This is a genomic window from Pseudomonas sp. GW531-T4 (assembly GCF_017349615.1).
Classification (GTDB): Bacteria; Pseudomonadota; Gammaproteobacteria; order Pseudomonadales; family Pseudomonadaceae; genus Aquipseudomonas; species Aquipseudomonas chlororaphis_I.
The window spans coordinates 169,134-210,498 of the sequence record NZ_JACMZT010000008.1; the positions used below are offsets into that span (position 1 = coordinate 169,134).

Sequence of the window (41,365 nt, forward strand, 5' to 3'; positions counted from 1 at the left end):
AGGACGCATCGAGGTTGTAGCGATCTGCGAACTCTTTGGTCTTCAGATCACCAATTAGCTTTCTCAGGGCGTCGATTCGTAGCTGGCTGATATTCATCCATGCATCTTAATTTTGTTTAGCGTTTTGTAAATTGCGCGCAGCTATTGTTAATGCCGTTAGCGGCTGCTAGTCTTTTGCGAAACGGAGGTGCTTATGAGTTTGCATTCATACATAAAAGGTCTCGAAAAGTCGCAGTTAGACAGCTTGGCAAGTCGTTGCCAGACCACGGCGGGTCAGCTTAAGCAGGTCGCCTATGGGAATCGGCGGGCGAATGGCGGTCTGGCAGTGAGCATAGAGCGGGAAACACAGGGCGCGGTTACCTGTGAAGAGCTTCGCCCGGATATTGACTGGGCGTACTTGCGCGGCTCAAGGGCTGCGGCATAAAGGGTGCCGAGCTGGGGCCTCTCACCAAAGAATCCCCCAGCCCGGCTACGACGATACACAGCACATGCACATCGGTCGTGAGCTGGATGATAGGGCGTGCCTTATCGTCTGGCTACACCGTAAAAGAGGTATTTACGGTTATGAGTCGAAACCCCAAATCACCGGCCACTGAGCCGGTTCTTCCTCTTCGTAAGGCGCTCTACCGCGCTGGCCATTCCTACAAGGGAGGTGTAACCGCCCTGGCCCTGGACATGGTCATCGATTACGACACCCTACAGAAGAAACTCAAGCACGACTTCGAGCAGCGCTGGCTGGATCCGGATGAACTGGAAGAGGTGATCCGGTTGACGCGCAGCCCGGTGCTGCTGGACGCATTGCTGCGCCCGGCCGGCATGGTTTGGTACAAGCCTGAGCCCGCGGCGCCCACGAAACAGGCGTTGCTGGCGGTCAGCAAGCTGTTGCATGAAACCGGGTTGTTCGTTTCGAGCATGCATGAAGGTGCTGCGGATAACGTGTGGGAGCCGCATGAAGTAGCGGAGCTGGAAAAGCACGGCGCGGACGTGATCCGCGCTGTCCTGGGCATCATGGCCGGTGCTCGTGAAGCTATGGAGGCTCGCGACCATGGCTGATGATATCGATCGCGCAAATGAACAGGCCGATTACTTGTTGCAGGTGGCACTTGAGCGTCGCCAGCGCCCCGTGGCGGGCGTCGCCAGCGCTGAGTGGTGCGTCGACTGCGACGAGCCGATCCCGTTACTTCGTCAGCAGACGATTCAAGGTTGCCAGACCTGCGTCAGCTGCCAGGGGTTGCGGGAGCGGCGCAGATGAGTGATGCCAACGGAATGCCCATCGCAGAATGGGCGCGGCGATACGTTGATTCCTTCGGTCTGGCCCTGGTGCCTATCGAGCCGGGCGAGAAGGGGCCGAAGGGCAAGCGCTGGAACCAGCCGGGGGGCTACTTCACTGATGCGACGAAGGCGGCGGACTTCTGGCACAAGAAGCCCGGGCACAACCTGGGCGTGGTGCTGGGCCCCAGCCGGGTCTGTTCGCTCGATGTCGATGATGTGCAGTGGACGCGGCACGTTCTCTATGACCTGCTGGGAATCGATCTTGATGCGATGGCGCTGGTGTTCCCGACCGTGGTCGGTAACCCGGCGCGTTTTCGTATCATGTTCCGGGTGCCGGACGGCCTTGAGCTGAGCCGGCATTCGCTGGCGTGGCCGAACGAGAAGGATCCTGACGGGGCGATCTACAAGGCGCTGATGGCCCAGGTCAAAGCGGCCAAGGCCGCCGGCGATATCGCTGGTGAAGCCGCGGCCCAGGCCGAGGCGGAAGAGTACAAGCGCTTTACGGTGTTCGAGCTGCGCGGCGGGCTGGTGCAAGACCTGCTGCCGCCATCGATTCACCCGGGTACCGGCAAGCCGTATGTCTGGCGCACGCCGCCGAGCGCGGTCGATGGCCTGCCGGAGCTTACCCACGAGTTGCTGGCGATCTGGAACAACTGGGACATCTTCAAGCGTGGCGCCGAGGCGGCTTGCCCCTGGGCCCCGAAACCGAAGAAGGCCCCAGGCAAGCCGGTGAATCGACCGGCGCCCAAGGGTAACCAGCCTTCGGTGATCGATGAGTTCAACCGGTGCCACGACGTGCAAGAGCTGCTGCGCGCCCATGGCTACATCAAGCGCGGCAGTAAGTGGCTGTATCCGCAGAGCAGCACCGGTTTGCCGGGTATTACGGTGAGTGATGAAGGCAAGGTGTATTCGCACCACGGCGCGGATCCGCTGGCGAACGGTCACCAGAACGATGCGTTCGAGGTGTTCTGTTTGCTCGAGCACCACGGCGACCAGTTGAAGGCGGTGAAGGACGCGGCGCGCATGCTCGGCATGCAGCATTCATCGCGCCCGGACCCGAATGATCTTCCCCCGCCCCCATCTGGCGCTTCGAGCCGGCCGAGCCCGGGCGACGACCGCGAGCCCGGCGAGGCCGCTCCGGCTTCTGACGGGGGGGCGGGGGAGGCGCTGACGCTCGACCAGGTGCTGAGGCGCTATGCGCTGGTGGAAGGTACCACTCATGTTTGGGACGTCGATCAGTCGAAGGTGATGAAGAAATCCGCCTTCGAAGCTCGGGTTGGCAAGCCGTTGGCGAAGGAATGGTTGAACGACACGGGCAAGCGCCTGATATCGGACGACCACGTGCGCGATATCGAGCAGGCGCGACGGATGGCCGGCAAGAAGGGCGGCGCCTTCGGCATGGTGGCGACTGAGCGATATGTATACATCGACGGGACCAAGGACGTTTGGGACCGGGAGAAGAAGCGCAGGATCGCCGAGGGCGCCGTCAAGATGGCCCTCGGTGATGCTTATCCGATGTGGTTGAACAGCACGGATCGGCGGACGGTGGACGTCGAGCACATCGTTTTCGACCCGACCATGACGAAGGATCCCGCGGTGTACATCAACACCTTCGACGGCCTGCCGCTGGAACCCGTCAGGAATGATGCCGCCTGCGCGAACCTGCGCTGGCTGATCAAGTTTCTGTGCAACCACGACGACGCGGCCAATGACTGGTTGGTGCGCTGGCTGGCGTACCCGTTGCAGCATCTGGGCGCGAAGATGGATACCGCGGTGCTGATGCATTCGATTATGGAAGGCTCAGGCAAGAGCCTGTTGTTCGCCGATGTCCTGGGCATGCTCTACGGCCAGTACGCCGCCACGGTCGGGCAGGCGCAGCTGGAGAGCAATTTCAATGCTTGGCAAAGCCGTAAGTTGTGGTCGGTGTTCGAGGAAGTGGTAAGCCGCGATCAGCGGTATAACCAGGTGGGCAAGATCAAGCACCTGATTACCGGAAAGACGGTCCGCATGGAGTCGAAGTTCATCAATGGCTGGGAAGAAGCCAACCACATGAACGCCGTGTTCCTGAGCAACGAGATTTTGCCGTGGCCCATCAGCGAGAGCGACCGGCGAATGCTGGTGATGTGGCCGCAAGAGACGCTGCCGGTGGAACGGCAGAAGGCGATAGGCAAGGAACTGGAAGAGGGCGGCGTGGCCGCTCTGTACGGGTGGTTGCTGTCGATAGACCTTGGTGACTTCAACCAGCGCACGCGACCACCGTCCACGGCTGCCCGTGAACGGCTGGTGGCGCTGAGTCGGGCCGGCTGGCAGACGTTCCTGCACCTGTGGAAGTACAGCGAGCTTGGGAATGGGCTGTGGGGGCCGTGCCTGTCCACTGACCTGTATTCGCTGTTCCTTGAGTGGTGCCAGCGCAACAAAGAGCACGTCATGAGTCAGACGAAGTTCTCGCTGTTCATCAGTTCGGAGGTGGACAAGACGCGGGCGATCCCCTGGACCGATGGCAACAACCGACGGTTCGGTGCGTTCTTCTTTCCTGTCGATCCTGATGCTTCCCCGGCCCCATCACTGAATGCGGCCGCACTGGGGAAGCAGGTGGACGCCTGGCGGGCCAAGGCGCGCTTGGCGGGCTGGAACGTCGACAACTGGGACCACATCAAGGCGGCTGCCGCATGACTACGACTAAAAGTGTGTTGGGTGTGTTGGGTGTGTGTCGGGTTGGTTTTTACTACCCAACACAAATTTGGGCCTTCTGTTTCGCGGCTTTGCGGGCTTTGTGTTGGGTGTGTTGGGTTTGGCTACGCGCGTGCGCCTGCGTGACGTTATTTGCTCGACTTCAATGGCGTGATTTTTTTCTTCATGCGAGGACAGATAAACCCAACAAACCCAACACACCTTACACAGCTAGCTTGAAAGTATTGATTTGTAAGGCTTTTGGTTGTGTTGGGTTTGTGTTGGGTATGGGGTTTTGTGTGTTGGGTTTGGTTTTCGGAGGGGCGGGGCGATGATTCCTGAGATTGAAGAGCTGTTGCGGCACTGGGGCCAGCAATGCCGGGATAACGGATCTACCGGCAGCATGGGGAGCCCGATGGGAACGATCATGGAGTGGGGCGGCTGTGCGCCACGTGGTACGCCGGGTTCGCGGATCATCTTGGGGGCTGGTGCTGGGCCTGATGGCGTCTCTCAGGAAGTCGCGGCGGCCCTTGCTGATATCGGGCGGCAGGATCCCCGCGGCGAGCGCCTGGAACGGCTGGCGATGCTGCGCTATGGCAGTGCCCCGGCGCCGACGGTTGCAATGCAGGTGCATCTGCTGGACTTGCCGCGGCAGACCTACTTCGATCAGGTGCAGGCGCTTCACCTTCGGTTGTTGCAGGTTCTGACCAAGCGGGCGAATGACCGGAAACAGTTGACCGCTCGTCGTGGTGTTTTCCTGCGAACCTACCTCAAAGTAGCGTCGAAGTAGCGCCGAACTGTTGAACCGAAAATAGGCTCTTTTCGGTTCCGTACTCAGGGGGTAAAAAGTCGCCACGATATGAATTTTGCGCCTTGAGCGCCCATCGAGCACTTGCTGTGTGCTTGCTCCACCCGGGCTGCCCTGTCCGGTTACTTCACCCCGCTTCGGCGGGGTTTTTATTTTCTGGCCCGTTCGGGCGCCTGTGAGGGAGATATCAGCATGAGCGAACCGGCAACCTCGACAGTTGTTGTGGCCGGTGCCGCAGGATTTGCAGCGTCCGGTTTGGTGGCGGGTATCGATGTCCTGGCCGTAATCGGCGCTCTTGCTGGCGCCTTGATCTTCTTCACGACAACTGAAGAGCTTCCCGTCTGGAAGCGTGTTCTGTTCCTCGTTGTGTCTTTTGTCATGGGGTACCTGTTCGCGCCTGCAATGGCTGATGTCGAGTTGTTCGGCGTGCGTCCTTTCAAGTACGCCGGGCCCGCTGCGTTTGGGGCCTCGGTGGTTGTCGTTACTGTCGCGCTCGCCGTGATCAAGCGGCGGGGGGCCATGGCTGAGCCGCAAGGGAGGCAGGATGGATAGTCACCTGGTGCAAGAAGTCCTGACGCAGGCCACGTTCTGGCTGTGCGTGGTGTTGTTCATTCGGCTGTTCACCTTTCGCCGCCGCGGTGCTCGGTACCGGCGGGACATGAGCTGTCTTGCCTGGCTGGTGATGGTCGCGTCTGGAGCTGCTGCCGCGTACATCTTGAAGGGGCAGTTGGTTATGCCACTGCATTCCTGGCCGCTGGTGGTTCTGCTGGTGGTGTTCGTCGGGGCTGTCTGCCAGAGCGCGGGCAACCTGGCTCGTGTGTGGAAGATGGGGTGATGGCGGACGAACCACGCATCTATGACAGTCGTTGGGCGAAGGCCCGGGGCGACTTCCTGCGAAAGCATCCGCTGTGCGTGATGTGCAAGCAGCAAGGCCGGCTTGAGCCGGCGACCGTGGTCGACCATAAGGTTCAGCACGGGCTCAAGCAGGCGCTGAAGTCGGGCATCAAGTCCGCCATCAGCAAGGCGTCGAAGTTGTTTTGGGATAGGAAGAACTGGCAGGGCCTGTGTAAGCCACATCACGACTCGACCAAGCAGCGGTTTGAAAAGCGCGGGTACGAGATCGGATGCGCCGATGACGGCATTCCTCTGGATCCCGGCCATCACTGGCACCGGCCCTGACCTGCGCCACCCTGCACCACCCTGGTGCGTCCGCCTTCCCCCTCAAGGGGAGGGGGGGTGAAAAAGCTCTGAACAAATCTCTTTCTGACCTCTCGCCCCGTTTTTTGTGCAGGAGCGGGAAAAATGGGGGGGTACCCCTTGTTTCTGGTTGAGGGGTGTACGTGAAATCTGAGGTGTGAAATGGCGGGAAACGAAAACTCTGGACGCCCACCAAAGCCCGCCATCGTCCACCTGCTCAATGGCAACCCGAGCAAGTTGGATCGCCAGCGGCTGATGCGCGAGCACGCCGAACCGCTGCTGCCTGTCGAGGCGCCGCCGATGCCGGATTGGCTCGACGATGACGCCCGACAGGAGTGGGCGCGGGTGGTGCCCGATCTGGTCAAGCTGCGTCTCATTTCCAAGATGGATATGCAGGTTATGGCCCAGTACTGCGAGGCGGTATCCGACTACCGTCGCTGGACGCTCAAGATCCAGCAGCTCAACGAAGGGCTGGCGAACTCAACTCGCGGCGACGTTCAGACCTACAAAACCGGTGCTCAGGATCTGTCGATCTGGCGCAAGTTGCGCAATGACGCAGAGCGGCGGGCGAATGATGCCGGGGCCAAGTTCGGATTCTCGCCGATGGCGCGAAGGTCGCTGAAGCCGGCTGTACCTCAAGGCGAGCTATTCCCCAATGACGAACAGGAAATCGCACAGAAGTACTTCTGACCGTGTGACGGCATTCGCCGAGGATGTGCTAGCCGGTCAGATTATCGCCGGCCCTTCGGTACGCGATGCGTGCCAGCGACATATCAATGACCTGGCCCTGGGCCCGGCGCGTGGGTTGCGTTGGGATCTGGAGGCGGCGAATCACGCCATCGGCTACTTCGAGCAGGTGCTACACCTCAACGGCGGCGAGTACGAAGGCTTGCCGTTCCTGCTCGCCCCCTGGCAAGCATTCATCGTCGGCTCACTGTTTGGCTGGAAGGGGGCAGACGGGTACCGGCGTTTCCGTACCGCCTACACCGAAACGGCGAAAGGCTCCGGTAAATCACCACTCGCAGCCGGGATCGGCCTGTATGGCATGACCTCCGACGGTGAGGCCCGAGCTGAGATCTATGCGGCGGCCACGAAAAAAGATCAGGCGATGATCCTCTTTCGTGATGCTGTGTCGATGGTCGATCAGTCGGCGCTGTTGGCCGAGCGCATCGAAAAATCGGGGCGCGGGGAAAAGGTCTGGAACCTGGCGCACCACTCCTCGGGAAGTTTCTTCAGACCGATCAGCGCCGACGACGGCCAGTCAGGCCCGCGGCCGCATATCGCGCTTCTGGATGAAATCCACGAGCACAAGACCCGGATGGTCGTGGACATGATCCGCGCCGGTACCAAGAGCCGCCGACAAGCCCTGATCGTGATGATCACAAACAGCGGCCATGACCGGACTTCGATCTGCTACGAGTACCACGAATACGGCAAGGCGGTCTGCTCCGGCACCAAAGTCGATGACAGCGTTTTTGCGTTCATCTGCTCGCTGGACCAGGGCGACGACCCTTTCAAGGACGAGGGGTGCTGGTACAAATCGAACCCCAGCCTGGCCTTCGGAAAGCCTGGGGACTCCAACGGCGGGGTGCCGGGGTTGAAGTACCTGCGCGAGCAGGTCACCGAAGCTCGCGGTATGCCATCGAAGGAATCGACGGTTCGTCGTTTGAACTTCTGCGAATGGGTCGATGCTGCAAACCCCTGGCTTTCGGCTGATGTGTGGTTGGCCTGTGAGGATGATTTCGATATCGAGAGCATTCCGCAAGGTGAGCTGTGTTACGGCGGCCTCGACCTTTCGGGTACCCGAGATCTTACGGCGCTGGGGTTTTACTTCCCGCGGTTGAAAAAGGCCTTCGTCGAGTTCTGGACGCCAGGCGACACCTTGTATGAGCGGGCGCGTTTGGATCGTGTGCCATATGACGCCTGGCTTCGTGCCGGGTTTCTGCATGCCCCTGCGGGGCAGGCCGTTGACTACGGTGCTGTAGCCGCTCGCCTGGGTGAACTCGCATCGCGTTTCAACATTGAAGGGCTCGCCTTCGACGCGTACCGCATCAAGTACTTCAGGCCCGAGCTGGAGTCTCGGGGTATCGAAGTGCCGTTGCTTGCGCATGGCCAGGGTGTGGCTGTCTCGAAGGAAACAGGGCTGTGGATGCCTCGATCTATTGAGCTGACCGAAACAGCCATCACCGAGAAAAACATCAGGATCAAAACCAACCCCGTGTTGCGGTGGAACGCTGCAAGCGCGGTGCTGGACGCGGACCAGAAGGACAACCGCTGGTTCCACAAGCGCAAGAGCACCGGCCGTATCGACGGCGTTGTGGTCTTGGCGATGGCAATCGGCGCTGCTGATTCGCGAGTGGCCGTGAAGAAGAGCCTTTCTGACCACATCACAAAACACGGAATCAGAACCCTATGACCAATGAAAATAAGGTGCCAATTCTTGGCGTGTTGAAGGAGGCGCTGCCTGATCTTGTTGGTTTGCTCGGTCTGGCATTGCTGGTTCGTGGCCTCTGGGTCGGGTGGGGTGAAGCTGTGGCCCTGACAGCCTGTGGCTCGCTACTACTCGTTCTATCTGTTGTATCAGTAGCGCGGGGTGGCCGGTAATGCTTCGCGCACTGTTGGGGAGAAAGAGCGGCCCCCAGGTAATCGACTCGCCGGAAAAACTCGCGCAGGCGATCGGTGTTGGATACGAAAGCGCCTCTGGACAGCGGGTTACCACCACCAGCGCACTGCAACAGCTGGTGGTGTTCAGCTGTGTCAGGGTACTTGCTGAGTCTATCGGCATGCTGCCTTGCCGATTAGTGAAACAGGATGGGCGTGTCCGCCTGCCTGCCACAGGTCACCGGCTTTATCCACTGCTGACTATGGCGCCAAACGGCTTCATGACTGCGCAGGAGTTCTGGGAGCTGCTGGTTGCCTGCCTGTGTCTGCGTGGCAACTTCTTCGCCTACAAGGTCAATGCTCTTGGCAATGTCGGGGAGTTGCTGCCGATCAATCCGGACATAGTCACCCCCCGGCTGAAAGACGACTGGACCGTCGAGTACGCCGTCGACTTCAAGTCGGGGCGTCGCGTTCTGACGCAGGACGAGATCTGGCACGTTCGGTTGTTCACCCTGGATGGCCTGAACGGACTGAACCCCATCGCGTATGCCCGGCAGCAGCTCGGCCTGGGTCAGGCCATGGATACCCACGCGGCGAAACTCTTCACTAATGGAGCGGTAACCAGTGGTGTTCTGCGTACAGAACAGGAGCTGACAGACGAGGCATTCGATCGTCTGAAGACGGAGTTCCAGGGTGAACACATGGGGGTAGCCAATGCCTACAAGCCCATGATTCTGGAGATGGGCCTGGACTGGAAGCCGATCAGCTTGAGTGCCGTTGATACTCAGTTCATCGAGTCAAAAAAACTGACCGAGTCACAGCTCTGCGGTTTGTTCCGTGTACCGCCCCACATGGTGGCGAACATGGAAAAGATGACGCTGAACAATACCGAACAGATGGGCATGAACTTTGTGAACTACTCGCTGGTTCCGATCATGACCCGCATTGAGCACCGCATTCAGGTGGGGCTTCTCAACGAGAAAGACCGCCTGAACCACTACGCCAAGTTCAATGCAGGTGCCCTGATGCGTGGCGATCTAAAGGGACGCTACGCGTCCTATGGCCAGGGTATCCAGTGGGGAATCCTGAGCCCAAACGACTGCCGCGAACTGGAAGATGAGAACCCTCGCGAGGGCGGCGACATCTACCTCACTCCAATGAACATGACCACCAACCCAGAGGCTGCCGACGATGCAGACAAAACAGCGTCTTGACGTGCCGCTGACCATCAAGTCGGTCAGCGATAGCGGAGAGTTCGAGGGCTACGGCTCGGTATTCGGAGTCGAGGACAGCTACGGCGATGTTGTAGTCCGTGGCGCCTTCCAGGCCAGTCTGGCGAAGTGGAAGGAGAAAGTCCGGCATCCGGCCATGCTCTGGCAGCACAACATGCACGAGCCAATCGGTGTTTACACCGAGATGCGCGAAGACGATGTGGGGCTCTACGTAAAAGGCCGGCTGCTGATCGATGTTGATCCGCTGGCAAAACGGGCCCATGGGCACATGAAAGCAGGCAGTTTGTCCGGTATGTCCATCGGCTACCTGCTTGATGACTACGAGTACAACAAGGAAACGGGCGTTTGGTTGCTGAAGGCAATCGACCTATGGGAGGTCTCTCTGGTCACCTTTCCGGCCAACGACGAGGCCCGAATCACCGATGTGAAATCTCTGCTGGCGCGAGGCGAAACCCCGCCGCCTAGCAAAGTGGAGCGAGCCCTTCGAGAGGTTGGGTTTTCTGGCTCCCAGGCCAAGGCCTTCATGGCCAAGGGCTACGGCGCAGTATCACCGCGAGAGGCGGATGCCGACGACGCAATGCAATCCCTGAAATCCCTTTTGTCCCGAATGTAAGGAGCCTCTCATGGCTGTTGAAGAAAAAGATATCAAAGAAGTTGCCGAAGCCCTGGGCAAGAAGTTCGACGAGTTCAAGGCCACCAACGACAAGCGAATCGATGGTTTGGAAGCGGAGAAAGGTAAGCTGTCAGGCCAGGTGGACACCCTGAACGAAAAGCTGTCCGAACTGGACGAGCTGAAGAGCGCGCTGGAAAAAGAGCTGCTCGCGCTCAAGCGTCCGGACGGCACCGGCACCAAGGCCGCCAGCGAACACAAGGCCGCGTTCATGCAGTTCGTCCGCAAGGGTGTCGACACTGGTTTGAGTGATCTTCAGGCCAAGGCTCTGCAAATCGGCGTCGAGGCCGATGGTGGTTACGCCGTTCCAGAAGAGTTGGACCGCAACATTATCGAGCTGCTGCGCGACGAGTCGCCAATGCGCCAGGTCTGCAATCAGATCACCATTGGTACTTCGAACTACAGCCGTCTGGCGAACCTCGGTGGTTCCGGCTCTGGCTGGGTGGGCGAAACTGATGATCGCCCAGAAACGGGCACCCCGAAACTGGCGCCTATTTCTGCGTACATGGGTGAGCTGTACGCGAACCCGCAAGCTACGCAAACGAGCCTGGATGACATCTTCTTTGATGCAGAAGCCTGGCTGAATGGTGATGTTGCTGTCGAGTTTTCCGAGAAGGAAGGCAATGCCTTCACTCTGGGGAATGGGACCAATAAGCCCAAGGGCTATCTTGCCTATGCAATGGCAGCCGTCGGGGACAAGACACGGCCTTTCGGCACGCTTCAGAAACTCAACACCGGTACTGCCGGGGTTATCACTGGTGACAACCTGATCGACCTGGTACAGGCGCTGAAGGCTGGCTACCGCAAGGGCGCTATCTTCATGATGAACAATCTGACGGTAGCCTATGTTCGTAAGCTGAAGAACAGCGATGGCGATTATCTGTGGCGTCCGGGCCTGGAGCTGGGCCAGCCGTCGAGCCTGCTCAGCTATGGCATCACTGAGAACGAAGACATGCCGGATGTTGCGGCTGATGCTAACGCTATCTCGTTCGGTGACTTCAAACGCGGCTATACCATCGTCGACCGGCTTGGCACCCGTGTGCTGCGTGACCCCTACACCAACAAGCCCTACGTTGGTTTCTACACCACCAAGCGCGTAGGCGGCATGCTCGTCGACTCCCGGGCGATCAAGGTTTTGACCCTGAGCGCTGCCTGATCTGGCGGGCGCCTTTCGGCGCCCACCCTCTGGAGGATTTATGCCAATTATTCTCGTGAAAAAACCGTTTCCATTCGCCCCAGATGGTAACCATGTCGTCGAGGTTAAAGCTGGTGAGCAGGATGTCTCGGAGCGTTGCGCTCTGGTGGCGGTTGAGCACCTGGGCGTGGCCGAGTACCTTGACCGTCAGCGCTCGTCGGATCTGCGTCAAGACGGGCCGACCATTGCTGAGTGGATTGAAGCGGGTTACCTGGCTGAGAACTACCCGCCGACTGGTTATGTTTCGCGTAGTTCGCAGGAAGAGATCGCCGCAGCGATCCAACTGCAAAAGGATGCCGAGAGTGAAACCGACCCGCTCAAAATGACCGTTCCCCAGCTGAAGGGCTGGCTCGCTGCCAAAGGCATTACCTTCGACGGATCAGCGAAGAAGGAAGATCTGCAGGCTTTGGTGCCGGTCAATGATTGACCTGGCCACCGTCAAGGCTCAATTGCGGGTTGACCATGACGATGAGGATGAACTTATTCAGGGCTACACGGAGGCGGCCCTGAGCGCCTTTGAAACGTGGACCAATCGCAAGCTGGTTGATCCTTTAGGCGTATTGCCCGACCCGGTGGGGAATTCGTTGTTCATGACCAAGGGCATTCGGCAGGGAGCCCTTTTGCTCATCGGTCAGTGGTACGTCTACCGCGAAACCGTGGCCTCTGGTTCTGCGCAGCTGTCGGAGTTGCCAATGGCAACCCAGGCGCTGTGGAGGCCGCACCGCTGGAGCAATATTTGATTACGGGGGCTGAGCAATGGGCTATCGCGAACCGTCAATTGGCGACCTGAATCGCCGTGTTGCTGTGCGTCGGCGAACGGATTCGCCGGCGGATGACATGGGGATCGATTCGAGTTTTTCAGAGCTGAAGGGCCGCTGGGCCAGAATCGAGCCTGTAGGTACTGGCGCTTACGTCGATTCGATACAGGCCGATGTAAAGATGACTCACCGGATCTCGCTCAGGTTGGTGAATGGCATTACCGATGCACATGAAGTTGTGCATGTGCATGCTGTGCCTGGGGCGCCAGGCCAGGTCGAAGTGACGCCCGGGACACCGGTGTATCGAGTCAAACGCAGTGCCGACATGAACGACACCCGCCGTTTCACCCTGCTTGAGGTCGAGGAACTCGGCGCAATCCAGTCGGATGGGGGGGTATATGGCTAACTCGGCATCGCTTGAAGGCTATCTGCACGTCGAAGGCTTCGACAACTTCCAGCGTGACGCCTTCGACAAGCGCCAGATCCGCGCAGGGATGCGCAAGGTGGGGCGGCTGGTGACCCAGCGGGCGCAGATGAACCTGGCGCTGGGCAAGGGCCAGGATGGCTATCCGATCAACCGGACGGGTACGACGCTTGAGTCGATATCGTTCAAGGTGTCGCGGTCGGGCTTCCTTGTGCGGATCGCTCCGCGCAAGACGTCAGCGATGGCTGAGTTTTACCCGGCCTACCTGCATTACGGCGTGAAGAAAGGCCGACGCCTCGGCAAGCTGGCGCCGGGCAAGGGCCTTGGAAAATCCAACCGCCGGGCAAAAGGTGCCCGGGCAGTTGCAATTGCAGAACGCGCCGCGGGGGAGTGGCGTATCAAGCCCCGTGACAACTACATGGCCGATGCCCTGCAGGATTCCAACTCGGACGTGCAGAGCATCCTCAAGGCGGCTTTCGCTGCCGCTCTGGGCTGATTTTCCCTCTGACATCAAACCCGCTTCGGCGGGTTTTTTATGCGCGAGAAACAACCAATGAAGATAAACCCCATCGTCGCCCAGATGCGCGAGCGTTGCCCGATCTTTGCCGGTCGGGTGGCCGGCGGTATCGACTGGGATGCTGTAGCCGAAAGCGCCAAGCTTGATCTGCCGGCGGCTTACGTGATCGCCTCGGCCGACGCGGCGGAGCCCAGCAGAGCCCAGAACGCGGTGCTGCAGGACATCACGGACCAGTTCAGCGTTGTTGTTGTGCTTGAGCCCAAGGACGAGCGCGGTCAGGAGGCCAACGATCTGTTGCACGAGGTTCGCGCCGAACTCTGGCGCGCCCTGGCGGGTTGGAAGCCATCCCCCGAGTACACCCCCGCGGAGTACGTCAAGGGAGCGCTGCTGCACATCAGTCGCGCTCGCGTGGTGTACCAGTTCAACTTCGTCGCGCAGTTCCGGCTCGGCCGCAACCGGCCGGGTGACCCGGCCGAGACGTGGCATGAACTGGAGCTGGACGGCCTGCCGCCATTCACTGGCGCGAACATCAACATGGACTGCATCGACCCAGCAGATCCGAACCTGCAACGCCCCGGCCCAGACGGGCGCATTGAAGCGAGATTCACAGGAGACGTAACACCATGACCAATCGCATCACAGTGGTGCCGGCCTCTGGCCGTTCTGTGCCCGACCCGGAAGCCGGCGACCTGTTGCCGGTAGAAGGTCGTTCTGTTCCCGATAACGCCTGGTGGCGCCGCCGTCAGTCTGACGGTGACGTCACCCTCAAGCCTGCCAAGGCCCAATCCACCAAGGCCGCCACAGCGGCGAAACCCGAGGAAGCGCAATAATGGCTATCGGATTCAGCAATATCCCGGCCGATATCCGGGTACCGCTGTTCTACGCGGAAATGGACAACTCGGCTGCCAACAGCGCTTCGTCGGCCATGCGCCGCCTGATCGTCGCCCAGGTCAACGACGATGCCATCAGTCCGAGCGTGGGCCAACTGGTGCTGGTGTCGAGCCTGGGTCTGGCCAAGGATATTGGCGGCCAGGGCTCGATGCTGGCGGCGATGTACGAAACCTGGCGCAAGGCTGATCCGGTCGGCGAGGTCTGGTGCCTGCCGCTGAAGAACGACACAGGCGTCGCCGCGACGGCTTCGGTCACGATCACCGGTACCGCGACCGAAGCCGGCCTGCTGAATCTTTACGTGGGCGGCGTGCGTGTTCAGTCTGTGGTGGCATCTGCTGCGACAGCTGTTGCTGTCGCCGCGGCGCTGGCAGTGAAGATCAACGCCACGCCAGACCTGCCCGTGACGGCTGTTGCGGCGTTGGGTGTTGTCACGCTGACCTGCAAGTGGTCGGGTGATAGCGGGAACGACATCAGCATCGAGCTGAACCGGCTCGGCAAGGCCAACGGCGAAGCGACGCCGGCGGGCATCACCGTTGCGACGACCGCCATGGCTGCGGGCGTGGGCGTGCCAGACCAGGTTGATGCAGTTGCTGCGCTGGGTGATGAGCCGTTCGAGTTCATCTGTATGCCCTGGTCTGACACGACCAGCCTGAACACCTGGATGGGGGCGATGGATGACAACGTGGGGCGCTGGAGCTGGGCCAAGCAACTGTTCGGTCACGTCTACAGCGCCAAGCGTGGCACCCTCGGCACCTTGGTCGCGGCAGGGCAGGCGCGCAACGACCAGCACATGACCATCCAGGCGCTGGAGCCGGGGGTGCCCCAGCCCGTCTGGGTACAGGCCGCGGCACTGGCGGCGCGCACGGCGGTGTTTATCTCGGCGGACGCCAGTCGGCCGACCCAGAGCGGCAGTCTACCGGGTGTCGATCCGGCGCCGGCCAGCGAACGCTTTACCCTGACCGAGCGCCAGTCGCTGCTGACCTACGGTATCGCCACGGCCTACTACGAAGGCGGCTATGTGCGCATCCAGCGCTCGATCACCACCTACCAGAAGAACGCCTACGGCCAGGCCGACAACTCCTACCTGGACAGCGAAACCATGCATCAGTCGGCGTACATCATCCGTCGCCTGCAGGGCGTGATCACCAGCAAGTACGGTCGGCATAAATTGGCCAGCGACGGAACGCAGTTCGGTGCCGGTCAGCCCATCGTTACGCCGAACACCATCCGCGGCGAGCTGATCGCCCAGTACGCCAAGCTCGAACTGGAAGGCCATGTGGAAAACGCCGAGCTGTTCGCCGAGCACCTGGTGGTCGAGCGCGACAGCAACGACCCGAGCCGGGTCAACGTGTTGTTCCCGCCGGACTACATCAACGGCCTGCGCATCTTCGCGCTGCTCAATCAGTTCCGGCTGCAGTACGACGCCGCGGCGTAACACTGACCACGATCACCCAGCCCGCCCCGAGCGGGCTTTTTCATTCTGGAGATTCAGACCATGGGTCAAAAAGTTGCGGGTACGGCGTACATCAAGGTCGACGGTATGCAGTTGACCGTCACCGGCGGCGCCGAGGCACCGCTTTCAGATAAGAAGCGGGAGACGGTTTACCCGGGCTTCTTCAAGGAAGAGCCGCTGGCTCCTTACTTGAAGATGACGGTTCTTCACACGCCTGACCTCACGATCAAGACGCTGACTGAAGGCAAGGATATGACCATCACCTGCGAGTTCAACAACGGAAAAGTCTATGTGCTGTCGGGGGCCTACATGGTCGACGAGCCAGTCTCGAAAGGTGATGACGGCAGCATTGAACTGCAATTCGACGGTATCAAAGGGGTATGGCAATGACCGACATCGTGAAGCTGAACACAGCCATTGAAGCCCACGGCGAGGCCCTGACCGAACTCACTCTGCGCCGTCCGACCGTGCAGGAAGTACGGGCCATCAAGGCGCTGCCGTACAAGATCGACAAGAACGAGGAAGTCAGCCTGGACATGGATGTCGCCGCCAAATACATCGCAGTGTGCGCGGGTATTCCTCCTTCCTCGGTCAATCAGCTGGACCTTTCCGACTTGAACAGCCTGAGCTGGTCGGTGGCCAGTTTTTTCATGAGTGCGGCATCGGCTCCATCGCCGACCTGACTTCAGTCGCCTACGACCTGGCCTGGTTCTGGAAGGTTGACCCCGAACAGATGATGGCCAGGCCGCTGGATGTGCTCACGGAATCCCTCGAGCACGCGCAACGCATAAACGAACTTCAGCAGGTGCAGTGATGGCGGACAAGTTCCAGCTTAAGGCGTTGATCACCGGCGTCGACAAGCTGTCGCCGAAGCTCGCCGGGATCCGCAAGAACGTTGCAGGCTTCAAGAAAGGACTCGATAAGACCGGCCTCGGCAAGATCAACTTCGGCGAAGTCGTTGCCGGGGGCGCACTGGCCGCGCCTTTTGTCGCAGGGATCCGGGCGGCCATCGACTACGAGTCGCAGATGGCCGACGTGAAAAAGGTCGTCAACTTCGATACCCCCGAGCAGTTCCGGCAGATGGGGGACGATATCGGCCGGATGTCGGAGCGGCTGCCGATGGCCGCCGGCGACATCGCGAAGATTGTGGCGGCGGGTGGTCAGTCGGGTATCGCCCGCGAAGAGCTGCTGGGCTTCGCAGAGGCGGCGGTGAAGATGGGGATTGCCTTTGACCAGACTGCCGAGCAGTCCGGCGACATGATGGCCAAGTGGCGAACCTCTTTCAAAATGACCCAGGACGATGTGATCGAACTCGCGGACAAGATCAACTACCTCGGCAACACAGGGCCGGCGAACACGCGACAGATCTCCGATATCGTGACGCGTATCGGCCCGCTGGGTGAGATTGCTGGCCTTGCGTCCGGCCAGATTGCAGCCTTGGGCGCCACGATGGCGGGGGTGGGGATCGAGCAAGAGGTGGCCGCGACGGGTATCAAGAACTTCATGCTCGCGATGACAAAGGGCTCTTCGGCAACGAAAGCCCAGGCCCAGGCGTTCAAGTCGTTGAGGCTGGATTCCAAAGCTGTCGCGAAGTCGATGCAGAAAGATGCCCAGGGCACCGTGCTAGACATACTGGATCGCATCAGTACGGTCGACAAAGACAAGCAGGCCGGCCTGATGGGCCAATTGTTCGGTACTGAGTCGATTACGGCTATCGCGCCGCTGCTGACGAACCTTGCCCTGTTGAAAAGCAACCTGAAGAAGGTGACCAATCAGAAGAAATACGGCGGCTCAATGGATGCCGAGTATGCGTCTCGGGCAGCCACGACGGCAAACAACCTGCAGCTTATGCGCAACGCGGCGGCGAGTGTGGCGCGGGCTATCGGTGACGCGTTGTTGCCTGCCGTCAATCTTGTGGCTACTGCGTTTCGCCCAATGATTTCCCGGGTGGCTTCGCTCGTCGAGGCTAACCCGGCGTTGGTGCGTGGCCTGGCTGCGGCCGGTATTGCCTTCACCGCAATTCGTGTTGCGGCGTTGGCTGCTACCGTCGCCGTTCGCCTTGCCGGGATAGCCTTTGCGGCGACTCCCATCGGCATCATTGCTGTGGCGATCGCTGCGGCCGCGGGCTTGATCATTGCCAACTGGGAACGGATGGAGCCGTTCTTTTCGGCGCTGTGGCGAAGTGTTCAGGCGCCTCTAATGGTGGCCTGGGGCTGGTTCAAGTCGTTTGTGATGTGGACTCCCATCGGCAGCATTGTTGAGAACTGGGGGCCTATCACAGAGTTTTTCTCTGCCCTGTGGGATCTGCTCCGGGCGCTGTCGGTTCCGGTCGTGGACTTCCTCCGGACGATGTTCGATTGGTCGCCGATGGGCCTGATTGTGCAGCACTGGGGGCCGATCACTGCGTGGTTCCAGGATCTGTGGGGCAAGCTGAAACCAATAATTGAACCCATCATGGAATGGTTCGGCGGCGGTGAAGGCGGGCAGGGCCTGATCAAAACTGCGACGCAGCAGGTGGGGGCGTTCACCGAGGCCCAGCGCAAGCGCAACGCGGGCGAGGGCGGCGGGGATGGATCGTGGTTGTCCGCCGGCTACGTTGAGGATGACCAGCGCTCCCGGCGGGCCATGCGCAACGCCATGAACATTCCCAAGACTGAGCAACTGTTAAGTCGCCCGAATCTTGCGGGCGAATCCAGCACGCTGTTGCAGCAGTCGGCATCGGCCGGGGCGCAGAAACTCAACGGTGAGTTGAAAATCAACATCGCCGGTGCACCGCCTGGTACGACTGTCGAGCAGCCGAAAACAAACCAGCCCGGGCTGAGCATCAAGCCCAGCGTAGGAACCCGAACTATCGGAGTAATGAGGCCAGGCTAATGACAGCAACGTGGCGTGATCAGTTGTTGCCGGCATCGTTCCGGGGGGTCAGTTTCCTGATCCCTCAGACCTCGGTGCCGGTGGGTATGAAAGGGCAGCTGCACGAATTCCCGCAGCGCGATACTCCGTTCTTCGAGCAGATGGGTAAGCAGTCCCAGGTTCACAAGATGACGGCGTGGATCATCGGTGATGACTGCTTCGAGCGGCGCGACAAGTTGATCGAGGCGCTGGAGACGCCGGGCGGTGGCGAGCTGGTGCACCCCTGGCTCGGCCGCCTGCAGGTCAAGGCGGGTGAATGCGACATGTCACACGACCTGACGGCCGGGGGGATGGTGGTCTTTGACCTGACCTTCTACCCGGACATGCCGCTGAAAATGCCGGGGGCCAAGGTCAACACTCAGGCCCAGGTGGTGAACTCATCTGAAAGCCTGCTGACGTCCTCGCTCAACCGCTACAAGACGGCAATGGCCACCGTGAACCAGGCTCGGCTGGGATTGCTGCAGATGCGCAATAGCCTCTCGGGTGTGTTCTCGGTGATTCAGCAGCACTTCGCGCCATTCGTGAGTGTATTTAGCGATGTAACTGGGTTTGCCCAGTCGCTGATGAACTCGCCTGGTTCGCTGTCGTCGCTGTTCTCCGGCTACTTCAGCAGCTTTTCCGGCTTCAACTTTTTCAGCTCAAGCACTGGTGGTGGAGAATCGAGCGTCGGGCGTGAGTCGGCCAGCAGCTTGGCCAATGTTTCGGGGTATCGCGGTGCTGTAGCTGAGGCTGCGCAGCAGACCGAGGCGGTGAGCAGCATCAATGTCGTCAGCTCGGGTGGTGGTGTCGATACTGCCGCGGCGTCTCAGGCTACGGCGAACCTGGTTCAGGACGCGGTGCTGGTGCAGATCGGGCTGATCGTCAGTGAAATGCCCGTGGCCACGCAGCCGGAGCTGATTGAGTCGACGCCTTCTGTCGAGCAGCAAGCAATCCTGCCGGAAGTTCGGCCCGAGGTTCCGGTGGCTGACGATGTAATCGAGCTGCGCGACAACCTCAATGAGGCGGTGTTTGAGGCTTCGCTCAAGGCGGACCCTGAACATTATCTGGTACTGAACAGCTTTCGCCAGACCGTGGTGAAGCACCTCACGGCAGTAGCTGCTTCTGGCGTGCGTCTGGTTGATATCACTCCCCCTGAAACGCTGTCAGCGCTGGTGCTGGCGTACCGTCGCTTCGGTGATGCGACGCGAGCGCCGGAAGTCGTGCAGCGCAATCGCATTCGGCACCCGGGCTTTGTGCCTCCGGTGCCGATCAAAATCGCCCAGAGGTAACCATGCCTGATGATCAAAATGCGGTCAGCCTGACGGTTGATGGCCTGGATTACTTCGGCTGGAAATCGGTAGAAGTCACAGCCGGGGTTGAGGATCAGGCCCGCTCTTTCACCCTGTCTTTGACGTGGAAGTGGCCGGGGCAGATCCAGAACATTCCGGTTAAGGAGGGCAGCAAGTGCCAGGTCCGGATTGGTAGCGATCTGGTGCTAACCGGCTGGGTGTTTGCGTCTCCGATCAGCCATGACGCCAGTCAGGTTACCAAGTCGATCACCGGCCGATCCCTTACCGCTGACCTGGTGGACTGCGCGGCGATCAACAAGCCCGGGCAGTGGAATAATCAGCCGGTGCTGTCCATCGTCAAGGCTCTGGCGGCACCTTACGGGATCTCCGTTAAGAGCGAGATCCCCGAAGGGGCGAAGCTGTCCGACCATACCATCGAGCCCGGCGAAACCGTGTTTGACTCCATCGACCGCCTGCTGACGTTGTTCCGGGTGTTTTCCACCGACGACGCTAGCGGTGTGGCGGTGCTCGCCAGCGTTGGTAGTGAGGGTCGAACCTTCGATGCGCTGGAGGTGGGCAAGAACATCCTGAGCGCGGATGCGCCGCTTGATTTCTCAGCGGTGTTTTCCGAGTACCAGGTGCTGGGTCAGAAGAGCGGCACCGATGATGAATTCGGCGCGGCGGCCTCCGAAGTGTCCGCCACGGTTACGGATAGTCGTGTGGCCCGCCGGCGGGTGATGGTCATTCAGCAGTCGGGCCAGCTGACCAGCGATCTGGCCCAGGCCCGGGCGAACTGGGAGCGCGGGAACCGGATGGGCAAGGCGCTGACCGTCACGATCTCAGTTCAGGGGTGGCGACAGTCAAACGGGCAGCTGTGGCGGCATAACACCATTGTCCGGGTGATCGATCCGATCATCGGCCTCGACCGCGACATGCTGATTGCGCGCATCACTTACTCCCTCAGCGAGCAGGGCATGCTCACGAAAATGGAAGTGGGGCCGCCCGATGGTTTCGAGCCCGAACCGAAGGATCCGCTCAGCCGCCGGAAGCTGAAGAAGGGCGGCAAGGGCGACAACTTCGAATACCTCATTCCTGCCGATTACGAGCCCAAAAAATGAACATGAAAAACATGCTGGCCCGCGGCACGGTGGTCCTTGTCGATGCCGCGAAAAAGTTGCAGGCCCTGCAGCTCCGGCTGACGGCGGGCGAACTTAAGGACAACGCCGAGCACTTCGAGCCCTATGGCTTCACCAGCAACCCGCTAGCGGGTGCTGAGGTGCTGGCGGCGTTCATCGGTGGGGATCGCTCCCATTCGGTGGTGCTGGTGGCTTCTGATCGCCGGTACCGGATCCAGGCCCTGAAGCCCGGCGAGGTGGCCATCTACACCGATGAGGGCGACCGGGTGCACTTCAAGCGCGGTCGGATCATCGACATTGAAACCGGAACGCTGAACATCAAGGCGAGCGCCGCGGTGAACATCGATTCACCCGTGATCAACCAGACCGGGAAAATCGTTTCCCAGGGCGATCAGGTGGCCGGTGGGATCAGTCAGATCGGACACGTTCACGGTGGTGTTCAGGCCGGCAGCGGCCAGAGCGGCGCGCCTGTGGCGGGGGGGTGATGGTGGTCATTTCTTCTGAGCTTGAAGCCGCGCTGATTCGTGCGGTGATCATCAGCCTCTACACCTGGCGTCGAGCCGAGACAGACGACCCCATCGATGACGACGAGCGCTTCGGTTGGTGGGGAGACAGTTACCCGGCTATTGCCGATGACCGCATCGGCTCTCGGCTGTGGTTGCTACGGCGGGTCAAGCTGACCGCGCAGACTCAGCGCGATGCCGAGTTCTACGCCCGTGAGGCGTTGCAGTGGTTGCTCGATGACGGGCATGTGACCGCTATCGATATCGCTAGCGAACATGTCGACATCAATCGGCTAAACCTGATCCCCACGCTGACCGTCGCCAGCGGTGCGCGCCTTGAAATCAAACAACCTTCTGCATGGCAGGTGATCTATGCCGTTTAACACGCCATCTCTCCCAGTGCTGGTAGAGCGTACACAGGCAGATCTGGCTGGTGACGCGCTGCGTCGGTCGGATGCCCAGGTGCTGGCCCGCACATTGTCCGGTGCCGCATATGGCCTGTATGGATACCTCGACTGGATCGTAGACCAAGTTCTGCCAGATACGGCTGATGAGGAAACCCTGGAGCGTATCGCCGCGCTGAGGTTGAACCAACCGCGCAAGCCAGCACAGCCGGCGTCTGGGGTGGCTGGCTTCACCGCGGTGGCTGGTGCCGTACTCGATGTCGATACGGTGTTGCAGGCCAGCGATGGTCGCACCTACAAGGTAACTACAGGTGTCACCACTGTAGTAGGGGCGAACACAGCAGAGATTGAAGCGGTGGACGCCGGGTCGCTCGGTAATGCTGACGCCGGTCTGGTGCTCACCTTGGTGCAGCCGGTTGCCGGCGTGACGAATTCGTTCACTGTGCTGGCGCCGGGGCTCGATGGCGGTATCGCTCGGGAGAGCGTGGAGTCGTTGCGAGCCCGGGTGATCCGCTCATACAGGGTGATCCCGCACGGTGGCTCGGCCGACGACTACGAGACTTGGGCCTTGGAGGTTGCGGGGATCACCCGCGCGTGGTGCCGGCGAAACTACCTGGGCCCGGGTACGGTTGGGCTGTTCGTGATGCGTGATGATGATGCCGAGCCGGTTCCAACCCCCGTGCAACTGGCTGAGGTGAAGAGCTACATCGAGCCACTGCGCCCGGTCACAGCTGAACTGTACGTACTGGCTCCGGTTGAGCATCCCGTTCTCTACAGCATTCATGCTGTACCGGACACATCTGCTGTTCGTGCGGCAATCGTTCAGCAGTTGATTGATCTGCACAATCGCGAGGCAGGGCTGGGTGAGACGCTGTTGATCAGCCACATCCGTGAAGCCATCAGCGGGTCAGCGGGTGAGACCGATCATCAGCTGACGGCGCCGGTGGCTGATGTTCCGGCGGCGACGAATCAGCTTCTGACCTTCGGAGGTGTCACATGGCTGTAGCTCGTACTGCCGATCAGTATCGCCGCCAGCTGCGCGGTCTGCTGCCCGCCGGCCCGGCCTGGGATCCTGAGCTTGTTCCTGAAATCGATCTGATCTTATCCGGTGTTGCCGTCGAGTTTTCGCGGCTCGATGCCAGGGCGGTGGATCTGCTGAATGAAATGGACCCCTCCGGCGTCAGCGAGTTGGTGCCGGATTGGGAGGCCGTGATGGGGTTACCCGACGCTTGTCTCGGCCCCAACCCTGCCTTCGAGGACAGACGCCTGGCGGTTCGTCGACGACTGGTCGAAGTCGGTGGGCAAACCCCGGCGTACTTCATCGAGATCGCGGTTAGTCAGGGATACCCGAGTGCAACTGTCACCGAACACCGAGCGCCCCGGATGGGGCGTTCTCGTTTCGGCATTGCGCACTTTGGTACCTGGGGCGCGCAGTTCATGTGGACGCTGAATACCGGCGGGCGTCAGCGAAAGGGGCGTCGGTTCGGTGTCACCTACTGGGGTGAGCGTTTCGGCGAGAACCCCGGTAATGCCATCGAATGCCTGATACGTCGGCCGGCTCCCGCGCACACCGTTGTGCACATCAATTATGACTGAGAGGTAAGAGTGTGGATTATCCGAAAAGCGTGCCAAACATTGGGTTAGTGGGCGGGAAGTTTGTTGATGAAAACCAACTGACCGGCACACCCGGCTCATTGATCCCCTCGGCTTGGGGCAACTCTGTTACCGACGAGGTATTGAATGTCATTGCTGCCAGTGGCCAGACTCCGGATGAAGGTGACCTGACCCAGTTAACGGTGGCGATCAAGAATCTTATCCATGCATCGGCTGGGTCTATGGCTGGTGTTCGGATTCTAGGGGCGAGCGCTAACCTAACAGCAGCAGATGTTGGGTATGTAGTGGTTGCAAACATTACATCGGGCGGCGTGGTAAGTCTTCCAAGCTTTGCAAGTCTTTATGCTGGGGCAAGATTCTATATCCAATGTGGGGCAAGTTCTGGCTCTATAGTCGTGAACGCTCCGGCAGGTATGGCATTTGGTGCCCCGAATGCGAGCGGAAGCCCTACAGCTCTTACTATTCGCCCTGGTGTTGCTCAGGAACTTATATATATTTCTAGCTCGACTATCTTGGTAACCAACGGTGCCGGTATTGCACAGCTTGGAGTAAGCGGGTATGAGCTATCAGCGAATGGTAAAATTCTTCAGTGGGTTCGGGTAAGCTCAACAGGTGTAACCCCAAACGTATTTCAGACGATAACATTGCCGATTACAGCGCCAAACGGTGTTTTGTGTGCGGTCGGCTCTAATTGCTCAGCTGCTCAGGCAGATACATTTGCTGTCAATGTTATTGAAAGCACTAATAACACGGTAAAGGTTTCCTGGTCAGCAACGAACGGCGGGGCGGCCGGCGCTCGAATTATCCTTGTCTGCAATTGAAAAGGAGTGGGTTTATGTATTATTCAGAAAGTGCTGGTGGTTTTTATGATGGTGAAATCCACGGGGGTAACATTCCTGCTGATGCAGTTGAACTAAGTAAGGCTGAATACGATGGGCTGATGTCAGGTCAGTACTCTGGACTTGAAATCTATTTCGATAAAAAGTCAGGGAAACCAGCTCTTCGAGTTAGGCCTGCGCCATCCAGAGAAGAGTTGGCAGTCTCCGAGAAAGTTTGGCGGACGGACGCGCTGCTGAAGACGGATGGCGTTGTTGCCCGACATCGAGATGAGTTTGAGAGCGGAGAGAAAACAACACTGAGCGCGGTAGAGTATCAGGAACTCCAGGAGTACCGTAAAAATCTGAGGCGTTGGCCAGAGATGGATGGCTTTCCTGATGCTAGTTGTCGCCCACAGGCCCCGGCGTGGCTGGCTGATTGATCATCTGTGCTATGCGCTATCAAAGCTGACTGTAAAGCATTACTCTAGCCGCTCAATCGATATAGGCATGGGTTAAATGGGTTCTACAGTTCATCGCGCCTCCCCTGAGTTTTATATTTCTGGGCTCGACTCCCTCCGGGCTTACGCAGTGATCATCGTCGCGATCAGTCACTGGATACCAACAGGTTTCTCTTACAATATCGGGCATGCGGGCGTTAGCTTGTTCTTTGTATTGAGCGGATTTGTTAACGGATTGAGCTGGAGAAGATCAGGGGAGGGCAATTACTTCGCTTTCATCTGGCGAAGGATTGCAAGAATATGGCCTGCATATTTTTTGGTGGTTTTTCTATCTGTGTTCTTTTTCTTTGATATGTATGAGGCTTCTCCTATTTGGAATGTTTTATTCCTTTCAGACGTTGCCTCTGTCATACATAGAGCTCCGTTGTTTCCGGCTCATTTATGGTCGTTAGGTGTGGAGCAGCAATTCTATTTTATGTTTCCTCTTGTTGTCGCGATTGCATGGAAGATTAGGTCTAAGTATGTGGCGCTCATTGTCTTGTTGTCGTGGATATTTGTAAGGCTGCTGCTTGGCTATTTCTCTGGCGAGAACATTCAGTTGATTAGGTATTCAGTCATAAGCTCAATGGATCTTTTTTTGGCTGGACTATTTGCTTCGAAATTGCTTTTTGTTAATGATAGAGCCTCTGTGTTATTTTCTTGTGTGTCTGGTGTTGTTGGATCTTTGCTTATTGCAAGCTGCTTTATAGGGTCTAGGTTTAGCGTGCTTTATGCTGCAAATACCGGCGTTGCTCTGATAAGTGTTTATTTGATTTATTCTCTGGTTAATGGTTCGAGGGTGTTGTCTGCGCTTGTTGATTTTAAATATCTTAGATATCTTGGAAGAATTAGCTATGGTTTTTATCTGTATCATTTTCTAATTGGTATTGCGCTGTATTCTATAGTGCGTGATTATGGGGTTGCGGCATACTTCGTATGTTCCTTTGTGCTGACGGTGGTTGCGGCTTCTGTTAGTTTTCATTTTTTTGAGTCGCCTGCTAAAGAATATCTTATTAGCGCTTATAAGCGTTCAGCTAAGAGTGTCGGAGTTTCATAAAGATTCAATTAATAACTATTGGCCCGCCTTACGCGGGCTTTTTTTCGCCTGGAGAAAATTATGCTGATCACCGAGCAGCAGTTGCTGCAGATCCTCCCCAACGCCCGCCGCCAAGCGGGCGTTTTTGTTCCTGCCCTCAACGCGGCCATGAGCCGTCGGCAGATCAACACATCCAAACGCATGACTGCCTTCCTCGCGCAGATCGGGCACGAGTCCGGCCAGTTGCAGTACGTGCGTGAGTTGGGCGGTGCCCAGTACCTGAGCAAGTACGACACGGGCAAGCTGGCTGAAAAGCTGGGCAATACCCCGGCGGCCGATGGCGACGGCCAGAAGTACCGCGGGCGCGGGCTGATCCAGATCACCGGTCACAACAACTACCGGCAGTGCAGCCTTGCACTGTTCGATGACGAACGCCTGCTGCGGACGCCTGAGCTGCTGGAACAGCCGCAGTGGGCCGCCGAGTCGGCCGCCTGGTTCTGGCAGCAGAACGGCCTTAACGAGCTGGCCGACCGCGACCAGTTCAACACCATCACCCGCCGCATCAACGGTGGTTTGAACGGGCTGGAGGATCGCTTGCAGATCTGGGCGCGGGCGCGGGAGGTGTTGCAGTGAGCCCCGCGGCGTTGCGCCTGGCTGGTGCTCTGGTATTGGCCGGCCTTCTACTCGCCGCGGGCGCGGGCGGGGCATGGACGGTTCAGGACTGGCGCTATGGCAGGCAACTGGCGGAGCAGGCCAGATTGCACGGTGAAGTCCTGAACCAGCTGAACCTGGCGGCCGCTGCTCAGCGGCGGGCCGAGCAAGACAAACGCCTGGCCCTGGAGCAGCAGCTGCAGGCCAGCGACCAAACCCACCACCGAGCCCTGACCGATGCCCAACGTAATCAAAGCCGTATGCGTGACCGCCTTGCTACTGCTGATCTCCGGCTGTCAGTCCTACTCGACGCCGAAGCCAGTGCTGCCGGCTGCCCAGTGTCTGCCACCCCCGCCACCGGCGGCGTGGTTCATGGAGCCGCACGCGCCCGACTTGACCCGGCGCATGCTCAACGAATTATCGGAATCACCGACGACGGCGACCGGGGGCTGATCGCCTTGCAGGCGTGCCAGGCTTACGTCAGGGCGCTGGGGAGGTGAGGGTGGCGGCTATCGCAAGCGCTTCACGTCCTGGGGGCGTATGAGTTTCCTCAAATCCTCGTTTGTTCTGTCCATGCTTCTAACGGACAGTTTCAAGCTCGCTATCTCCTTTCGCATCCTTGCCGCTTCACCTGCGCGCTCCCGTAGTTTTGACAGGACTTCTTCGCGCTCGCACTCTGCCTTGGCATGCATATTCACCAGCTTGAAAATGCTCTGCCTGGCTTCGCGCAGTTGGGTGGTCAGTTCCTGAATTTCGTTCTCAAGCAGCGCTCCGTGCTGTCTGCAGATTTCGAGGGGCGTGGGAATGCCCAGCCAGTCGGCTGTGTCTTCGATCTCTTCGGTGTGCACGGTGCGGCCTCGCATTACTTTTACTGTTTTTATGTACAGTAATTGAGGCGGCGACGCTGCGCCATCCAGGCCGACGAGCTGCAGGTAATGGCAAGCCGCCATTGTGTCGGTATTGGTGCGCGGTATTATGGTGAAAGGTTATCAAGCAAAAGGAATTCTTATGAAGCCGTTCTGGGCACTTGGTGCTGTTCTTTCCGTTGCCGTCTCCGTCCCTGCTTTTGCTGCGGACTATCCGGTTAAAACCCTGCAGGCCAACTCATTTATCTGTTTCGATTACGATGATTGGCAAGAAATGATATCGGCGTCGGTGGACGAAGATCAGGCTGCGATGATGCGTCTGGTGTCCTCGGGTGCATGCCGCATGGTTTCTAAGACAACAAAGGTGTCATACCTCGATAAGGCGGCGGGCGGGGTTGGTTCGCTCATTCAAATGCCCAGCGGAAAGACTGCCTACACGGCGGACGCTTTTCTCAAGTAGTGGGGCAAAAATGGGGCAAACCGCACGCCATTCTATGCCCCTCTATGCGGTTTGATCGTCAAACTCAAATTGTCAAATATGCCCTACAGCCCTTATCTATCGGGGCTGTAGGGCTTTTTTGCGTTAATACTGCAACATAATCGGCGTGTGGGAGGACAGATCGGTGAGCGCTTTATTCATCGGGTCGTCAGGTTGATTCGTTGAAAGGGTGGGCAAAAGCAGAGGGCATGGGCCCGGCTTTTTCGCGATGGGCGCAAGGTTACCATGGGCGGTCCGACCTTCGCAGGGATGAACCTAGGCGGATTTCGAGTGTTTTATGCATGAATATGCATTTTAGCATTTGTCATCGACGAAAATAACCCGCAATATGCGCGTTATGCAAAAGCGCAACGTTTCTACCGTCTTAAGAGAGCTGCTCGATCGCGATGGCATTTCCCCCACGGAACTCCATCGGCGTACCGGCGTGCCTCAATCCACCCTTTCGCGGATCCTCAGCGGCAAGATTGTCGATCCTTCGGACAAACACATCTCGCGGATCGCCGAGTACTTCCAGGTAAGCACCGATCAACTGCGCGGGCGCGCGGCTGTCGCCTCTGCCCGGTCGGCCGATCCGCATTCGGAACTCAAGGACATAAGTCTGTGGGACGACGATACCCCCGTCGATGACGACGAGGTGTCGGTCCCCTTTCTTCGCGAGGTTGAATTGGCTGCGGGATCAGGAAGATTCGTCATCGAGGAAAGCGAGCGCTCCAGTCTGCGCTTCGGCAAGCGCAGCCTGCGACACAATGGCGTGCAGTTCGACCAGGCCAAATGCGTGACCGTACGCGGCAACAGCATGTTGCCGGTGCTGCGCGACGGCGCCACGGTGGGGGTCAATGCCGGCAAATGCGGTATCGGCGACATCATCGACGGCGACCTGTATGCCATCAACCACAATGGCCAGCTGCGAGTGAAGCAGCTCTATCGCCTGCCTTCCGGCATTCGCCTGCGTAGCTTCAACCGCGACGAACATCCGGATGAGGACTACAGCTTCCAGGAAATGCAGGAAGAGCAGATCGTCATCTTAGGTCATGTCTTCTGGTGGGGCATGTACGCCCGCTAACCGCAGCCCATAACGCCAAAGCCCGCCATCGAGCGGGCTTTTTTGTGCCCGCGGAAAACCCTCCACGCCTTTATTTATGCGGCCTTCATGCGCCTATGCATTTCTTGCGCATAAATAAATGCATTTGTGCATTGACTGTATATGCATCCATGCATATTATTCGTTCCAAGCCGCCCGACAGCGGCGAGCGACACCGCTCTTTAGTGGCAAAAGCAAAGGCAGCGATGAACCGGCCTCGACGGTTCAGAGGGTTGGCAACTGACCCGGGTGTGCAGCGTAAAGCACCGTGAACAGTTATCCGGCGGGCAGGGACCGCGGTCGGAAAAACAATTTGAATAGACTCGTACCGCGCCAGTAGCGCCGAAAAGTCAGCTTCCTTTTTGTTCACAGGATGAAAGGAAGGCGAAGGATCGCATTCTGAAAAGCCCGACGGATTGCCGGGCTTTTTGGAATGCCTACCTGAAGCGCACAGGCACATCAGGCCTCATCCCTGGATGGCCAATGCAAAAGGAAGGATCCGATGAACATCACAAGGCATTGCAGATGTTGAAAGATTGCCGATGTGGACATTGCAAGAGACTGCTCGCCCGGATCGGCGAGTATGCAGAACTCCAGATCAAATGTTCCCGGTGCGGAACGCTGAATCATGTGAGGGCCACGAGCCCCGAGCGATCGCCTGTGAGCGACATGAGTGCTGCTTCGGTAGCACGACCCAATCCATCACAGCCATAGGTGAACACATGAAAGTCTTGAAAAAATACGTCGCTCCCATTCTGGCCGCCGCTGTGCTGCTGGGCTCCGCAGCCAATGTCGTTGCGGCCAACCTGCTGGTCAACGGCAGCTTTGAACAGCCCGGTTGCAGTGGTAGCTGTATTCTGGATACCCCGGCAAAAACCAACTTCATTACCGGCTGGACGACATTCCTGTCCGGTGCCGAGTACTTCAACGTGCCGGCTTCGATTGGCGGCTCCGTAGCCGCGGATGGCCTGGTGATTGTTGACCTGGCGAACTATGTCTATGGCAACGGCGGGGGCATTCAACAGAACTTTGCCACTGTCGTTGGCGCCAAGTACCGGCTGACGTTCAGCGCCGGCAATTCGAAGTTCGCCGGTCGTTCGGGCGACGGTGTGGTACAGGTCAAAGTGGCCGGCCAAACCGCCACTTTCAATACGCCGACCGCCAAAGGCGTTGCGATCGAGTGGAGCACCCTGACCTACGACTTCACCGCCACTACCACGCAAACGACCCTGGCGTTCTCCAACGAACAGAATCCGTACGCCAACTTTGCCTTTATCGACAACGTCATTGTTGAACGTCTGTAACTCCCGTTCAGCGGACTTTTCCAGGGTTGAAGACAGTGCCGGTGACTCGGTGCTGTCTTGCCCTCAATCCCTGCACTCATCAACGCTCCCAGGAGGCGTGACATGACAAACGAGCAACAAGCGTTGCTGGACATGCCGATCTGGCTTGTCATCGTCCTCGCCCTGGTGGGCGGGGTGTCCGGCGAAATGTGGCGCGCCGACAAGGAGGGCGCCCGCGGCTGGTTGTTGCTGCGGCGCCTGGCACTGCGCTCCGGGGCCTGCGTGATCTGCGGGGTCTCGACCATCATGCTGCTGTACGCCGCCGGCGTATCGATCTGGACCGCTGGCGCCTTCGGCTGCCTGACCGCCATGGCGGGCGCTGATGTAGCCATCGGGCTCTACGAGCGCTGGGCGGCCAAGCGGCTGGGTGTGTGCGAAGTGCCGCCCAAGGATCCCCGCTCGGACTCCTGAATAACCACCAAAACAGATCGTCGATTCATTGAGTCGACGCTGCCGTGATACCCGCCTGACGCAGGACGCGTACTCGTATTGAACGAGCTCAATCGGCCCTCCCGGCAGGGAGGCGCCAGGTACGGCCCAGCGCCGTCCATCCATCCGTTTCAAACAGAGGCAAACCATGATCCCAATCGACTACAACAGCTATCGCACCCTTGCGCCCTATAACAAGCGGGTGCGGTTCCTGGTGCTGCATTACACGGCGCTGAACTTCGAGGCGTCGGTCAAGGCCCTGACCACCGGCGCGGCGAGTGCCCATTACCTGATCCCGGCGGTGCAGGATCCGACGTATCAGGCCGCGGGTTTCCAGGAACAACGAATCTTCAACCTGGTGGCCGAAGCAGACCGCGCCTGGCATGCCGGTGTCAGTGACTGGGCCGGTCGCAGCGGCTTGAACGACACCTCCATCGGCATCGAGATCGTCAACGAGGCCACCGACGTCAATGGCGTCTTCACTTTCCCGGATTACGAACGCTCCCAGGTCGAGGCGCTCAAGCAACTGGCCTTGAATATTCTCCAGCGTTATCCGGACATGTCGCCGAAAAACGTGGTGGGCCACTCCGATATCGCGGTGGGCCGCAAATCCGATCCGGGCCCCAAGCTGCCCTGGAAAGAACTCTACAAGGCCGGTATCGGCGCCTGGTACGACGAGCCGACCAAGAAGAAATACGTCCAGCAATTCCGCTCTGTCGGGCTGCCCGAGCGTGCCGAAGTGCTCAAGGCCTTCGCCACCTACGGCTATGGCGTGCCGGCCCAGGCAACGGATGACTTCTTCCAGTCGCTGGTGCGGGCGTTCCAGATGCACTTCAGGCCGAAGAACTATACCGGGAAACTGGATGTGGAAACCTGCGCGATCCTTTATGCGCTGAACGAGAAGTACGCCTGATTCGGCGAAATCAGGGCTGAGGTCTCCATCGAAGGTGATGCCGGACCTCAGCAAAGTCTCGTGAGTCATCCGTTGCATCACCCAGCCCTTCGCGATGTCGTGCACCGATCTGGCGAGCCAGAGCCCTGCTCAAACCGATGTTCACCGCTGCTCCAACTCGCACCACATCCGCAGCCCCCCCCAGCGCAATCTCAACCCTGATATCCGAACAGGAAGCCCCCCCCTATGCCCGCCGTCATCGACAAGCCGTCGCAGCTGTTTTTTGCCATTGCCGAGACCCTGCGAGGGGCGGGCCTTGGCCTCAAGGTTGGCAGTCACCAGGACTTCGATGGTCTGCTCGACCAGGCCTGGGTGCTGATGGCGATCGAGCGCGATGCCCCGGGGCTGCGCAGCCAGGAAGGGCGTATCGCCCATGTCCTGACGATCTCGCTGCAAGCCGTGGCGGCTGTGGGGAGCGAGCGTTCCGGGCTCGAGGCCTGCGATCTGGCGAGCGTGCTGAAGGATCTCGCTACGGATAACCGTTGGGGCCTCCCGGCAGTGCAGTGCGACCTGCCGATGAACCTCGAGGGCCTGCCCTCGACCCTGATTCGCGGCGAGCAGCAATACGCCGCCTGGACGCTGTCGTTCACCCAGACGCTGTACCTCGGCCAGCCATTGCTGGACGACCCGACCGGCATACCGAAGTTCGCCCGCACCTGGGAAGTCTCGAACATCGATGACCCCGACCAATACCAAGCACTTGAGGGCTGAGCCATGTTTGACGAGCTGCTGCGCATGCAGCTGGGCCCGATCATCGAGCGCCTGGCGGAAATGGAAACCGAACTCGATGACTTGCACCGGCGAGCGGAAAACCATTGCCGTATCGGTGTATGCCAGTCAGTCGATGCGGCCAGCAACACCTGTCGGGTCAGCCACGGAGAGCTGCTGACGCCGGCAATCAGGTTCTTCAACCCCAGCGCCGGCGCGCAAAGCGAATCGCGCATTCCTTCCGTGGGCGAGCAGTGCCTGCTGCTCAACTACGGTGGCGGCGACGGCGGGGCCCAGTCGGTGGCGCTGTTCGGCCTCAACTGCGACCGCTTTCCACCGGTGTCGACCCTGGCCGCGCTGACCCGCCGCCAATACGCCGATGGCACCCAAAGCAGTTATGACGATGCCGGCCATGTCTTGAGCTGGAGCAACGGCCAGACCGCGCTCACCGCTTCCCGCGAGGCGGTCGAGTTGAGCATCGGTCCCGCCCGGCTGGCGATGAGGCCCGAAGCGATCGAGCTGCGGCTGGGCGCGGTGGGCATCTTGCTCGACAGCGCCGGCATCCACTTCAGCGGCCCCTTGGTGGAACACCAGGGCCGCGTTATCAGCCCTTGATAAGAGGCTTTCCATGATTGGAGTCGATAGAAACACCGGCGCCGCGGTCGATGACTGGCTGCAGTTCGTGCAGCGCGCGACCCGTGCCCTGACCACGCCGTTGGGCACCCGGCAGAAGCGTCCTTTGTACGGTTCGCTGATTCCCGACCTGCTGGGCCAGAACCTCGGCGACGACCTGCTGATCCTCGCCCAGAGCCATGCCGCGCAGGCGTTCTACAACGAGCAGAACGGCATCGGCGATTTCGAGCCGCAGGTCATAGTCGCCAGCCGGCGCGGCGCCGGGCTGCTGTTGCGTTTCGCCGGCACCTGGAAAAACCGCCAACAGACGTTCGAGGTCGTGACATGAGCATGCTGATACCCGGTGAACACCAGTTGGCCGAGCCGGCCATTGTCACAGTCGATGAATTCGAGACGCTGCTTGCCGAGTTCAAGACCTTCGTCATCGATTACGTGGCCCAGCGTGCCCCCGCCCATGCGCAGAAACTGCAGGCCAGCCTGGCCAACGAAAGCGAGCTGCTGACCCTGGCGCTGGAAGCCTTCTGCCTGCGCCTGCAGACCCATGAGCGCAAGTACAACGCCCGCATCAAGCAGATGCTGGCCTGGTGGGCCACCGGCAGCAATCTCGATGCGCGCCTGGCGGACATGGGCCTGGAGCGGCAGTTGCTTGACCCGGGCGATCCGGCGGCCTTTCCACCGGTCCCCGCGGTCTATGAAAGCGACCAAGATGCCCGCCTGCGCTACTACCTGGCGCCCCATGCGCCGGCCGCCGGTTCGCGCATGCAGTATCGCCGCGAGGTGTTCACCCTCGGCGAGCGGCCGACAGTGAAGGTGGACTCCACCGATGCGGGCGTGGTGACCGTCACCTACACCTTCGATCCGGACGGCTTCGCCGCTCAGGTCAAGGATGGCAACGGCCGCCGTACCGCACCGGGAGAAGTGCAGGTCACCGTACTCTCGCGGGAAGGCGACGGCACGCCGTCCGAGGACCTGCTCGAAGGCGTGCGCCGACACTTTGCGCGACCGGACGTGAAGCCGGAGACGGATCGGGTGACGGTGCAGGCGGCACAGATCAAACCCTACAAGATCCGCGTGGTGGCCAAGATCAACCCGGGCCCCGATTCCGGACTGACCCAGGTCGCCACGCAGCGGCAACTACAGGCCTACGCGGACAGCTGTCATCGCCTGGAAGGGCGGGTGGATCCGAGCTGGATCGATTACACGCTGCATACGGCAGGTGCGGTACAGCTGGAGATTCTCGAGCCATTGCAACCGATCGTGACCACGGCTTTCCAGGCTCCATATTGCACGGGGGTTGAAGTGGAGGTGCGCATCTTATGAGTGACGACACTGCTCGCTTGAGCCTGCTGCCGGCCAACAGCTCGGCGCTGGAGAAGGCCCTCGATCTCGGTTTCGCCCGCTTGCTCGAACGTGTGGATCCGCCCTTTCCCGAACTGATGAGCCCTACCCAGACCCCTGTGGACTTCTTGCCTTATCTGGCGGCAGATCGCGGGGTCAGCGAATGGGACGCGGAGGCCAGTGAAACCGAAAAACGCCTGACCGTCTCGTTGTCCTGGCAGATCCAGCGACAGGCCGGGACCCACAAGGCCCTGAGCCACGCCGTCGAATCCCTGGGGTTCATGCCCAACATCGCCGCCTGGTATGAGCAGCGACCGCTGGGCAAGCCCTACACCTTCGATGTGCAGGCAATCATTGTCCGGGACTGGTCCAGCGGTGATCACAATCGCTTGATACGCCGCATCAACGCCGCCAAGAGCGAGCGCGACGACGGCACCATCACCATCGTCCATCAAACCACGGGTGGGTTGCGACTGGCCGCTGGCGCCGATCCTGGCCTGAGCGTCAGCGATGACAGCCAGCCTGGGGCGTTGCCCGAGGTCAAGCTGCACGGATCGCTGAGCATGAGTTGCGTTGCATATACACCGCTGAGCGATGGCGAACTCTGTCTTGACGGAGCACTGCCTGAATTCGGGCTCGGCGCTCGGTTTAACAGTGCCGGGGTTTCCCAGCACTACACCATTAACGACTACGACCTCAGGGCGCAGCTATGACAGAAGACATTACGCGCTTGGTTCGCTTCACTTCCGCCGGTCTGGATGAAGTGTTGGCGGCAAAGAACCAAGGCTTGAAAGGTGAGATCACCCACATCGGCGCCGGCACCGGCCGCTACAACCCGGACGGTACGGAAACCGCACTTCGCAACGAGCGACAGCGGGTGGCGATCGTGGATTACGAGGACCTGGGCTCGCGCCAGTTGCGGATGGCGGCGCTGTTCGAGGGGCCGGATGAATACGAGATCGGCGAGTTCGGTTTCTACCTGGCCAGCGGCACCTTGCTGGCGGTGTATTCGGTGGCTGGCAAGCTGCTGACTTACAAGGCTGCTGCTGCACGGGTGCTGCAAAAGTTCACGCTGGATATTTCGCCGTTGCCTGCGGACAGTGTGACGGTAGTGGTGGGGGCCGAGAATCTCAACATCTTGCTGGCAGAGGAGTTGGCCACTCTTTCGGCGGCCAGCATCGACAACATGGCCCGCGGGCTTGGGGTGCTCTTTCGTGTGAGAGCGCTGGAAGAAAAGGTCATTTGAAAATCAGCAAGTCAGGTTCCGCAGGTGCCGATGGCCTGTCCTTTGGCTCCGAATGGGAAGTGTCGTTGTGAGCAAGATCAATGGAATCTAAGGAGTTAAGACTTTGAGTACAGAACAGCAACTGGCCGCGGTGGTAAGCGCGGCGAATAATTTGACCAACACTGTCACGGGCAAGGTTGGCGAGATCGACAAGGCACTGGCGGATGCCAGGCTGCAATACGATGCGCAGCTTCTGGATCTGAAAAGCCGACTGCCGCGGCTGGCGGTCACCAAGAACTTCACCCTGTTGCCCAATACCGCCGGGACGTTGATTGACAGCTGGGGTATTCATGGGCAGGTCACCACGACGAAGTTGCGTTCGATCACCCCTGTGTCCCAGGCAGTCGGCCGGCCGGCAGCAGACGTTGAGTTCATGCTCAAGGTTCAGGCCGACGTGCGGGAGCAGTTCCCCAATTTCGACATCCGGGCAACGGACTATTGGCGCGGGGCGATCAACGTCTGGCAAATGAAATGGACGGAGGCCGATAGCAGTCCCTGGCTCGCCTTTCCTTATGCCACCGACCAGACGCTGGCCAATGGCGCCGCCGCGGTGCCTTTGAACTCTTATCTGACCCTGGGCGCTTTCGTGCGTGTCGTTGATGGCTCGATCAGTGGCGCCTGGAGTACCGGCTCGCAGAAAGGCAAATGGCGTTGGTGCTCCGCGGTGGTTTCTCCTTCCGGAGCATTCGGTGCCTATTTCCACCTGCACCCGATGCGTACTTCGAGCACTGGATTGATTGAAATCATGCTGGCCGGTGCCTGCACCGGCGTAGTCACCGACCCGGGCGACTGGGGCACCATGCTCGCTATTAGTTAAGGAAAAACACAATGAAACCAACTTTTGTACCTGCTGAACTGCACCCGATCATCAAGTGGGAAATGATTCGCAAGGCTCGCGATGAAGACCTGGCGGCGAGTGATTACGCGGCCATGCCCGACTACCCCATGAACGAGACCAATCGTCCGGCGTTTGCCGCCTATCGCCAGGGGCTGCGCGATATTCCCGACCAGGGCAGTGATCCGGATGCGGTCGCCTGGCCGGTCAAGCCGGATTTCCTGAAGTAGGACCCCCACCGCGAAAGCGGTTTTTTTTCGCCCGCACAAAGCCCCGCAGAGGGGCTTTGGCGCTTTTGCGTCTGGAGAAATTCGCACATGTCCATCCGCCAGAAATACACCGTCCTGGTGCCGTTCCCCACCGGCGGCGGCCACTGGTCGAGCATCGGCCAGCAACTGGAACTGCTCGATGTCGAGGCCAGTGCCCTGCGTGCCGCCGGCCGCCTGGAACTGACCAGCGTCCTTGAAACGCGCCAACAGGCCGAACCGGCCACCCCATCCACCGCGGCCAAAAAGGCCGCTGCCAAGAAGGCTGAATAACCATGGCTGAGGTTCTGAACTTCGAGCACAACGGCATTACCGTCAATGCCACCGAATCCCCCGAGGCCATGGGTGGCCTGGGTGACAACGTCATCGGTCTGGTCGGCACCGCGCCGAAGGCCGACCCGCTGATTCCGCGCAATGCGCCGTTCCGCATCAACAGCTTCACCACCCAGGCCTTGCTGGACCCGACCGGTGCCGAGTCGGGCACTCTGTTCCAGGCGGTGTACCAGATCCTCAAAGTGGTCAAGGTTCCGGTCTATGTGGTGATCGTCGAAGAGGGCGCGACCCCGGCCGACACCGTCAATAACGTGATCGGCGGCGTCGATGCCACCACCGGCCGCAAGCTCGGCCTGGCTGCCCTGGGCAGCGTCCCGGAAGACCTGACCATCATCGGCGCGCCGGGCTTCACCGGCACCAAGGCCGTGGCTGGCGAGTTCGCCTCGTTCGGCAAGCGCATCAAGGCCCGTGTGGTGCTGGATGGCAAGGACACCTCGGTCGCCGACCAGGTGACTTACAGCAAGGAGCTGGGCGGCGCGGACCTGGGCTTCGACCGTTGCCTGGTGGTGCACAACATGCCGGCCGTGTACTCCAAGGCGGCCAAGAAGAACGTGTTCCTGGCGCCGTCGAGCCTGGCCATCGCTGCGCTGGCCAAGGTCAAGCAGTGGGAGAGCCCGGGCAACCAGGTGACCTACGCCGAAGACGTTTCGCGCACCGTGGAATACAACATCCTCGACACCTCGACCGAGGGCGACCTGCTCAACCGCTACGGCGTCAGCTACTACGCCCGCACCGTGCTCGGTGGCTTCTCGCTGCTGGGTAACCGCTCCATCACCGGCAAGTTCATCAGCTATGTCGGCCTGGAGGATGCCATCAGCCGCAAGCTGGTCAAGGCCGGGCAGAAAGCCATGGCCAAGAACCTGACCAAGTCCTTCATGGACCAGGAGGTCAAGCGCATCAACGACTGGCTGCAGACCCTGGTCGCCGACGAAACCATCCCGGGCGGCAGCGTGTACCTGCACCCCGAGCTGAACAGCGTCGAGAAGTACAAGAACGGTACCTGGTACGTGGTCATCGACTACGGCCGCTACGCGCCGAACGAGCACATGGTGTATCAGCTCAACGCCCGCGATGAAATCATCGAGCAGTTCCTGGAGGATGTTCTCTAATGTTTACCAACCGCGTAAGACAGGCCATCGCGGCCACCCTGCAAGGCCTGCCGTTGTCGGCGACCGTGGAAGAGTTCACCCCGCCGAAGATCGAATTCGAAATGGAAGAGATGCGCGGCGGGCGCTTCATCGCCGAAGAAATGGCCAAGGGCGGCAAGGTGCTGACGGCCACCCTCAAGCTGCAGGGACTGGGGCCGGAAATCATGCTGGCGCTGGGCGTGAAGCTGGGTGACGACATCCTGCTCAATGTCCGCGAGGCGGGCCAGGATCAGGATGGCAAGACCTGGTTCACCTACCACACCGTGGGCGGCAAGCTGAAATCCCTGGCCGAAACGGCCATGAAGATGAATGAAAAACCCACCACCACCCTGGAACTCTCCTGCCGTACCTACAACCGCATCGAGAACGGCGTGCCGGTGATCGACATCGACGTGCGCACCCAGAAGTTCGTGCTCAGCGGCGTCGACATTCTCGGCGACGCCCGTCGCGCCGTACTGATGCCGTAACCCGCGACACTTCCCCTCTGTAGGCGCGAGCGGCTCGCGATGACGGCCCGACAGCCCGCATCGCAAGCGCTGTTCATCTCCTGTCGCGAGCCTGCTCGCTCCTACCTTTTACATAGGAATTCATTCATGTCCTGGACGCCTCCGATCCATGTCCTGCTGTGCCCGATCACCGCCGACGACGAGTCGCAGATCGCGCAGATTCAGCTCAAGCCATTGTTCTACGCCGCGCAGAAAGAAGCGCTGGCCCGCGCCGGCGACGATGAGGACGATCAGTTCTTCGAGCTGGCCAAGCTGGCCACCGGCCTGTCGGTGAAAGAGCTGGATCAGCTCAAGCGACCGGATTACGTGAGCATTGCGCAGTACGTTCACGAGATGTCGACCCGTCCGACCGCCCACTTCCTCAAACAGGCCGAGGAGCAGATCAACGAGGACAACCCGGATCAGGTGCAACTGCTGCTGCCGCTGGCCGTGGCCGGCCAGGACGTGACCTCGCTGACCCTGGAAATGCCGGCGCTGCGGGCGACCAAAGCGATGAAAAAACTCAAGACGGCCAAGGAGCGCGCTGAGTTCATCACCGCCCATTGCACTGGCCTGATGATTCCCGATCTTGCCCAGCTGACGGTGCCCGACTGGACCCAGCTGCAGGTACGCATCGACGATTTTTTAAACAAACCGGCGGCCTTCTTTCGGAGCGCGACATCGAAGTGATACTCGATGTGGTGCCGCTCATTTACTCGGTGAGTGAAGCGGAAATCCTGGAATGGGACGCCGGCAAGGCATTACGCCGTTACGACATCGCGATCACTCGCCTTGGCGTGAAACAGGAGTAGAGCGGGATGGCGGACGATAAGTTTTCGCTCAAGTTCACCGCCGTCAAGGAAGGCTGGTTGACGTTCGGTGACATCAGGTCGGTCGACCTGAACACGCCCGTCGCGAGCATCGCGCCGTCGGGTGGATTGGCAGCCCAGCCCAAGGATCGGCTACCCGGTCTTGACCGGGCACTGGATACCCTCAGCGTCGATATCGGGTTGCTGGTGACCAGCCTCGACGCCCTGAACCTGACCCTGTCGTCGCAACGTCTGCGGCAGGTGATTACGGTTAGCCAGGCTGCCGGCGCCAAGGGCGAGCAAAAAAGTGCGGGCAAGGCAGGCGGCGGCATCGAGCCGCCGGACCTGCTCAAGCCTGCGATCAGCATGGACTCGGCGATGGCCGACCTGGGGCGCCTGGTCGATTTCCAGGGGCGCGATCGCCAAACAATGGCCGTGGAAAACCAGCGAATGGCTGCGCTTCCACAGATTGCTGCCGGGGGAACCAAGGCGGTCGATCTGGTAAGGATCGAATACACGGCGGCCAAGGCGGGGATCGGTAGCGATCAAGGCTCGGGCGAAGCCAGGCAAAAGGCGTTGCTGGCCTTTGCCGATGCTGCCGCAATCACCGCGACGGCATTCAAGATGTCGGGCACGGATGCCGGGGAGATGATGGCCGGCTGGCGCACATCGATGAAGCTCAACGCCGACCAGGCCATGGATCTGGCGGATGCGACCAATCACCTGGGTAAAGTCCCCGGTGACGCCGAGGCGGCTGATATCGGCGCCATCCTCCAGCGTCATGGTGGTGCGGCGACCTCGGTTGGCCTGGCGCCGGTGCAGGCCGCGGCCCTCACGGCGGCATTGCTCAACAGCGATACGTCTAAGGCCGATGCCGGCAGTGCGCTCAAGAACATCACCACGACCCTGGGTAAGGGTGATCAGGCAACGGCGACTCAGCAAGCGGCCTGGAAGGCGCTGGGACTGGACCCCGGGAAAGTGGCCGGGGGCTTGCGCGAGGATGCTGGGGGAACTGTGGCATCGGTGCTGCAGGCGCTGAACAGGCAGCCCGCCGAGAAGCGGTCGACGCTGGCCACGGCATTGTTTGCCGAGGGCGATCAGGCGGTGCTGCGTCTGGCGCAGAATCTCGATGACGTCAAGCAGACCTTCTCCCGGGTAGCCGGCTCGGATCCAGACGTCCCCTCGGAGTCGAATTACCAGGGCTCGGTACGGGAGTCGGCGCTGGCGCAGTCAAAGACCCAGAAAGCCACCTGGGACACCTTCGAGGCCCGCACCGAGCGATTGTCCACTGCCGCGGGCAACGCGTTGGCACCGGTAGTCGACAGTACGCTTACTCCTCTTGGCGAGTTGGTGGATGGCCTCAGCGAACTGGCCGAAACCTTTCCCAAGGTCACGGCCGGCCTCGTGCTGCTCGGTGCGGCGCTGAGGTTGCTGGTCAGCAAGCAGGGCAAGGCGGTGGTAGACGAGGTGTTCAACCGCGGTGCCAAACGCATCCTCGACGGTGCAGGCACTCGCCAGCCCGGCGCTCCAGGTCCTTCGGGCGGTCCAAGTGCACCGAGTATCCCGAGCGGTCCGAGCATCGATGTTCCACAGGAACAACGTGCCAAAGGCAAGGCCGCAAGGAGGGCCGCAAAAAAACAGGCTGCCCAGAAAGCACTGAAAGCCACGGCCGCTGTTCCAGGTGCGGGTTCGTCCTTTGCTTTCGGTCTGTCCGGGTCGCAGGCCTCGGTTCGTTCCTTGAGCCGCAGGGCTCCTGGGCCGGCGAAGTACCTCGGCGCCGCGGTGGATGTCGCCGAAGGCCTGGTGACCGGCGATACCCAGATGCTC

55 protein-coding genes (1 of these 55 running past the window's edge) are annotated in these 41,365 nt (G+C 60.0%); 53 read left to right on the forward strand and 2 right to left on the reverse strand.

Going from position 1 to position 41,365, the window contains the following annotated elements; genetic code table 11:
• A protein-coding gene (locus tag J4D28_RS08965) for a helix-turn-helix transcriptional regulator (RefSeq protein WP_103330441.1) crosses the window boundary here: on the reverse strand, positions 1–97 show its beginning. It extends 554 nt beyond the left edge of the window; only the first 97 of its 651 coding nucleotides appear in the window; it begins with the start codon at positions 95–97; its stop codon lies off the left edge, out of view.
• 96 nt (positions 98–193) lie between these two features.
• On the opposite strand from J4D28_RS08965, the gene J4D28_RS08970 reads away from it, so the two are divergent.
• From J4D28_RS08970 to J4D28_RS09135, 34 genes are all read left to right on the forward strand, one after another.
• A complete protein-coding gene (locus J4D28_RS08970; RefSeq protein WP_103330440.1) occupies positions 194–424 on the forward strand; it encodes a YdaS family helix-turn-helix protein in 231 nt (76 codons plus the stop codon).
• Positions 425–564: 140 nt separating this feature from the next.
• Positions 565–1,053, forward strand: a complete 489-nt coding sequence (locus tag J4D28_RS08975) for a phage regulatory CII family protein (RefSeq protein ID WP_103330439.1) — start codon at positions 565–567, stop codon at positions 1,051–1,053.
• Positions 1,046–1,252: a TraR/DksA C4-type zinc finger protein gene (locus J4D28_RS08980; RefSeq protein ID WP_103330437.1), complete on the forward strand. Its 207-nt coding sequence runs from the start codon at positions 1,046–1,048 to the stop codon at positions 1,250–1,252. Before J4D28_RS08975 ends, J4D28_RS08980 begins: the two co-directional genes overlap by 8 nt.
• Positions 1,249–3,945, forward strand: a complete 2,697-nt coding sequence (locus J4D28_RS08985) for a bifunctional DNA primase/polymerase (RefSeq protein ID WP_103330435.1) — start codon at positions 1,249–1,251, stop codon at positions 3,943–3,945. The genes J4D28_RS08980 and J4D28_RS08985 overlap by 4 nt, the downstream gene beginning before the upstream one ends.
• A gap of 328 nt (positions 3,946–4,273) precedes the next feature.
• A complete protein-coding gene (locus J4D28_RS08990; protein ID WP_103330433.1) occupies positions 4,274–4,732 on the forward strand; it encodes a hypothetical protein in 459 nt (152 codons plus the stop codon).
• A 210-nt stretch (positions 4,733–4,942) separates the two neighbouring features.
• A complete protein-coding gene (locus J4D28_RS08995) occupies positions 4,943–5,302 on the forward strand; it encodes a putative holin (protein ID WP_103330431.1) in 360 nt (119 codons plus the stop codon).
• A complete protein-coding gene (locus tag J4D28_RS09000) occupies positions 5,295–5,585 on the forward strand; it encodes a phage holin family protein (RefSeq protein WP_103330428.1) in 291 nt (96 codons plus the stop codon). Before J4D28_RS08995 ends, J4D28_RS09000 begins: the two co-directional genes overlap by 8 nt.
• Positions 5,585–5,929, forward strand: a complete 345-nt coding sequence (locus tag J4D28_RS09005; protein WP_103330426.1) for an HNH endonuclease — start codon at positions 5,585–5,587, stop codon at positions 5,927–5,929. Before J4D28_RS09000 ends, J4D28_RS09005 begins: the two co-directional genes overlap by 1 nt.
• A 180-nt stretch (positions 5,930–6,109) precedes the next feature.
• Positions 6,110–6,637 carry a phage terminase small subunit P27 family gene (locus tag J4D28_RS09010; protein ID WP_103330423.1) on the forward strand — a complete coding sequence of 176 codons (528 nt, stop codon included), beginning with the start codon at positions 6,110–6,112 and terminating at the stop codon, positions 6,635–6,637.
• A 4-nt stretch (positions 6,638–6,641) separates the two neighbouring features.
• Complete coding sequence (locus tag J4D28_RS09015; RefSeq protein ID WP_207246412.1) at positions 6,642–8,363, forward strand: terminase large subunit; 1,722 nt, start codon at positions 6,642–6,644, stop codon at positions 8,361–8,363.
• Positions 8,364–8,550: 187 nt separating this feature from the next.
• Positions 8,551–9,762 (forward strand): phage portal protein, encoded by a 1,212-nt coding sequence (locus tag J4D28_RS09020; protein ID WP_103330417.1) that lies wholly within the window; start codon positions 8,551–8,553, stop codon positions 9,760–9,762.
• Entirely contained in the window at positions 9,740–10,393 is a 654-nt protein-coding gene (locus tag J4D28_RS09025) for an HK97 family phage prohead protease (RefSeq protein WP_103330415.1), read from the forward strand. The genes J4D28_RS09020 and J4D28_RS09025 overlap by 23 nt, the downstream gene beginning before the upstream one ends.
• 10 nt (positions 10,394–10,403) lie before the next feature.
• A complete protein-coding gene (locus J4D28_RS09030; RefSeq protein ID WP_103330413.1) occupies positions 10,404–11,606 on the forward strand; it encodes a phage major capsid protein in 1,203 nt (400 codons plus the stop codon).
• Positions 11,607–11,646: 40 nt separating this feature from the next.
• Positions 11,647–12,072 (forward strand): HeH/LEM domain-containing protein, encoded by a 426-nt coding sequence (locus tag J4D28_RS09035; RefSeq protein WP_103330411.1) that lies wholly within the window; start codon positions 11,647–11,649, stop codon positions 12,070–12,072.
• Complete coding sequence (locus J4D28_RS09040) at positions 12,065–12,385, forward strand: head-tail connector protein (RefSeq protein WP_103330409.1); 321 nt, start codon at positions 12,065–12,067, stop codon at positions 12,383–12,385. The genes J4D28_RS09035 and J4D28_RS09040 overlap by 8 nt, the downstream gene beginning before the upstream one ends.
• A gap of 16 nt (positions 12,386–12,401) precedes the next feature.
• Positions 12,402–12,809: a head-tail adaptor protein gene (locus J4D28_RS09045; protein WP_103330406.1), complete on the forward strand. Its 408-nt coding sequence runs from the start codon at positions 12,402–12,404 to the stop codon at positions 12,807–12,809.
• Positions 12,802–13,323 (forward strand): hypothetical protein, encoded by a 522-nt coding sequence (locus J4D28_RS09050; protein WP_103330404.1) that lies wholly within the window; start codon positions 12,802–12,804, stop codon positions 13,321–13,323. Before J4D28_RS09045 ends, J4D28_RS09050 begins: the two co-directional genes overlap by 8 nt.
• 57 nt (positions 13,324–13,380) lie before the next feature.
• Positions 13,381–13,971 (forward strand): hypothetical protein, encoded by a 591-nt coding sequence (locus J4D28_RS09055; protein WP_103330401.1) that lies wholly within the window; start codon positions 13,381–13,383, stop codon positions 13,969–13,971.
• Complete coding sequence (locus tag J4D28_RS09060) at positions 13,968–14,174, forward strand: DUF2635 domain-containing protein (RefSeq protein ID WP_103330398.1); 207 nt, start codon at positions 13,968–13,970, stop codon at positions 14,172–14,174. The genes J4D28_RS09055 and J4D28_RS09060 overlap by 4 nt, the downstream gene beginning before the upstream one ends.
• Positions 14,174–15,670, forward strand: a complete 1,497-nt coding sequence (locus J4D28_RS09065) for a phage tail sheath subtilisin-like domain-containing protein (protein ID WP_103330395.1) — start codon at positions 14,174–14,176, stop codon at positions 15,668–15,670. Before J4D28_RS09060 ends, J4D28_RS09065 begins: the two co-directional genes overlap by 1 nt.
• A 60-nt stretch (positions 15,671–15,730) precedes the next feature.
• The gene (locus J4D28_RS09070; protein ID WP_103330392.1) at positions 15,731–16,078 is read left to right on the forward strand and encodes a phage tail tube protein; all 348 of its coding nucleotides are present in this window, start codon (positions 15,731–15,733) and stop codon (positions 16,076–16,078) included.
• Positions 16,075–16,371, forward strand: coding sequence for a phage tail assembly protein (locus J4D28_RS09075; RefSeq protein ID WP_103330389.1), 297 nt, complete (start codon positions 16,075–16,077; stop codon positions 16,369–16,371). The genes J4D28_RS09070 and J4D28_RS09075 overlap by 4 nt, the downstream gene beginning before the upstream one ends.
• Positions 16,372–16,501: 130 nt before the next feature.
• Positions 16,502–18,562 carry a phage tail tape measure protein gene (locus tag J4D28_RS09080; protein WP_103330388.1) on the forward strand — a complete coding sequence of 687 codons (2,061 nt, stop codon included), beginning with the start codon at positions 16,502–16,504 and terminating at the stop codon, positions 18,560–18,562.
• On the forward strand, positions 18,562–19,869 hold the full coding sequence (locus tag J4D28_RS09085) for a DNA circularization protein (protein WP_103330387.1): 1,308 nt from the start codon (positions 18,562–18,564) through the stop codon (positions 19,867–19,869). Before J4D28_RS09080 ends, J4D28_RS09085 begins: the two co-directional genes overlap by 1 nt.
• Positions 19,870–19,871: 2 nt before the next feature.
• Entirely contained in the window at positions 19,872–20,987 is a 1,116-nt protein-coding gene (locus J4D28_RS09090; protein ID WP_103330384.1) for a phage baseplate assembly protein, read from the forward strand.
• On the forward strand, positions 20,984–21,490 hold the full coding sequence (locus J4D28_RS09095) for a phage baseplate assembly protein V (protein WP_103330382.1): 507 nt from the start codon (positions 20,984–20,986) through the stop codon (positions 21,488–21,490). Before J4D28_RS09090 ends, J4D28_RS09095 begins: the two co-directional genes overlap by 4 nt.
• A 2-nt stretch (positions 21,491–21,492) precedes the next feature.
• Positions 21,493–21,891 carry a phage GP46 family protein gene (locus tag J4D28_RS09100; protein ID WP_103330634.1) on the forward strand — a complete coding sequence of 133 codons (399 nt, stop codon included), beginning with the start codon at positions 21,493–21,495 and terminating at the stop codon, positions 21,889–21,891.
• Positions 21,881–22,918, forward strand: a complete 1,038-nt coding sequence (locus J4D28_RS09105) for a baseplate J/gp47 family protein (RefSeq protein ID WP_103330379.1) — start codon at positions 21,881–21,883, stop codon at positions 22,916–22,918. The genes J4D28_RS09100 and J4D28_RS09105 overlap by 11 nt, the downstream gene beginning before the upstream one ends.
• A complete protein-coding gene (locus J4D28_RS09110; protein WP_103330376.1) occupies positions 22,909–23,508 on the forward strand; it encodes a YmfQ family protein in 600 nt (199 codons plus the stop codon). The genes J4D28_RS09105 and J4D28_RS09110 overlap by 10 nt, the downstream gene beginning before the upstream one ends.
• An 11-nt stretch (positions 23,509–23,519) precedes the next feature.
• The gene (locus J4D28_RS09115) at positions 23,520–24,347 is read left to right on the forward strand and encodes a hypothetical protein (protein WP_146043818.1); all 828 of its coding nucleotides are present in this window, start codon (positions 23,520–23,522) and stop codon (positions 24,345–24,347) included.
• A 14-nt stretch (positions 24,348–24,361) separates the two neighbouring features.
• Positions 24,362–24,784, forward strand: coding sequence for a phage tail protein (locus J4D28_RS09120; RefSeq protein ID WP_146043817.1), 423 nt, complete (start codon positions 24,362–24,364; stop codon positions 24,782–24,784).
• Positions 24,785–24,860: 76 nt separating this feature from the next.
• A complete protein-coding gene (locus tag J4D28_RS09125) occupies positions 24,861–25,898 on the forward strand; it encodes an acyltransferase (RefSeq protein ID WP_103330373.1) in 1,038 nt (345 codons plus the stop codon).
• Between the two features lie 60 nt (positions 25,899–25,958).
• The gene (locus J4D28_RS09130; protein WP_103330371.1) at positions 25,959–26,510 is read left to right on the forward strand and encodes a glycoside hydrolase family 19 protein; all 552 of its coding nucleotides are present in this window, start codon (positions 25,959–25,961) and stop codon (positions 26,508–26,510) included.
• An 11-nt stretch (positions 26,511–26,521) separates the two neighbouring features.
• Entirely contained in the window at positions 26,522–27,028 is a 507-nt protein-coding gene (locus J4D28_RS09135; protein ID WP_219733828.1) for a lysis system i-spanin subunit Rz, read from the forward strand.
• A gap of 9 nt (positions 27,029–27,037) precedes the next feature.
• On the opposite strand, the gene J4D28_RS09140 is transcribed toward J4D28_RS09135, so the two are convergent.
• On the reverse strand, positions 27,038–27,376 hold the full coding sequence (locus tag J4D28_RS09140; RefSeq protein ID WP_256587534.1) for a hypothetical protein: 339 nt from the start codon (positions 27,374–27,376) through the stop codon (positions 27,038–27,040).
• Between the two features lie 160 nt (positions 27,377–27,536).
• On the opposite strand from J4D28_RS09140, the gene J4D28_RS09145 reads away from it, so the two are divergent.
• The 19 genes from J4D28_RS09145 to J4D28_RS09235 form a co-directional block, all read left to right on the forward strand.
• A complete protein-coding gene (locus J4D28_RS09145; protein ID WP_103330364.1) occupies positions 27,537–27,854 on the forward strand; it encodes a hypothetical protein in 318 nt (105 codons plus the stop codon).
• A gap of 367 nt (positions 27,855–28,221) precedes the next feature.
• On the forward strand, positions 28,222–28,956 hold the full coding sequence (locus J4D28_RS09150; RefSeq protein WP_028681850.1) for an XRE family transcriptional regulator: 735 nt from the start codon (positions 28,222–28,224) through the stop codon (positions 28,954–28,956).
• A gap of 543 nt (positions 28,957–29,499) precedes the next feature.
• Positions 29,500–29,688, forward strand: a complete 189-nt coding sequence (locus tag J4D28_RS09155; RefSeq protein WP_080577932.1) for a Com family DNA-binding transcriptional regulator — start codon at positions 29,500–29,502, stop codon at positions 29,686–29,688.
• An 8-nt stretch (positions 29,689–29,696) separates the two neighbouring features.
• Complete coding sequence (locus tag J4D28_RS09160) at positions 29,697–30,278, forward strand: DUF642 domain-containing protein (RefSeq protein WP_009047292.1); 582 nt, start codon at positions 29,697–29,699, stop codon at positions 30,276–30,278.
• Between the two features lie 102 nt (positions 30,279–30,380).
• A complete protein-coding gene (locus J4D28_RS09165; RefSeq protein WP_009047293.1) occupies positions 30,381–30,728 on the forward strand; it encodes a phage holin family protein in 348 nt (115 codons plus the stop codon).
• 166 nt (positions 30,729–30,894) lie between these two features.
• Entirely contained in the window at positions 30,895–31,659 is a 765-nt protein-coding gene (locus J4D28_RS09170; protein WP_103330361.1) for an N-acetylmuramoyl-L-alanine amidase, read from the forward strand.
• 225 nt (positions 31,660–31,884) lie between these two features.
• Positions 31,885–32,409 (forward strand): hypothetical protein, encoded by a 525-nt coding sequence (locus tag J4D28_RS09175; protein ID WP_103330358.1) that lies wholly within the window; start codon positions 31,885–31,887, stop codon positions 32,407–32,409.
• A gap of 3 nt (positions 32,410–32,412) precedes the next feature.
• Positions 32,413–33,021, forward strand: a complete 609-nt coding sequence (locus tag J4D28_RS09180) for a phage baseplate assembly protein V (protein ID WP_038630729.1) — start codon at positions 32,413–32,415, stop codon at positions 33,019–33,021.
• A gap of 13 nt (positions 33,022–33,034) precedes the next feature.
• A complete protein-coding gene (locus J4D28_RS09185) occupies positions 33,035–33,367 on the forward strand; it encodes a phage baseplate protein (protein WP_007924012.1) in 333 nt (110 codons plus the stop codon).
• Positions 33,364–34,359: a baseplate J/gp47 family protein gene (locus J4D28_RS09190; RefSeq protein WP_103330356.1), complete on the forward strand. Its 996-nt coding sequence runs from the start codon at positions 33,364–33,366 to the stop codon at positions 34,357–34,359. The genes J4D28_RS09185 and J4D28_RS09190 overlap by 4 nt, the downstream gene beginning before the upstream one ends.
• The gene (locus J4D28_RS09195; RefSeq protein ID WP_028681844.1) at positions 34,356–35,090 is read left to right on the forward strand and encodes a phage tail protein I; all 735 of its coding nucleotides are present in this window, start codon (positions 34,356–34,358) and stop codon (positions 35,088–35,090) included. Before J4D28_RS09190 ends, J4D28_RS09195 begins: the two co-directional genes overlap by 4 nt.
• On the forward strand, positions 35,087–35,623 hold the full coding sequence (locus tag J4D28_RS09200) for a hypothetical protein (RefSeq protein ID WP_041985717.1): 537 nt from the start codon (positions 35,087–35,089) through the stop codon (positions 35,621–35,623). The genes J4D28_RS09195 and J4D28_RS09200 overlap by 4 nt, the downstream gene beginning before the upstream one ends.
• 103 nt (positions 35,624–35,726) lie before the next feature.
• Entirely contained in the window at positions 35,727–36,479 is a 753-nt protein-coding gene (locus tag J4D28_RS09205) for a hypothetical protein (RefSeq protein WP_041985715.1), read from the forward strand.
• Positions 36,480–36,490: 11 nt separating this feature from the next.
• Positions 36,491–36,727: a tail fiber assembly protein gene (locus tag J4D28_RS09210; protein WP_028681841.1), complete on the forward strand. Its 237-nt coding sequence runs from the start codon at positions 36,491–36,493 to the stop codon at positions 36,725–36,727.
• An 87-nt stretch (positions 36,728–36,814) separates the two neighbouring features.
• Positions 36,815–37,036, forward strand: a complete 222-nt coding sequence (locus J4D28_RS09215; protein WP_028681840.1) for a hypothetical protein — start codon at positions 36,815–36,817, stop codon at positions 37,034–37,036.
• A 2-nt stretch (positions 37,037–37,038) separates the two neighbouring features.
• Positions 37,039–38,205 carry a tail protein gene (locus J4D28_RS09220; RefSeq protein ID WP_009047303.1) on the forward strand — a complete coding sequence of 389 codons (1,167 nt, stop codon included), beginning with the start codon at positions 37,039–37,041 and terminating at the stop codon, positions 38,203–38,205.
• A complete protein-coding gene (locus J4D28_RS09225; protein ID WP_103330353.1) occupies positions 38,205–38,711 on the forward strand; it encodes a phage major tail tube protein in 507 nt (168 codons plus the stop codon). The genes J4D28_RS09220 and J4D28_RS09225 overlap by 1 nt, the downstream gene beginning before the upstream one ends.
• Positions 38,712–38,837: 126 nt before the next feature.
• A complete protein-coding gene (locus J4D28_RS09230; protein WP_101281893.1) occupies positions 38,838–39,419 on the forward strand; it encodes a phage tail assembly protein in 582 nt (193 codons plus the stop codon).
• Positions 39,420–39,547: 128 nt separating this feature from the next.
• The coding region (locus tag J4D28_RS09235) for a phage tail tape measure protein (protein ID WP_207246414.1) at positions 39,548–41,365 on the forward strand (1,818 nt) is incomplete at its 3' end.

Bases quoted from the DNA above. Each gene is read 5' to 3' on its own strand.
- J4D28_RS09180 (WP_038630729.1), top strand. From the start codon at position 32,413: ATGTTTGACGAGCTGCTGCGCATGCAGCTGGGCCCGATCATCGAGCGC.
- J4D28_RS09220 (WP_009047303.1), top strand. From the start codon at position 37,039: ATGGCTGAGGTTCTGAACTTCGAGCACAACGGCATTACCGTCAATGCC.
- J4D28_RS09225 (WP_103330353.1), top strand. From the start codon at position 38,205: ATGTTTACCAACCGCGTAAGACAGGCCATCGCGGCCACCCTGCAAGGC.
- J4D28_RS09040 (WP_103330409.1), top strand. From the start codon at position 12,065: ATGATTGACCTGGCCACCGTCAAGGCTCAATTGCGGGTTGACCATGAC.
- J4D28_RS09120 (WP_146043817.1), top strand. From the start codon at position 24,362: ATGTATTATTCAGAAAGTGCTGGTGGTTTTTATGATGGTGAAATCCAC.
- J4D28_RS09030 (WP_103330413.1), top strand. From the start codon at position 10,404: ATGGCTGTTGAAGAAAAAGATATCAAAGAAGTTGCCGAAGCCCTGGGC.
- J4D28_RS09130 (WP_103330371.1), top strand. From the start codon at position 25,959: ATGCTGATCACCGAGCAGCAGTTGCTGCAGATCCTCCCCAACGCCCGC.
- J4D28_RS09170 (WP_103330361.1), top strand. From the start codon at position 30,895: ATGATCCCAATCGACTACAACAGCTATCGCACCCTTGCGCCCTATAAC.
- J4D28_RS08985 (WP_103330435.1), top strand. From the start codon at position 1,249: ATGAGTGATGCCAACGGAATGCCCATCGCAGAATGGGCGCGGCGATAC.
- J4D28_RS09185 (WP_007924012.1), top strand. From the start codon at position 33,035: ATGATTGGAGTCGATAGAAACACCGGCGCCGCGGTCGATGACTGGCTG.
- J4D28_RS09000 (WP_103330428.1), top strand. From the start codon at position 5,295: ATGGATAGTCACCTGGTGCAAGAAGTCCTGACGCAGGCCACGTTCTGG.
- J4D28_RS09160 (WP_009047292.1), top strand. From the start codon at position 29,697: ATGAAAGTCTTGAAAAAATACGTCGCTCCCATTCTGGCCGCCGCTGTG.
- J4D28_RS09175 (WP_103330358.1), top strand. From the start codon at position 31,885: ATGCCCGCCGTCATCGACAAGCCGTCGCAGCTGTTTTTTGCCATTGCC.
- J4D28_RS09085 (WP_103330387.1), top strand. From the start codon at position 18,562: ATGACAGCAACGTGGCGTGATCAGTTGTTGCCGGCATCGTTCCGGGGG.
- J4D28_RS09070 (WP_103330392.1), top strand. From the start codon at position 15,731: ATGGGTCAAAAAGTTGCGGGTACGGCGTACATCAAGGTCGACGGTATG.
- J4D28_RS09075 (WP_103330389.1), top strand. From the start codon at position 16,075: ATGACCGACATCGTGAAGCTGAACACAGCCATTGAAGCCCACGGCGAG.
- J4D28_RS08980 (WP_103330437.1), top strand. From the start codon at position 1,046: ATGGCTGATGATATCGATCGCGCAAATGAACAGGCCGATTACTTGTTG.
- J4D28_RS09105 (WP_103330379.1), top strand. From the start codon at position 21,881: ATGCCGTTTAACACGCCATCTCTCCCAGTGCTGGTAGAGCGTACACAG.
- J4D28_RS09020 (WP_103330417.1), top strand. From the start codon at position 8,551: ATGCTTCGCGCACTGTTGGGGAGAAAGAGCGGCCCCCAGGTAATCGAC.
- J4D28_RS09145 (WP_103330364.1), top strand. From the start codon at position 27,537: ATGAAGCCGTTCTGGGCACTTGGTGCTGTTCTTTCCGTTGCCGTCTCC.
- J4D28_RS09060 (WP_103330398.1), top strand. From the start codon at position 13,968: ATGACCAATCGCATCACAGTGGTGCCGGCCTCTGGCCGTTCTGTGCCC.
- J4D28_RS09010 (WP_103330423.1), top strand. From the start codon at position 6,110: ATGGCGGGAAACGAAAACTCTGGACGCCCACCAAAGCCCGCCATCGTC.
- J4D28_RS08990 (WP_103330433.1), top strand. From the start codon at position 4,274: ATGATTCCTGAGATTGAAGAGCTGTTGCGGCACTGGGGCCAGCAATGC.
- J4D28_RS09165 (WP_009047293.1), top strand. From the start codon at position 30,381: ATGACAAACGAGCAACAAGCGTTGCTGGACATGCCGATCTGGCTTGTC.
- J4D28_RS09095 (WP_103330382.1), top strand. From the start codon at position 20,984: ATGAACATGAAAAACATGCTGGCCCGCGGCACGGTGGTCCTTGTCGAT.
- J4D28_RS09200 (WP_041985717.1), top strand. From the start codon at position 35,087: ATGACAGAAGACATTACGCGCTTGGTTCGCTTCACTTCCGCCGGTCTG.
- J4D28_RS09110 (WP_103330376.1), top strand. From the start codon at position 22,909: ATGGCTGTAGCTCGTACTGCCGATCAGTATCGCCGCCAGCTGCGCGGT.
- J4D28_RS09045 (WP_103330406.1), top strand. From the start codon at position 12,402: ATGGGCTATCGCGAACCGTCAATTGGCGACCTGAATCGCCGTGTTGCT.
- J4D28_RS09150 (WP_028681850.1), top strand. From the start codon at position 28,222: ATGCGCGTTATGCAAAAGCGCAACGTTTCTACCGTCTTAAGAGAGCTG.
- J4D28_RS08975 (WP_103330439.1), top strand. From the start codon at position 565: ATGAGTCGAAACCCCAAATCACCGGCCACTGAGCCGGTTCTTCCTCTT.
- J4D28_RS09050 (WP_103330404.1), top strand. From the start codon at position 12,802: ATGGCTAACTCGGCATCGCTTGAAGGCTATCTGCACGTCGAAGGCTTC.
- J4D28_RS08995 (WP_103330431.1), top strand. From the start codon at position 4,943: ATGAGCGAACCGGCAACCTCGACAGTTGTTGTGGCCGGTGCCGCAGGA.
- J4D28_RS09210 (WP_028681841.1), top strand. From the start codon at position 36,491: ATGAAACCAACTTTTGTACCTGCTGAACTGCACCCGATCATCAAGTGG.
- J4D28_RS09230 (WP_101281893.1), top strand. From the start codon at position 38,838: ATGTCCTGGACGCCTCCGATCCATGTCCTGCTGTGCCCGATCACCGCC.
- J4D28_RS09055 (WP_103330401.1), top strand. From the start codon at position 13,381: ATGAAGATAAACCCCATCGTCGCCCAGATGCGCGAGCGTTGCCCGATC.
- J4D28_RS09195 (WP_028681844.1), top strand. From the start codon at position 34,356: ATGAGTGACGACACTGCTCGCTTGAGCCTGCTGCCGGCCAACAGCTCG.
- J4D28_RS08970 (WP_103330440.1), top strand. From the start codon at position 194: ATGAGTTTGCATTCATACATAAAAGGTCTCGAAAAGTCGCAGTTAGAC.
- J4D28_RS09155 (WP_080577932.1), top strand. From the start codon at position 29,500: ATGTTGAAAGATTGCCGATGTGGACATTGCAAGAGACTGCTCGCCCGG.
- J4D28_RS09025 (WP_103330415.1), top strand. From the start codon at position 9,740: ATGCAGACAAAACAGCGTCTTGACGTGCCGCTGACCATCAAGTCGGTC.
- J4D28_RS09190 (WP_103330356.1), top strand. From the start codon at position 33,364: ATGAGCATGCTGATACCCGGTGAACACCAGTTGGCCGAGCCGGCCATT.
- J4D28_RS09090 (WP_103330384.1), top strand. From the start codon at position 19,872: ATGCCTGATGATCAAAATGCGGTCAGCCTGACGGTTGATGGCCTGGAT.
- J4D28_RS09125 (WP_103330373.1), top strand. From the start codon at position 24,861: ATGGGTTCTACAGTTCATCGCGCCTCCCCTGAGTTTTATATTTCTGGG.
- J4D28_RS09215 (WP_028681840.1), top strand. From the start codon at position 36,815: ATGTCCATCCGCCAGAAATACACCGTCCTGGTGCCGTTCCCCACCGGC.
- J4D28_RS09065 (WP_103330395.1), top strand. From the start codon at position 14,174: ATGGCTATCGGATTCAGCAATATCCCGGCCGATATCCGGGTACCGCTG.
- J4D28_RS09035 (WP_103330411.1), top strand. From the start codon at position 11,647: ATGCCAATTATTCTCGTGAAAAAACCGTTTCCATTCGCCCCAGATGGT.
- J4D28_RS09005 (WP_103330426.1), top strand. From the start codon at position 5,585: ATGGCGGACGAACCACGCATCTATGACAGTCGTTGGGCGAAGGCCCGG.
- J4D28_RS09080 (WP_103330388.1), top strand. From the start codon at position 16,502: ATGGCGGACAAGTTCCAGCTTAAGGCGTTGATCACCGGCGTCGACAAG.